Source organism: Streptomyces sp. NPDC059906, from assembly GCF_042730645.1.
GTDB classification, from domain to species: Bacteria; Actinomycetota; Actinomycetes; order Streptomycetales; family Streptomycetaceae; genus Streptomyces; species Streptomyces rubrogriseus.
On sequence record NZ_JBHWKU010000040.1, the window covers coordinates 1 to 55,698 of the forward strand.

The 55,698-nt window shown below is 72.3% G+C and carries 54 protein-coding genes (1 of these 54 only partly in view); 28 read left to right on the forward strand and 26 right to left on the reverse strand.

Going from position 1 to position 55,698, the window contains the following annotated elements:
- From ACFV9J_RS35900 to ACFV9J_RS35935, 8 genes are all read left to right on the forward strand, one after another.
- A partial coding sequence (locus ACFV9J_RS35900) for an MFS transporter (protein ID WP_385361691.1) occupies positions 1 to 1,131 on the forward strand: 1,131 nt, incomplete at its 5' end.
- Positions 1,132 to 1,257: 126 nt separating this feature from the next.
- Positions 1,258 to 2,145, forward strand: a complete 888-nt coding sequence (locus tag ACFV9J_RS35905) for an SGNH/GDSL hydrolase family protein (protein ID WP_385361693.1) — start codon at positions 1,258 to 1,260, stop codon at positions 2,143 to 2,145.
- Between the two features lie 31 nt (positions 2,146 to 2,176).
- Positions 2,177 to 3,133 carry a GlxA family transcriptional regulator gene (locus ACFV9J_RS35910; RefSeq protein WP_385361695.1) on the forward strand — a complete coding sequence of 319 codons (957 nt, stop codon included), beginning with the start codon at positions 2,177 to 2,179 and terminating at the stop codon, positions 3,131 to 3,133.
- A 134-nt stretch (positions 3,134 to 3,267) separates the two neighbouring features.
- Positions 3,268 to 4,266, forward strand: coding sequence for a type I glyceraldehyde-3-phosphate dehydrogenase (gap, locus tag ACFV9J_RS35915; protein ID WP_385361697.1), 999 nt, complete (start codon positions 3,268 to 3,270; stop codon positions 4,264 to 4,266).
- Between the two features lie 49 nt (positions 4,267 to 4,315).
- Positions 4,316 to 4,813 carry a peptidylprolyl isomerase gene (locus ACFV9J_RS35920; protein ID WP_385361699.1) on the forward strand — a complete coding sequence of 166 codons (498 nt, stop codon included), beginning with the start codon at positions 4,316 to 4,318 and terminating at the stop codon, positions 4,811 to 4,813.
- A 148-nt stretch (positions 4,814 to 4,961) separates the two neighbouring features.
- Positions 4,962 to 6,440, forward strand: coding sequence for a glutamate-cysteine ligase family protein (locus tag ACFV9J_RS35925; RefSeq protein ID WP_385361701.1), 1,479 nt, complete (start codon positions 4,962 to 4,964; stop codon positions 6,438 to 6,440).
- Between the two features lie 49 nt (positions 6,441 to 6,489).
- The gene (locus ACFV9J_RS35930; protein ID WP_385361703.1) at positions 6,490 to 7,323 is read left to right on the forward strand and encodes a class II glutamine amidotransferase; all 834 of its coding nucleotides are present in this window, start codon (positions 6,490 to 6,492) and stop codon (positions 7,321 to 7,323) included.
- Positions 7,324 to 7,619: 296 nt separating this feature from the next.
- Positions 7,620 to 8,567, forward strand: a complete 948-nt coding sequence (locus ACFV9J_RS35935) for a TauD/TfdA dioxygenase family protein (RefSeq protein ID WP_385361705.1) — start codon at positions 7,620 to 7,622, stop codon at positions 8,565 to 8,567.
- Between the two features lie 62 nt (positions 8,568 to 8,629).
- Here the strand turns inward: ACFV9J_RS35935 and ACFV9J_RS35940 are convergent, their stop codons facing one another.
- The 4 genes from ACFV9J_RS35940 to ACFV9J_RS35955 all read right to left on the reverse strand — a co-directional run bounded on the left by ACFV9J_RS35940 (position 8,630) and on the right by ACFV9J_RS35955 (position 13,755).
- Positions 8,630 to 10,450 carry a glycoside hydrolase family 2 protein gene (locus ACFV9J_RS35940; RefSeq protein WP_385361707.1) on the reverse strand — a complete coding sequence of 607 codons (1,821 nt, stop codon included), beginning with the start codon at positions 10,448 to 10,450 and terminating at the stop codon, positions 8,630 to 8,632.
- A 66-nt stretch (positions 10,451 to 10,516) separates the two neighbouring features.
- A complete protein-coding gene (locus ACFV9J_RS35945; protein WP_385361709.1) occupies positions 10,517 to 11,416 on the reverse strand; it encodes a carbohydrate ABC transporter permease in 900 nt (299 codons plus the stop codon).
- Positions 11,417 to 11,418: 2 nt separating this feature from the next.
- Positions 11,419 to 12,360 (reverse strand): carbohydrate ABC transporter permease, encoded by a 942-nt coding sequence (locus ACFV9J_RS35950; RefSeq protein WP_385361711.1) that lies wholly within the window; start codon positions 12,358 to 12,360, stop codon positions 11,419 to 11,421.
- Positions 12,361 to 12,381: 21 nt separating this feature from the next.
- The gene (locus tag ACFV9J_RS35955) at positions 12,382 to 13,755 is read right to left on the reverse strand and encodes an extracellular solute-binding protein (protein WP_385361713.1); all 1,374 of its coding nucleotides are present in this window, start codon (positions 13,753 to 13,755) and stop codon (positions 12,382 to 12,384) included.
- 154 nt (positions 13,756 to 13,909) lie between these two features.
- On the opposite strand from ACFV9J_RS35955, the gene ACFV9J_RS35960 reads away from it, so the two are divergent.
- Complete coding sequence (locus ACFV9J_RS35960) at positions 13,910 to 14,950, forward strand: LacI family DNA-binding transcriptional regulator (RefSeq protein ID WP_385361715.1); 1,041 nt, start codon at positions 13,910 to 13,912, stop codon at positions 14,948 to 14,950.
- A gap of 3 nt (positions 14,951 to 14,953) precedes the next feature.
- Here the strand turns inward: ACFV9J_RS35960 and ACFV9J_RS35965 are convergent, their stop codons facing one another.
- Positions 14,954 to 16,435 (reverse strand): family 43 glycosylhydrolase, encoded by a 1,482-nt coding sequence (locus tag ACFV9J_RS35965; RefSeq protein WP_385361717.1) that lies wholly within the window; start codon positions 16,433 to 16,435, stop codon positions 14,954 to 14,956.
- A gap of 253 nt (positions 16,436 to 16,688) precedes the next feature.
- Between ACFV9J_RS35965 and ACFV9J_RS35970 the strand changes: the two genes are divergently transcribed.
- From ACFV9J_RS35970 to ACFV9J_RS35980, 3 genes are all read left to right on the forward strand, one after another.
- On the forward strand, positions 16,689 to 18,176 hold the full coding sequence (locus tag ACFV9J_RS35970; protein WP_385361719.1) for an NCS1 family nucleobase:cation symporter-1: 1,488 nt from the start codon (positions 16,689 to 16,691) through the stop codon (positions 18,174 to 18,176).
- Between the two features lie 59 nt (positions 18,177 to 18,235).
- Complete coding sequence (locus ACFV9J_RS35975; RefSeq protein ID WP_385361721.1) at positions 18,236 to 18,961, forward strand: aspartate/glutamate racemase family protein; 726 nt, start codon at positions 18,236 to 18,238, stop codon at positions 18,959 to 18,961.
- Between the two features lie 125 nt (positions 18,962 to 19,086).
- A complete protein-coding gene (locus tag ACFV9J_RS35980; RefSeq protein WP_385361723.1) occupies positions 19,087 to 19,746 on the forward strand; it encodes a GntR family transcriptional regulator in 660 nt (219 codons plus the stop codon).
- Here ACFV9J_RS35980 and ACFV9J_RS35985 read toward each other — a convergent pair.
- On the reverse strand, positions 19,743 to 20,531 hold the full coding sequence (locus tag ACFV9J_RS35985; protein WP_385361725.1) for an AraC family transcriptional regulator: 789 nt from the start codon (positions 20,529 to 20,531) through the stop codon (positions 19,743 to 19,745). The two genes, ACFV9J_RS35980 and ACFV9J_RS35985, sit on opposite strands and share 4 nt — an antisense overlap.
- A gap of 93 nt (positions 20,532 to 20,624) precedes the next feature.
- Here ACFV9J_RS35985 and ACFV9J_RS35990 point away from each other — a divergent pair, with 93 nt between their 5' ends.
- Complete coding sequence (locus ACFV9J_RS35990; RefSeq protein ID WP_385361727.1) at positions 20,625 to 21,320, forward strand: sulfite exporter TauE/SafE family protein; 696 nt, start codon at positions 20,625 to 20,627, stop codon at positions 21,318 to 21,320.
- 108 nt (positions 21,321 to 21,428) lie between these two features.
- Here ACFV9J_RS35990 and ACFV9J_RS35995 read toward each other — a convergent pair whose 3' ends face one another.
- A complete protein-coding gene (locus ACFV9J_RS35995; RefSeq protein ID WP_385361729.1) occupies positions 21,429 to 22,358 on the reverse strand; it encodes a GNAT family N-acetyltransferase in 930 nt (309 codons plus the stop codon).
- A gap of 137 nt (positions 22,359 to 22,495) precedes the next feature.
- Here ACFV9J_RS35995 and ACFV9J_RS36000 point away from each other — a divergent pair, with 137 nt between their 5' ends.
- Positions 22,496 to 22,936: a hypothetical protein gene (locus tag ACFV9J_RS36000; protein ID WP_385361731.1), complete on the forward strand. Its 441-nt coding sequence runs from the start codon at positions 22,496 to 22,498 to the stop codon at positions 22,934 to 22,936.
- A gap of 21 nt (positions 22,937 to 22,957) precedes the next feature.
- Here the strand turns inward: ACFV9J_RS36000 and ACFV9J_RS36005 are convergent, their stop codons facing one another.
- Genes ACFV9J_RS36005 through ACFV9J_RS36020 form a run of 4 tightly spaced genes read right to left on the reverse strand, consistent with a single transcriptional unit; the run spans position 22,958 to position 28,180 of the window.
- Complete coding sequence (locus tag ACFV9J_RS36005; protein ID WP_385361733.1) at positions 22,958 to 24,928, reverse strand: glycogen debranching N-terminal domain-containing protein; 1,971 nt, start codon at positions 24,926 to 24,928, stop codon at positions 22,958 to 22,960.
- Positions 24,925 to 26,289: an amylo-alpha-1,6-glucosidase gene (locus ACFV9J_RS36010; protein ID WP_385361735.1), complete on the reverse strand. Its 1,365-nt coding sequence runs from the start codon at positions 26,287 to 26,289 to the stop codon at positions 24,925 to 24,927. Before ACFV9J_RS36010 ends, ACFV9J_RS36005 begins: the two co-directional genes overlap by 4 nt.
- A complete protein-coding gene (locus ACFV9J_RS36015) occupies positions 26,286 to 27,098 on the reverse strand; it encodes a sugar phosphate isomerase/epimerase family protein (protein ID WP_385361737.1) in 813 nt (270 codons plus the stop codon). The genes ACFV9J_RS36010 and ACFV9J_RS36015 overlap by 4 nt, the downstream gene beginning before the upstream one ends.
- A 26-nt stretch (positions 27,099 to 27,124) precedes the next feature.
- A complete protein-coding gene (locus ACFV9J_RS36020) occupies positions 27,125 to 28,180 on the reverse strand; it encodes a zinc-binding alcohol dehydrogenase (protein WP_385361739.1) in 1,056 nt (351 codons plus the stop codon).
- A 142-nt stretch (positions 28,181 to 28,322) separates the two neighbouring features.
- Here ACFV9J_RS36020 and ACFV9J_RS36025 point away from each other — a divergent pair, with 142 nt between their 5' ends.
- The 5 genes from ACFV9J_RS36025 to ACFV9J_RS36045 all read left to right on the forward strand — a co-directional run bounded on the left by ACFV9J_RS36025 (position 28,323) and on the right by ACFV9J_RS36045 (position 33,874).
- Positions 28,323 to 29,726: an ABC transporter substrate-binding protein gene (locus ACFV9J_RS36025; protein WP_385361741.1), complete on the forward strand. Its 1,404-nt coding sequence runs from the start codon at positions 28,323 to 28,325 to the stop codon at positions 29,724 to 29,726.
- A gap of 33 nt (positions 29,727 to 29,759) precedes the next feature.
- Entirely contained in the window at positions 29,760 to 30,791 is a 1,032-nt protein-coding gene (locus ACFV9J_RS36030) for a carbohydrate ABC transporter permease (RefSeq protein ID WP_385361743.1), read from the forward strand.
- Positions 30,788 to 31,672: a carbohydrate ABC transporter permease gene (locus ACFV9J_RS36035; protein WP_385361745.1), complete on the forward strand. Its 885-nt coding sequence runs from the start codon at positions 30,788 to 30,790 to the stop codon at positions 31,670 to 31,672. The genes ACFV9J_RS36030 and ACFV9J_RS36035 overlap by 4 nt, the downstream gene beginning before the upstream one ends.
- Before the next feature lie 18 nt (positions 31,673 to 31,690).
- Entirely contained in the window at positions 31,691 to 32,893 is a 1,203-nt protein-coding gene (locus tag ACFV9J_RS36040; RefSeq protein WP_385361812.1) for an ROK family protein, read from the forward strand.
- An 87-nt stretch (positions 32,894 to 32,980) separates the two neighbouring features.
- A complete protein-coding gene (locus tag ACFV9J_RS36045; protein ID WP_385361747.1) occupies positions 32,981 to 33,874 on the forward strand; it encodes a Gfo/Idh/MocA family protein in 894 nt (297 codons plus the stop codon).
- Positions 33,875 to 33,880: 6 nt separating this feature from the next.
- Here ACFV9J_RS36045 and ACFV9J_RS36050 read toward each other — a convergent pair whose 3' ends face one another.
- Entirely contained in the window at positions 33,881 to 34,288 is a 408-nt protein-coding gene (locus ACFV9J_RS36050) for a RidA family protein (protein ID WP_385361749.1), read from the reverse strand.
- A gap of 142 nt (positions 34,289 to 34,430) precedes the next feature.
- Positions 34,431 to 34,844, reverse strand: coding sequence for a GtrA family protein (locus ACFV9J_RS36055; RefSeq protein WP_385361751.1), 414 nt, complete (start codon positions 34,842 to 34,844; stop codon positions 34,431 to 34,433).
- A gap of 189 nt (positions 34,845 to 35,033) precedes the next feature.
- Between ACFV9J_RS36055 and ACFV9J_RS36060 the strand changes: the two genes are divergently transcribed.
- A complete protein-coding gene (locus ACFV9J_RS36060) occupies positions 35,034 to 35,609 on the forward strand; it encodes a tellurite resistance TerB family protein (protein WP_385361753.1) in 576 nt (191 codons plus the stop codon).
- Here the strand turns inward: ACFV9J_RS36060 and ACFV9J_RS36065 are convergent, their stop codons facing one another.
- The gene (locus ACFV9J_RS36065; RefSeq protein ID WP_385361814.1) at positions 35,610 to 36,212 is read right to left on the reverse strand and encodes a CGNR zinc finger domain-containing protein; all 603 of its coding nucleotides are present in this window, start codon (positions 36,210 to 36,212) and stop codon (positions 35,610 to 35,612) included.
- A 62-nt stretch (positions 36,213 to 36,274) separates the two neighbouring features.
- On the opposite strand from ACFV9J_RS36065, the gene ACFV9J_RS36070 reads away from it, so the two are divergent.
- Complete coding sequence (locus ACFV9J_RS36070; RefSeq protein WP_385361755.1) at positions 36,275 to 37,438, forward strand: MFS transporter; 1,164 nt, start codon at positions 36,275 to 36,277, stop codon at positions 37,436 to 37,438.
- Between the two features lie 33 nt (positions 37,439 to 37,471).
- A complete protein-coding gene (locus ACFV9J_RS36075) occupies positions 37,472 to 38,380 on the forward strand; it encodes an aminoglycoside phosphotransferase family protein (protein ID WP_385361757.1) in 909 nt (302 codons plus the stop codon).
- Between the two features lie 34 nt (positions 38,381 to 38,414).
- Here the strand turns inward: ACFV9J_RS36075 and ACFV9J_RS36080 are convergent, their stop codons facing one another.
- Positions 38,415 to 39,923: a DUF6351 family protein gene (locus ACFV9J_RS36080; RefSeq protein WP_385361759.1), complete on the reverse strand. Its 1,509-nt coding sequence runs from the start codon at positions 39,921 to 39,923 to the stop codon at positions 38,415 to 38,417.
- A 256-nt stretch (positions 39,924 to 40,179) separates the two neighbouring features.
- On the opposite strand from ACFV9J_RS36080, the gene ACFV9J_RS36085 reads away from it, so the two are divergent.
- Positions 40,180 to 41,397 carry an alginate lyase family protein gene (locus ACFV9J_RS36085; RefSeq protein ID WP_385361761.1) on the forward strand — a complete coding sequence of 406 codons (1,218 nt, stop codon included), beginning with the start codon at positions 40,180 to 40,182 and terminating at the stop codon, positions 41,395 to 41,397.
- Positions 41,398 to 41,425: 28 nt separating this feature from the next.
- On the opposite strand, the gene paaE is transcribed toward ACFV9J_RS36085, so the two are convergent.
- The 5 genes from paaE to paaA are packed head-to-tail and all read right to left on the reverse strand — an operon-like array spanning position 41,426 to position 45,199.
- Entirely contained in the window at positions 41,426 to 42,532 is a 1,107-nt protein-coding gene (gene paaE, locus ACFV9J_RS36090; protein ID WP_385361763.1) for a 1,2-phenylacetyl-CoA epoxidase subunit PaaE, read from the reverse strand.
- Positions 42,532 to 43,047 carry a 1,2-phenylacetyl-CoA epoxidase subunit PaaD gene (paaD, locus tag ACFV9J_RS36095; RefSeq protein ID WP_385361766.1) on the reverse strand — a complete coding sequence of 172 codons (516 nt, stop codon included), beginning with the start codon at positions 43,045 to 43,047 and terminating at the stop codon, positions 42,532 to 42,534. The genes paaE and paaD overlap by 1 nt, the downstream gene beginning before the upstream one ends.
- On the reverse strand, positions 43,041 to 43,868 hold the full coding sequence (gene paaC, locus ACFV9J_RS36100; RefSeq protein WP_385361768.1) for a 1,2-phenylacetyl-CoA epoxidase subunit PaaC: 828 nt from the start codon (positions 43,866 to 43,868) through the stop codon (positions 43,041 to 43,043). Before paaC ends, paaD begins: the two co-directional genes overlap by 7 nt.
- A gap of 9 nt (positions 43,869 to 43,877) precedes the next feature.
- Positions 43,878 to 44,216: a 1,2-phenylacetyl-CoA epoxidase subunit PaaB gene (gene paaB, locus ACFV9J_RS36105; protein WP_385361770.1), complete on the reverse strand. Its 339-nt coding sequence runs from the start codon at positions 44,214 to 44,216 to the stop codon at positions 43,878 to 43,880.
- On the reverse strand, positions 44,213 to 45,199 hold the full coding sequence (gene paaA / locus ACFV9J_RS36110) for a 1,2-phenylacetyl-CoA epoxidase subunit PaaA (RefSeq protein ID WP_385361772.1): 987 nt from the start codon (positions 45,197 to 45,199) through the stop codon (positions 44,213 to 44,215). Before paaA ends, paaB begins: the two co-directional genes overlap by 4 nt.
- Positions 45,200 to 45,363: 164 nt before the next feature.
- Between paaA and paaI the strand changes: the two genes are divergently transcribed.
- From paaI to ACFV9J_RS36125, 3 genes are all read left to right on the forward strand, one after another.
- Positions 45,364 to 45,876, forward strand: coding sequence for a hydroxyphenylacetyl-CoA thioesterase PaaI (gene paaI, locus ACFV9J_RS36115; protein WP_385361774.1), 513 nt, complete (start codon positions 45,364 to 45,366; stop codon positions 45,874 to 45,876).
- Positions 45,873 to 47,219, forward strand: coding sequence for a phenylacetate--CoA ligase PaaK (paaK, locus tag ACFV9J_RS36120; RefSeq protein ID WP_385361776.1), 1,347 nt, complete (start codon positions 45,873 to 45,875; stop codon positions 47,217 to 47,219). Before paaI ends, paaK begins: the two co-directional genes overlap by 4 nt.
- Positions 47,220 to 47,330: 111 nt before the next feature.
- The gene (locus ACFV9J_RS36125) at positions 47,331 to 48,629 is read left to right on the forward strand and encodes a flavin-containing monooxygenase (protein ID WP_385361778.1); all 1,299 of its coding nucleotides are present in this window, start codon (positions 47,331 to 47,333) and stop codon (positions 48,627 to 48,629) included.
- Between the two features lie 102 nt (positions 48,630 to 48,731).
- Here ACFV9J_RS36125 and ACFV9J_RS36130 read toward each other — a convergent pair whose 3' ends face one another.
- From ACFV9J_RS36130 to ACFV9J_RS36150, 5 genes are all read right to left on the reverse strand, one after another.
- Entirely contained in the window at positions 48,732 to 49,859 is a 1,128-nt protein-coding gene (locus tag ACFV9J_RS36130) for a tryptophan dimethylallyltransferase family protein (RefSeq protein WP_385361780.1), read from the reverse strand.
- 264 nt (positions 49,860 to 50,123) lie between these two features.
- The gene (locus tag ACFV9J_RS36135; protein ID WP_385361782.1) at positions 50,124 to 50,717 is read right to left on the reverse strand and encodes an ATP/GTP-binding protein; all 594 of its coding nucleotides are present in this window, start codon (positions 50,715 to 50,717) and stop codon (positions 50,124 to 50,126) included.
- Positions 50,692 to 51,069 carry a DUF742 domain-containing protein gene (locus ACFV9J_RS36140; RefSeq protein ID WP_385361784.1) on the reverse strand — a complete coding sequence of 126 codons (378 nt, stop codon included), beginning with the start codon at positions 51,067 to 51,069 and terminating at the stop codon, positions 50,692 to 50,694. The genes ACFV9J_RS36135 and ACFV9J_RS36140 overlap by 26 nt, the downstream gene beginning before the upstream one ends.
- Positions 51,066 to 51,467: a roadblock/LC7 domain-containing protein gene (locus ACFV9J_RS36145; protein WP_109032225.1), complete on the reverse strand. Its 402-nt coding sequence runs from the start codon at positions 51,465 to 51,467 to the stop codon at positions 51,066 to 51,068. Before ACFV9J_RS36145 ends, ACFV9J_RS36140 begins: the two co-directional genes overlap by 4 nt.
- The gene (locus tag ACFV9J_RS36150; protein WP_385361787.1) at positions 51,464 to 52,654 is read right to left on the reverse strand and encodes an ATP-binding protein; all 1,191 of its coding nucleotides are present in this window, start codon (positions 52,652 to 52,654) and stop codon (positions 51,464 to 51,466) included. The genes ACFV9J_RS36145 and ACFV9J_RS36150 overlap by 4 nt, the downstream gene beginning before the upstream one ends.
- 317 nt (positions 52,655 to 52,971) lie before the next feature.
- Here ACFV9J_RS36150 and ACFV9J_RS36155 point away from each other — a divergent pair, with 317 nt between their 5' ends.
- Both ACFV9J_RS36155 and ACFV9J_RS36160 read left to right on the forward strand, forming a co-directional pair.
- A complete protein-coding gene (locus tag ACFV9J_RS36155) occupies positions 52,972 to 53,739 on the forward strand; it encodes a sulfite exporter TauE/SafE family protein (RefSeq protein WP_385361789.1) in 768 nt (255 codons plus the stop codon).
- A 173-nt stretch (positions 53,740 to 53,912) separates the two neighbouring features.
- Positions 53,913 to 54,641, forward strand: a complete 729-nt coding sequence (locus ACFV9J_RS36160; protein ID WP_385361791.1) for a S1 family peptidase — start codon at positions 53,913 to 53,915, stop codon at positions 54,639 to 54,641.
- A 40-nt stretch (positions 54,642 to 54,681) separates the two neighbouring features.
- Here ACFV9J_RS36160 and ACFV9J_RS36165 read toward each other — a convergent pair whose 3' ends face one another.
- Positions 54,682 to 55,698, reverse strand: partial view of an SCO7460 family lipoprotein gene (locus ACFV9J_RS36165; RefSeq protein WP_385361792.1) — the 3' portion only. 54 nt of this gene lie beyond the right edge of the window; the window shows 1,017 of its 1,071 coding nt (coding positions 55-1,071); the start codon falls outside the window, past its right edge — the gene reads right to left on this strand; it ends in the stop codon at positions 54,682 to 54,684.

Here is a 55,698-nt window from a genome sequence, read left to right on the forward strand (position 1 = left end):
GTCGCCGGTACCGTGGCCGACCGCCTGGGCCGCAAGCGGACGCTGCTGCTGACGACGCTGTTCTTCGGCGTCTTCTCCTTCGCGTCGGCGTTCTCCTGGGACCTGGTGTCGCTGACCGTCTTCCGCGTGCTGACCTCGGCGGGGCTGGCGGCGATGACCGTGGTCGCGGTCATCTACGTCAACGAGATGTACCCGTCGGCCGTGCGCGGCAAGTACCAGGCGTACGCCATCGTCATCGGCATCTGCGGCACCCCGGTCACCAACCTCGTCGCGAGCGGGGTCGTGCCGCTCGCCGACTGGACCTGGCGCCTGGTCTACCTGTGGGGCTCGCTCGGCATCCTGCTGGTCCTGTTCACCCGGCACCTCAAGGAGTCGCCGCGGTGGCACGAGAGCCGGGGGGACCACGCGAGCGCGGACGCCGTACTGCGCGACATCGAGGCGTCGGTGACCGCCGAGCACGGCCCGCTGCCGGCGCCCGCGCCCCCGGTCGAGGAGGAGCCGGTGACCAAGGCCCCGCTGCGGCTGCTGCTCCAGCGCAAGTACCTGCTGCCGACGCTGCTGCTCACCGTGCTGTGGGTCACCCAGACCATCGGCTTCTTCGGCTACTCGAGCTGGGCGCCGACCCTGCTGGCCAAGGAGGGCTTCAGCGTCGAGAAGTCGGTCTTCTACGTGGCGCTGACCACCGTCGGCGCGCCGCTAGGCTCGTATCTGGCGGCCCTCGTGACCGACCGGTTCGAACGCAAGTGGTGCCTGGCCGCCTTCGGCACGCTGATCGCCCTGTGCGGGCTGCTGTACGGCCTCACGTTCAACCCGGTGCTCATCATCGTGTTCGGCTTCCTGGTCAACCTCTTCGAGCGCGGTTACACGGCACTCGGCTACGCCTACTCGCCCGAGCTGTTCGACACGCGGGGACGTTCCCTGGGCACCAGCGTGTCCTACGGTCTCGGCCGGCTGTCCAACGCCGCGGGGCCGCTGATCGTGGCGGCCCTCTACAACACGCACGGCTACCGGAGCGTCTTCTACTTCATCGCCGGCACCTGGCTGGTCGGCGCGATCGCGCTGAGCGTCTTCGGACCCCGCACCCGCGCGGCCCGGACCGCCGCCGTGCCCCGCGACTCCGTCGCACGGTGACCGGCACGCCCACTGCGAGAAGTTCCGTCAACAACGTTGACTTCGAGTCAACTGCCCTGCACATTACTCAAAAGTAGAACCACCGGGTAACCCGCTGCCGCCCCCTCCGGGAAGAAGAGAGAGCACATGCCGAAGCATGCCCTTCGCCGTGTCATGACCGCGACAGCCGCCGCCGTCGGCACGCTCGCCCTCGGCCTCACCGACGCCACCGCCCACGCCACGCCCGCCCAAGCCACACCGACCCTCGACTACGTCGCCCTCGGCGACAGTTACAGCGCCGGCTCGGGCGTCCTGCCCGTCGACCCCACCAACCTGCTCTGTCTGCGCTCGACGGCCAACTACCCCCACGTCATCGCGGACGCGACGGGCGCCCGCCTCAAGGACGTCACCTGCGGCGCCGCGCAGACCGCCGACTTCACGCAGGCCCAGTACCCGGGCGTCGCACCCCAGTTGGACGCGCTCGGCACCGGCACGGACCTGGTCACGCTCACCATCGGCGGCAACGACAACAGCACCTTCATCAACGCCATCACGGCCTGCGGCACGGCGGGTGTCCTCAGCGGCGGCAAGGGCAGCCCCTGCAAGGACAAGCACGGCACCTCCTTCGACGACGAGATCGAGGCCAACACGTACCCCGCGCTCAAGGAAGCGCTGCTCGGTGTCCGCGCCAGGGCACCCCACGCCAGGGTGGCGGCCCTCGGCTACCCGTGGATCACCCCGGCCGCCGCCGACCCGTCCTGCTTCCTGAAGCTGCCCGTCGCCGCCGGTGACGTGCCCTACCTGCGGGCCATCCAGGCACACCTCAACGACGCGGTCCGGCGCGCCGCCGAGGAGACCGGAGCCACCTACGTGGACTTCTCCGGGGTGTCCGACGGCCACGACGCCTGCGAGGCCCCCGGCACCCGCTGGATCGAACCGCTGCTGTTCGGGCACAGCCTCGTTCCCGTCCACCCCAACGCCCTCGGCGAGCGGCGCATGGCCGAGCACACGATGGACGTCCTCGGCCTGGACTGACCTCCGGTCACCGCCCGCGTACGCTCGTCCCGTGCCGTCCTCCCGCCTGCGCCGCGTCGCCGTCCTCGTCCTGGAGGGCGCCAAACCCCTCGACGTCGGCATTCCGGCGCAGGTCTTCACGACGCGCGCGAGCATGCCGTACGAGGTACGGGTGTGCGGCGCGGCGCCGGGCCTGGTGACCGGCGGCGACGGCCTGTCGTACCACGTCGCCCACGGCCTCGACGCCCTGGCGTGGGCCGACCTGGTCTTTCTCCCCGGCTACCGCTCCCCCGACGTCGAGGACCCGCCGCGGACCGTCCTCGACGCGCTGACGGCGGCCCACGGCCGGGGGGCGCGGCTGGCCGCCATCTCCACCGGCGCGTTCGCGCTCGCCGCCACGGGTCTGCTCGACGGCAGGCGGGCCACCACGCACTGGCACTACACCCGGGCGCTCGCGGCGAAGCACCCGGGCGTGCGGGTCGACGAGAACGTGCTGTTCGTGGACGAGGGCAGTGTCCTGACGTCCGCGGGCGCCGCCTCCGGCATCGACCTGTGCCTGCACATCCTGCGCGGCGACCTCGGGGTGGCCGCGTCCAACCACGCGGCCCGGCGTCTGGTGGCAGCCCCCTACCGCAGCGGCGGCCAGGCCCAGTACGTGCCGCGCAGCGTGCCGGAGCCGCTCGGCGAGCGGTTCGCCGCCACCCGCGAGTGGGCCCTGCGCCGGCTCGGTGAGCCGCTCACCCTGGAGGCGCTGGCCCGGCACGCGGCGGTGTCGGCGCGCACCCTCTCCCGGCGCTTCGTCGAGGACACCGGGTACACCCCGATGCAGTGGATCATGCGGGCCCGTATCGACCTGGCCCGTGAGCTGCTCGAACGCTCCGAGCGCGGTGTCGAGCAGATCGCCGCCGAGGTGGGCCTCGGTACCGGGGCCAATCTGCGGCTGCACTTCCAGCGCATCCTCGGCACCACGCCCAGCGAGTACCGGCGCACCTTCGCCCGGGGCGAATAGCCGGGCCGCGCGCCGTCACCCCGGCCTGGCGTGATCCTTTCGAACCGTGGCACTCACGCCGCTGCCACCCGCCCCGGGCGTGCGCGAGCCTGGTGGCGAAGGACCTGGTGGCGAAACGAAGGGACACACCACTCATGACTCGCATCGGCATCAACGGATTCGGCCGCATCGGGCGCAACGTGCTGCGCGCACTGCTCGAACGCGACACGAAGCTCGAGGTCGTCGCCGTCAACGACCTCACGGAGCCCGCCACCCTGGCCCGTCTGCTCGCCTTCGACTCGACGGCCGGCCGGCTCGGCCGCCCGGTGACGGTCGACGGGGACACCCTGGTCGTGGACGGGCACCGCATCAAGGTGCTCGCCGAGCGCGAGCCGGCCCGGCTGCCCTGGGCCGAGCTGGGCGTCGACATCGTGCTGGAGGCGACCGGCCGCTTCACCTCGGCCGACGCCGCCCGCGCCCATCTCACCGCGGGCGCGCGCAAGGTCCTGGTCAGCGCGCCGTCCAGCGGTGCGGACGTGACGCTCGCGTACGGCGTGAACACCGACGCCTACGACCCGGCCGCGCACACGATCGTCTCCAACGCCTCCTGCACCACCAACGCCCTCGCGCCGCTCGCCGCGGTGCTGGACGAGCTGGCCGGGATCGAGCACGGCTTCATGACGACGGTGCACGCCTACACGCAGGAGCAGAACCTCCAGGACGGCCCGCACCGCGACGCGCGCCGCGCCCGCGCCGCCGGGGTGAACATCGTGCCGACCACGACGGGCGCCGCCAAGGCGATCGGCCTGGTGCTGCCGGGCCTGGACGGCAAGCTGTCGGGCGACTCGATCCGCGTGCCGGTCCCGGTGGGCTCGATCGTCGAGCTGAACACGACGGTCGCCCGCGACGTGACGCGCGAGGACGTCCTGGCGGCCTACCGCGCCGCCGCCGACGGCCCGCTCGCCGGTGTGCTGGAGTACTCGGAGGACCCGCTGGTCTCCTCCGACATCACGGGCAACCCGGCCTCGTCGATCTTCGACTCCGCCCTGACCCGCGTGGACGGCCGGCACGTCAAGGTGGTCGCCTGGTACGACAACGAGTGGGGCTTCTCGAACCGCGTGATCGACACCCTCGGACTGCTCGCCACACGCTGAACGGGCAGCCGGTTCGGCATCACCGGGGGTCACACGTCACAATGGTGCGATGAGCAATTCCAAGGTTTACTTCGACATCGACATCGACGGCCAGGATGCGGGCCGCATCGTCTTCGAGCTCTTCGAGGACGTCACCCCCAAGACCGCCAGGAACTTCCTGGAGCTGGCCACCGGCGAGCACGGCTTCGGCTACGCCGGTTCCCCGTTCCACCGTGTGATCCCGCAGTTCATGCTCCAGGGCGGTGACTTCACCAACGGCAACGGCACCGGGGGCAAGAGCATCTACGGCGAGAAGTTCGCGGACGAGAACTTCCAGCTGAAGCACACCGAGCCGTACCTCCTGTCCATGGCGAACGCGGGTCCGAACACCAACGGCTCGCAGTTCTTCGTCACCACGGTCCCCACCCCGTGGCTGGACGGCAAGCACGTCGTCTTCGGCAAGGTCGTCGAGGGCACGGACGTGGTCGACAAGGTCGAGGGCTACGGCTCCTCGCCCACGGGCAAGACGTCCGCGAAGATCGCGGTGCGCGCGTCCGGCAAGCTGTAGGGCCTGATCGGGCCTACCGGACCTGAACCCTGCGGGGCCCGTCGCACACCGTGCGGCGGGCCCCGTTCCGTCCCGTCTGGTGGGGTGCGCCGGGTGGTGCGACGCTGGGGTGGAGGAGCGTCCGAGGAAGGCAACCCCGGGAGGACCGATGGGACGGGACGTCCCGGCGCTGGTCTTCACCCGCGAGGACCGCCGCCGCTACCGGATCAAGATGCAGGAGTGCCTGGAGGCCTTCGCGCAGATGCTGCGCGAGTCCCGGTTCGAGACCGAGCGGCCCCAGGTGGGTCTCGAGATCGAGCTGAACCTGGTCGACGACCGGGGCGAACCGGCGATGCGCAACAGCGACGCCCTCGAAGCGATCGCGGACCCCGCCTGGTCCACCGAGCTGGGCCGGTTCAACCTGGAGATCAACATCCCGCCCCGGCAGCTGACGGCGGGCGGCCCCGACGCCTGGGAAACCGAGATCCGCGCCGCCCTCAACCACGCCGAGGACCGCGCCGCCTCGGTCGGCGCCCATCTGATCATGGTCGGCACCCTGCCCACACTGCGCCAGTCGGACGTGGGCGAGGCGGCCCTGTCGGAGAACCCGCGCTACCGACTGCTCAACGACCAGGTGTTCGCCGCCCGGGGCGAGGACCTGCACATCGAGGTGGACGGCGTCGACCGCCTGCGGACCTACGCGGACACGATCACACCCGAGGCCGCCTGCACCAGTACCCAGTTCCACCTCCAGGTCGCCCCGGAGGAGTTCCCCGACTACTGGAACGCGGCCCAGGCCGTCGCCGGTGTCCAGGTCGCCCTCGCGGCCAACTCGCCGTTCCTGCTCGGCAAGGAGCTGTGGCACGAGAGCCGCATCCCCCTGTTCGAACAGGCCACCGACACCCGGCCGCAGGAGATCAAGGCCCAGGGGGTCAGGCCCCGGGTGTGGTTCGGGGAGCGCTGGATCAACAGCGTCTTCGACCTGTTCGAGGAGAACCTCCGCTACTTCCCGGCGCTGCTGCCGCTGTGCGACGAACAGGATCCCGCCGAGACCCTCGACCGCGGCGACATCCCGGACCTGGGCGAACTGACCCTCCACAACGGCACCATCTACCGCTGGAACCGGCCCGTCTACGCCGTCGCCCACGACAAACCGCACGTGCGCGTCGAGAACCGCGTCCTGCCGGCCGGCCCGACCGTCGCCGACACCCTCGCCAACGGCGCCTTCTACTACGGGCTCACCCGCGCCCTGGTGGAGGAGGAGCGGCCGGTGTGGTCGCGGATGTCCTTCTCGGTCGCCGAGGACAATCTGCACACCGCCGCCCGGCACGGCATCGAGGCACATCTGTACTGGCCCGGCGTGGGCGAGGTGACCGTGCCCGAGCTGGTCCTGCGCCGGCTGCTGCCGCTGGCGCACCGGGGCCTGGAGCTGTCGGGCATGGACTCGGCCTGGCGGGAGCCGCTGCTCGGCATCATCGAGCAGCGGTGCGTCACCGGCCGCAACGGCGCGGTGTGGCAGAAGGAGATGTTCCACCACATCGACGCCGGCACGCGGCCCGGCCGCCACGAGGCGCTGCGCAGGATGACCCGGCAGTACATGGACTACATGCACCTCAACGCCCCGGTCCACACCTGGCCGGTGGACTGACGTCCGGGGCGTCCGGGGCGCCCCGGGCCACTAGGGAGGCGACGGAGCGATGTGCCGATGGCTCGCCTACTCGGGGACGCCCGTCCTCCTGGAGTCCCTGCTCTACCAGCCCGAGCACTCGCTCATCGACCAGAGCCTGCACGCCCGCATGGGCGTCGAGACGACCAACGGGGACGGGTTCGGCGTCGGCTGGTTCGGGCCGGAGATGCAGACCCCCGCCATCGTCCGGGAGGTCGGGCCGGCCTGGAGCAACCGCAACCTGCGGGAGATCGCGAGCCATGTCCGCTCGCCCCTGTTCTTCGCGCACATCCGGGCGTCGACGGGCAGCCCGGTCCAGCAGACCAACTGCCATCCGTTCCGCCACGGCCGGTGGATGTGGATGCACAACGGCGCGATCGCCGAGTTCCACCGGCTGCGCCGGGACCTGGCGCTGGCCGTCGATCCGCGGCTCTACCTCGACATCGAGGGATCGACGGACTCCGAGATGATGTTCTACCTGGCACTCACGCTCGGCCTGGAGGACGACCCTCCCACTGCCGTGGCCCGGATGGCGGGGCTGGTGGAGGAGATCGGACACGAACACGGCGTGGAGTTCCCGCTGCAGATGACGGTCGCCGTGACCGACGGGCACCGCCTGTGGGCCTTCCGCTACTCCAGCCAGGCCCAGTCGCGCTCGCTCTACTACAGCAGCCGGGTGGAGAGCCTGCGCGCGCTGCATCCCGGACTGCCCTTCCTCAAGGAGGCCTCCGACAGCACCCGGCTGATCGTGTCGGAACCCCTGGGCGACCTGCCCGGCGTGTGGAACAAAGTGCCCGAGGGCAGCTACGGCGTCGTCCAGCCGGAGGGGGACGACCTGCTTCCGTTCGCTCCCCTCCCCGCGTGATCCCATTGACACGGGCGCGGAAAGATCACACAATCGGTGCCATGACCACATACCGGTTCGGCACCACCGCGGAGTGTCCCCGCGTGCCCGAGCGGACCGGCTGTGAGCGTTCCGGCCTCTAACGGCCTTCTTCGCACCGACCGTCCGACGCCCCTCGCGTCGTAGCCCGTCGGCATTCTCTCCGGTCCACGACCCGGAGCACCCGTAGCGCCCTCGTTTCCCCGGCCGTCCGGCGTGGCCTCGTGCCGCCCCCGGGCCGGATCTCACGCGTACCGTCATACAAGGGGAGGACTCCCATGTCCGTCACGTCCGTCACGTCCGTCGGTCCGAGCACCGTCCTGCGCGAAGCACGTATCCCGGGGGACGGAATGTACGAGGGCCGGCGCACGCTGCGCCGGCTGCCCGAGGGCTGGGAGGAGCGGCCCTACGAACTCTTCGAGGTCGTCCCGCAGGCCCGCACCATCGGCGCGGAGATCCGTGGAGCCGACCTCTCCCGCCCGCTTGGGCCCGCGCTGCGCGAGGAGTTGAACCGTGCCCTGCTGGAATGGAAGGTGCTGTTCTTCCGCGGCGCGCACCTCACCTCCGATCAGCAGCGCGACTTCGCCGCCAACTGGGGAGCGCTGGAGACCAACCCCCTGCTCGCCGCCGGTTCCAGCGACGACGTCGTCCGGTTCGACAAGGGCGACGGGGCCGTGCCGACGTACGAGAACGTGTGGCACACCGACGTCACCTTCCGCGAACGGCCCGCGCTCGGCGCGGTGCTGCAACTGCGCGAGGTGCCGCCGTTCGGCGGCGACACCATGTGGGCGGACATGGCCGCGGCCTACGACAACCTGCCCCGAGAGGTGAAGGAGCGCGTCGACGGCGCCCTGGCCGTCCACGACTTCATCCCCGGCTTCGCGCGGTTCTACGGACCCGAGCGGCTGCTGCCGCACCAGGACCTGCTGCCGCCCGTGGAGCACCCCGTCGTGCGCACCCACCCCGAGACGGGGCGGCGCATGCTCTTCGTCAACGCCTCGTTCACCACCCGCATCACCGGCGTGGACCGCGACGAGAGCGACCGGCTGCTGCGGTTCCTCTTCCAGCAGGCGCACGTGCCCGAGTACCAGGTGCGCTGGCGCTGGCAGCCCGGCGACGTCGCCTTCTGGGACAACCGCGCCACCCAGCACTACGCGGTGGGTGACTACGGGTCCGAGCGGCGGGTCGCCGAACGCGTCGCCATCGAGGGCGACCGGCCCTTCTGATCCGCTCCGATCCTCGCGCCCGCGGGCCGGAGGCGGCGCTTCGCCTCCGGCCCGCGTGCGGGCTACGCCTCCGGCTCCTCGATGGCCGCCGGGCGCAGCTGGGCGGCGCGGATCCGGGCGATGTCGAGCTTCTCGCCCCGGTCGAAGCGGTAGACGCCGTTCTGCTCCTGGAAGACGTCGGTCAGCTGGGTGTAGCAGTAGCCGAACATGTCCCGGTCGCCGAGCAGGACCTCGGTGAGGCCGGCGAACCGCTCGTGGAACTCGTCCTCGTTGCGGACGCGTTCCCCGTAGCCCCAGGAGACGGTGCGGTCCTCGCCGGACTGCGCGGCGGCCGCCTCCGGGTCCCACCAGATGCCCCCGAACTCGCTGACGAAGTACGGCTGGCCCCGGTAGGGCTGGGAGTAGGGGGCACCGCTCTCGTGGGCGTTGACGAAGGGCGCGTCCTTGGCCAGGCCGGACATCAACTCCCGGAAGGCGGCGGGGTCCTGCTCGTAGTTGTGGGAGTCGTAGATGTCCGTCTCGGCGACCCGGTGGGCGTAGCCGGACGCGTCGACGACCGGGCGGGTGGTGTCCATGGCCTTGGTGGCCAGGAACATCGCCCGGGTCACGTCGTCGAGCTGGGTGATCCGGTCGTGCAGCTTCTGGTAGGTCTCGTTGAGCGGGCACCAGCCGATGATCGAGGGGTGCGAGTAGTCCCGCTCCAGCGCCTCCAGCCACTGGGCGACGTAGGAGGCGTCGGGCTGCTGGTTGTCGCCCGAGGAACCGCCCGTCTCGCAGCCCCAGTCGCCGAACTCGCCCCAGACCAGGTAACCGAGGCGGTCGGCGTGGTGGAGGAAGCGCTCCTCGAAGACCTTCTGGTGCAGCCGGGCCCCGTTGAATCCGGCCGCCATGGCCAGCTCGATGTCCTTGACCAGGGCCTCGTCGGTGGGGGCGGTCATCAGCCCGTCCGGGTACCAGCCCTGGTCCAGGACGAGGCGCTGGAAGACGGGGCGGCCGTTGAGCAGCACCGCCTTGCCGCGCAGTCCCACGGCGCGCAGACCGGCGTAGCTCTCGGCACTGTCGACCACCTCCCCCGCGGCGTCGAGGAGTTCGAGGCGCAGGTCGTACAGGTGCGGGTCCCCGGGTCCCCACTCGCGCCGCCGGTCGTCCGGCACCGGCAGGTGCAGGCGCGGGGCGAGGTCGAGGTCGGCGCGTGCCTCGGCGCGGCTCACCTCGCCGTCGGCGTCGCCGAGGACGGCGCGGACCCGGTACCCGGGGCGGTTGCCGGACAGGGGCAGTTCGAGGTGGAAGGCGGAGCCGGCCAGGTCGGGGGTGATGCGGGGACGGCGCAGGTGTGTCTCGGGGACGGGCTCCAGCCACACGGTCTGCCAGATGCCGGTCACACGGGTGTAGTTGCAGTCGTGGTTGGCGTACTTGACCGCCTGCTTGCCGCGGGCCTGCGGGCCGGACTTGGCATCGCGGGCCCGGACGGTGATCACGACCTCCTCCCCCGCCCCGGCGATGTCGCCGAGGTCGGCGGTGAAGGGCGTGAAGCCGCCGCGGTGCCGGGCGACCTCCCTCCCGTCGGCCCACACGGTGGTGTCGTGGTCGACGGCCCCGAAGTGCAGCAGTACGCGGCGTCCGGCCCAGGCGGCCGGCAGGGTGAGGGCCCGCCGGTACCAGACGGCCTCCAGGAAGTCGGTGTCGCCGATGCCGGACAGCTCGGACTCGGGCGGGAAGGGGACGAGGATCTCCTCACGCAGCTCGCGGTCGAGCAGACCGCGTTCGAGGCCGCTGTCCCCCCGGTCGGTCTCGAACTGCCAGGCGCCGTTCAGGTTGAGCCAGTCGCGGCGCGTGAACTGCGGTCGCGGGTACTCCGGGCGCGGTACGGAGTGAGTGGGCACACATGCTCCAGTCGATCGGTGGGCCGGGCGCGCGAACGCCGGGCCCGTGGGTACAGCTGTGCGGGTTCAGGAACCGCCGAGGCCGGTGGTGGCGACGGAGTTGACGATGCGGCGCTGGAAGAGGAGGAAGACCGCGATCAGCGGCAGCGCGGCCAGCAGGGCGGAGGCCATGGACTGCGCGTACTGGATGCCGTAGGCGTCCTTCACGGTGGCCAGGCCCACCGGAAGGGTCATCAGGTCGGGGTCGTTGGTGACGATGAACGGCCACATGAAGTTGTTCCAGGCGCCGATGAAGACGAAGATCGCCACCGCGGCCACGATCGGCCGCGAGAGCGGCAGCACGATCGACCGGAAGACCCGGAACTCGGAGGCGCCGTCGATGCGGGCCGCCTCCTCCAGCTCCTTGGGGATGCCGTCGAAGAACCGCTTGAGGATGAACACCATCATCGGTGCGACGACCTGGGGCAGGATGACCGCCGCATAGGTGTCGACCAGGTTGAACAGGCTCATCTGGTCGAACAGCGGGACGACGAGCAGCTGCGGCGGGACCATGATGGCGGCGACGGTGACGCCGAGCAGCCCCCTGCGGCCGCGGAAGGTGCCGCGGGAGAAGCCGTACGCGGCGAGGGTGGAGACCGCCACGGTGATCAGCGTGACCAGGCCGGAGATCAGGAAGCTGTTGAAGGCCCAGACGGTGACGTTCCCGCGTTCCAGTATCTGCTGGTAGGCGTCCAGGGTGAAGGCGCCCTTGAACGGGGACAGCCCCGTGGTGTTGATGTCCTCCTCGCTCTGCACCGAGGTGATGACGGCCCACACGAACGGCAGCAGCCAGACGACGGCGAGGACGACGAGCGCGGTCCCGGCCAGGACGCGCGGCAGCCTGCCGTGGCCGAGGAGCAGGGGTGAGCCGGCCGCTTCGCGGGGTGGACGGCGCCGGGTACGGAGGGTGGTGACGGTTGCGGACACGATCAGTCCTCCCGGCGGAAGAGGCGGAGCTGCACGAGCGAGACGAGGACGATCAGCGCGAAGAAGAGGTACGAGACGGCGGAGGCGTAGCCGAGGCGGTAGCCGGTGAAGCCGACGTCGTAGACGTACTCCAGCACCGGCCGGGTGGAGCCGTTGGGCCCGCCTTTGGTGAGGATGTAGATCTGGTCGAACACCTTGAGGGAGGCCAGCACCTGGAGCATGGCCACCAGGCCGGTGGTCCTGCGCAGTTGGGGCAGCGTGATGGACCACAGGCGGCGCCAGGCGCCGGCCCCGTCGAGTGCCGCCGCCTCGTCGAAGGTGGTGGGCAGGGACTGGAGCGCCGCGAGGTAGAGCAGGAAGTTGAAGCCGACCGTCCACCAGACGGTGAGGGCGGCCACCGACCACATGGCGACGGACTCGTCGGACAACCAGCCGACCGGTGCCATGCCGAGAGCGTCCAGGAGCTGGTTGGCCATGCCCAGTTCGGGCTGGTACAGCCAGGTCCAGATCATGGTCACGACGGTCACGGGCAGCAGGTAGGGCGCGAAGAACGACAGGCGCCAGGCCCACTGGCCGGCGAGTCCGCTGTGCACCAGCAGGGCCATCGCGAGGGCGACCAGCACCAGCGGGACACTGGAGACCACGGTGAAGAAGACGGTGTTGCCGAGGCTGCTCCACACGTCCGGATCACCGAACGCCTCGGTGTAGTTGTCGAAGCCGACGAAGCTCGTGTCGCGCAGGGCGAGCGAGCTGTCGGTGAAGCTCATCCAGAGCCCCTGCACGATCGGCCACACCATGAAGAGGCCGAACACGAGCAGGAACGGCAGGACGAACACGAGCCCGTTGCCGGTGCGTATGCGGCCGAGGACGGAGCGGCGGCCGCCCGGTGGAACCGCGGGCGGGGCGGTCCGTTCCTCGGCGCCGAGGGGTGCGGTGGTGGTCACGTCGGTCACTCCTTTCGCTGGTCAGGCCACCGGGTTGGGCTGCCGCAGCAGGGTGTCCGCCTCGCGGACCATCTGCCGCACCGCCTTCTCGGGGGTGGTGTCGCCCAGCAGCGCCGACTGGAGCGGCTGGCACATCCGGTTCTGGAAGTTGGAACCGGCGCCCGCGAACCAGTTGGGCGGGTCGAGCACCGCCACCTCGGCGGCGTCGGCGTAGGAGGACTGGGGGTCGAGGGCCGCGTACTCGGGCTCCGCGAGGACGGGCTGGTAGGCGGGGATGTGTCCGGCGCCCGCCCAGGTGAGGCTCTGCTTGAGTATCTGCGCGACGTACCGGTGGGCCTCGCGGCGCCGGGCCGGGTCGGGGCTGTCCTGGTGCGGAAGGACGAAGCTGTGGCTGTCGGTGTAGACGGCCGGCTTCTCGAAGACCTGCGGGAACGGCGCGGCGCCCAGCTCCATACCGGACTTCTTCAGCGTCGGCAGCTCCCACTCGCCGAGCATCGCCATGCCTCCGCGTCCGCTGCTGAAGGCGGCCAGCGCGCCGTTGTAGTCCAGGTTGTTGGGGTTGGTCCTCCCGTCGAAGAGCCGCGTCATGAGGGTGACGACGCGTACGGCGGCGTCGATGTCGATCTTCGGGGGACCGCCGTCCGGCAGGTCGAAGGCGGCGCCGGTCTGCGCGTAGAGCCCGGCGAACAGGCGCCAGTTCTGTGCCGTGTCGGTGACGTGGCCGAACAGGATGCCCGACTCGCCGGTCGCCTCGGCGAGGGCCCTGCCCGCTTCCAGCAGCGCCTCGGGGGACCCCATGGGGGCCAGTTCGCCGGCGGGGTCCAGGAGTCCGGCCTGTTCCGCGGCCTTCTTGTCGTAGAACACGATGAAGGGGTGGACGTCCAGCGGGATCGCGTAGACGGTCCCCTCGTGCTGCGTGCGCGCCCACACGGCCGGGGTGAAGTCCTTCTCCGTGACGCCGTACTCGGCGAGCAGGTCCAGGTCGAAGGCGTCCACCAGGCCGCCGGGGGCGTAGCCCGCCAGCCGGGACAGGTGCATGGCGGCCACGTCGGAGGCCCGGCCGCCGGCCGCGGACATGGCGAGCTTGGTGTAGTACGACGGGCCCCAGTCCAGGATCGTCCGGTCGACCTCGAAGCCCTTGGCTCCCCCGGCCCCCTTGGACACGGCCTCGATCATGTCGTCCATGAGCATGCCGTCACCGCCCTGGAAGAGGTCCCAGACGCTCAGCGCGGACGCCCCGGAGGCCGAGGCCGGTGACGCGCAGCCGGACAGCGGGCCCGCGGCGAGCAGGGCTCCCGCCCCGGCCATGGCGTGACGCAGTATCCGGCGGCGGCTGGGGCGGCGGACCGGGTCGGACCCGACCGGCACCCCCTGGGCAGGCAAACGGGAACTCATCGCGGACCTTTCGACGGCCGGAGCTCATGCGGTGGCTTGTTTTTACATCGATGTACATTGGCTGTAAAGAGCTGAACGGAAGTGGACCTGCGCCGAAGTCCTCCCCGCGCCGGGACATAGACTCGGGCAGCGCGAAAGAGGCAGGGAGGTCTCGGTGGCACGGCCCAGGATCAAGGACGTCGCACGTCATGCGGGCGTTTCGGAGAAGACGGTGTCCAATGTCATCAACGACTACGCCCATGTCTCCGACCGGACCAGGCAGGTGGTGCGCGAGGCCATCGAACACCTCGGCTACCGGGTCAATCTGGCCGGCCGTCACTTGCGCAAGGGCAGAACCGGCATCATCGCGCTCGTCGTCCCGGAACTGGACATACCGTACTTCGCGGAGCTGGCCCGGCATGTCATCCGCGAGGCCGAGGAGCGGTCCCTGACCGTCCTGATCCACCAGTCCGGGGCGGACCGCGACCACGAGCTGGCGGCGCTGGCCGGGTTCGGTTCCACCTTCGTGGACGGGATCATCCTCAGCCCGCTGGCACTGACCGCCGACGACCTGCGGGACCGTACGGGCTTCCCGCCCACGGTGCTGCTCGGGGAACTGCTGGAGGAGGGCGCCGACCATGTGGCCATCGACAACGAGAGTGCCGCACGCGAGGCGACCCGCCATCTGATCGGGCTCGGACGCCGCACCATCCTCGCCGTCGGGGGGCGCGACGACTCGGGTCTGGGGACGGCTCAGGCGCGCACCCGGGGCTACCGTGCCGCCCTGGCGGAGGCGGGCATCGCCTACGATCCGGCCGCTCTGCTGCCGGTCGGCTCCTTCCGGATGCCCGACGGCGCCCGGGCCGTGGCGCGGGCGCTCGCACAGGGCGCCCGGCCCGACGCGCTGCTGTGTCTCAACGACCAGTTGGCGCTGGGTGCGCTGCGCGCGCTGCACGAGCACGGGGTGTCGGTGCCCGGGGACGTCGCCGTGATCGGCTTCGACGACGTGGAGGGCGGCCGGTTCAGCGTTCCGACGCTGAGCACGGTGGCCCCGGACAAGGCGGCGGTGGCCAAGGTCGCCGTGCAACTGCTCCAGCACCGCATCGAGGAGGCGACGGCGCCGGACGGTGCCGTGCCGGGGGTACAGGCACAGGACCGCATCGTGGCCCACCGGCTCGTCCTGAGGGAGAGCACGCAGGGCCACGAGCGGCGCTGACGCTCAGTCCGTGTAGACCTCGGCCCGGTCGACGCTGACGAAGGACGCCCCGGACTGGGAGTTGTGCTCGCCCGTGACCCGGATCCGCAGGGTGTGCCTGCCGTTCGCCAGCCGTGGACTCGTGTACTGCACCGCCTCACCGACGCGGATCGCGCCGTGGAAGTCCACCCGCTGCTCGGGTCCGCCGTCGATGCTGACGGCCGCGTAGCCGTTGCCGGTGTCCTTGACGGAGAGCAGGGCGATCCGGGTGCCCGTGAAGGAGAAGGTGGCCGTGGCACCGGCCCGGTCGCTCCAGTGGTCGTCGCCCCAGAAGCACTGCGTGGCGCAGCCGGTGCCGGAGTTCCAGGCGCCGGAGTAGGTGACGCTCCCGGCGCCGCTGGAGCGGCCGTCGTCGTTGATCCAGTAGTTGCCCGAGCCGGGATCGCCGGAGGGCAGGTCCTGGGTGGCGCCCATGGCGAGCGGACGGCCGAAGTCGGGGGTGCCGTCGGCCCGCCAGGTGAACCTCTGCGCCCGCGTGGTGCGGTTGGTGTAGGTGTTCACCGACGTGGTCTTGGCGTGGTAGACGATCCAGTCCTCGGTCCCGTCGGGCGACGTGAAGAAGGCGTGGTGGCCCGGCCCGAAGACGCCCCGGTCGTCGGCCCGGGAGAACACCGCGCCCTGGTGCTGGTGCCAGTTGCCCGGCACCAGCGGGTCGGCGTCCAGCGGCATCGACATCATCCAGACCTGGTAGTCCGGCTTGCCCGTGTCGCAGGTGGAGTACGTCATCCAGACCCGGCCGCCCCGGTAGAGGAACTCGGGACCCTCGCGCACCTCGGGGCAGCCGCCCGCCGCGTCGATCGCGACCGCGTTCCCGGAGACGGTGTACGGGTTGGCCATCGGGGCGATGTTGATCCCGTTGTGCTGGTACTGGTTGATGCCGCTGTAGGCGAGGTAGAGCCGGCCGCCGAGCTGGAGGACGCCCGCGTCGATGGCGAAGTCGTCCGCATGGTTGGGCGGGGCGAGCTTGGCCTTGAAGTGGTACGGGCCGGTGGGGTCGTCGCGCTCCGATTCCAGGACGTACAGCCGGTGGTGGTCGTCGACGCCGTCGTCGGCCGTGTAGTAGAGGTACCAGCGGTCGCCGAACCGGTAGAACTCCGGGGCCCAGATGTTGCGGTTGCGGGACGGGTCGGTGTCGGTCCACACGGTGACCGGGTCCGCGGCGAGCAGGGTCCCCAGGGACGGGGAGCGCCACATCCTGATGCTGCCGCCCTGGGTGGTGGTGAGGTAGTAGTCGCCCTTCCAGTGCGTCATGAAGGGGTCGGGCCCGCTGTTGAGCGGGTTGCGGAAGGCGCCGGACGCCGCGGTGTTCGGACGCGGCCCGGACGCGGTCGCCGCCGCGGCGCCGGGTCCGGTGAGTCCGGGCAGCAGGCCCACGACCAGCCCGAGAAGGGCGGCGAGGAGCGGGCCGAGGCGGGCGCGGGGACGGTGTACGGGGCTGGGAAACACGTGGGGGTCCTCTCCCGAGGCCTTTACATCGATGTAATGACGGGGCGTCAGGGTAGGGACGGCCCACGGGGCTGTCAACAGGGCCGCCATCAGGGCTGCCATCAGGGCTGCCATCAGGGCCAAAAATGGTATTCCATTTGCCGCAGACCTCTTGACGGTGCGGTTTGGCGAAAACTACATTCTGTGCACCGGAAAGCCGCTTTCGCTTTGTGGAACCCTCCAACTCCCCGCACCTGATCCCAGGAGTCCCCGTATGACTGCCCTGGAAGATCGCCGTCCGTCAGCCCGGACCGACGGCACCGCCACCAGCTCCGGCCTCTACACCTACGACCTGGCCCCGACGAAGCGGGAGGGCCGCCGCTGGGGCGCCTACAACGTCTTCACCCTCTGGGCCAACGACGTGCACAGCCTGGGCAACTACGCCTTCGCCATCGGCCTGTTCGCCCTCGGGCTGAACATCTGGGGCATCCTCGCCGCCTTCGCGCTCGCCTCGGTCCTGCTCTTCCTCCTGCTCACGCTCTCCGGATTCATGGGCCACAAGACGGGCGTCCCGTTCCCCGTCATGAGCCGCATCGCCTTCGGTATCCGGGGAGCGAAGATCCCGGCCGTCGTGCGCGGGGCCGTGGCCATCGCCTGGTTTGGTATCCAGACCTATCTCGCATCGGCCGTGCTGAGTGCCCTCCTGGTGGCCATGTTCCCCTCCCTGGCCTCCCTGGACACGGACTCCCTGCTCGGCCAGTCGACGCTCGGCTGGATCACCTTCCTCGTGCTGTGGGCCCTCCAGGTGCTCATCGTCAGCTACGGGATGCAGATGATCCGCCGCTACATGGCCTTCGCCGCGCCCACCACCCTGCTGACGATGTGCGCCCTCGCGGCGTGGATGTTCGTCCGGGCCGACGGGTCGGTCTCCGTGTCGGTCGACGATCCGCTGACCGGCGGCGCGATGTGGCTCCAGGTGCTCCAGGCCGCCGCCCTCTGGGTGGTGATCTACGGGACCTTCGTGCTGAACTTCTGCGACTTCACCCGGTCCGCCCGCAGCCGCGGCTCCATCGTCCGGGGCAACGTGATCGGCATCCCGGTGAACATGCTCTTCTTCGCCGTCATCGTGGCGGTGCTCAGCGGAGCCCAGTTCAGCCTCGACGGGCACGTGATCACCAGTCCGACGGACATCGTCAGGACCATCCCCAACATGTTCCTGCTGGCCGTCGCCTCGCTGTGTCTCATCGCCCTCACGGTGGCGGTGAACCTGCTGGCCAACTTCGTCGCGCCGATCTACGCCCTGGTCGACCTCTTCCCGCACCGGCTCGACTTCCGCCGCGCGGGTCTGGTGAGCGCCGTCCTGGGCCTGGTGATCACGCCCTGGAACCTGTACAACAGCCCGGTCGCCGTGAACTACTTCCTCGGCGGGCTCGGCGCGCTGCTCGGCCCCCTGTTCGGGGTGATCATGGCGGACTACTGGCTGCTGCGGAAGTCCCGCGTGAACGTCCCGGCCCTCTACACCGAGGACGCGGGCGCCGAGTACCACTACCGGCGCGGCTACAACCCGCGGGCCGTCGCCGCCTTCGTCCCCGCCGCCGCGATCGCCGTCGTCGTCGCGCTCGTCCCCTTCTTCCACGCCGCGGCCGGGTTCTCCTGGTTCGTCGGCGCCGTCGTCGCCGCGGTGCTGTACGCGCTCGTCGCCGACCGTGCCGCGCCGCTGAGCGACGTGGACGGCGAGTCCATCGCCGTCGCCGCCGAATAGCCCCGCGCGCCCACCGCCGTCTCCCCTTCCCCGTCCGAGCAGAAGGCCCAGGCCCACCCATGCGCATCCTCGTGGTCAACGTCAACACCACGCAGTCCATCACCGACGCGATCGGCAAGCAGGCGGCCGGCGCGGCCTTGGAGGGCACCGAGATCGTGCCGCTGACACCGGCCTTCGGCGCGGAGTCGGTGGAGGGCAACTACGAGAGCTACCTCGCCGCCGTCGCCGTGATGGAGGCCGTGCGCGCCCACCCGGAGCCCTTCGACGCGGTGATCCAGGCCGGTTACGGCGAACACGGCCGGGAGGGGCTCCAGGAACTGCTCGACGTGCCCGTCGTCGACATCACCGAGGCGGCCGCCGGCACCGCGCAGTACCTGGGCCGCCGCTACTCCGTCGTCACCACCCTCGACCGTACGGTCCCCCTGATCGAGGAGCGGCTGGAGGTGGCCGGGCTGAGCGCCAGGTGCGCCTCGGTGCGGGCCAGCGGGCTCGCCGTACTGGAACTGGAGCGGGACCAGCAGGCCGCCGTGGACGCCATCGCCGAGCAGGCCGCCCGCGCGGTGGAGGTCGACCGCGCCGAGGTGATCTGCCTGGGCTGCGGAGGCATGGCGGGCCTCGCCGAACGCGTGGTGGAACGTACCGGTGTCCCCGTGGTCGACGGGGTCGCCGCCGCCGTGACGGTCGCCGAGTCGCTGGTCCGGCTCGGTCTGTCCACGTCCAAGGTGCGCACCTACGCCCGGCCGCGTCCCAAGCGGATCGTCAACTGGCCCCCGCGGGTGGGCTGACCGCTCCTCGCTCCGTCCCGCCCGGGCCGTCCGCGGGCCCCGGGGTATTCTGACGGGCCGCCCGACCGCCGCTCCGCACGGCGCGGTCGGCGGGCCGGGAACGGGATGACAGACGAAGGACGGCGATGGCTGCGTCAGTGGGCTTCACGCCCGAGTCCGAGCGGGTCACGCGGCGGTTGCGCGACGAGATCATCGACGGTGTGCGGGCCCCGGGCAGCCGCCTGGTCGAGCGGGACCTGGCCGAGTCGCTCGGGGTGAGCCGGCTCCCCGTCCGCGAGGCCCTCAGGACGCTGGTGTCGGAGGGGCTGGTGACCCCGCGGCCGCGGAGCTGGGCGGTGGTGCGGGAGTTCACCACGAGCGACATCGCCGACCTGGACGAGGTCCGCTCGGGCCTGGAGACCCTGGGTTTCCGGCTCGCCGCCCAACGGCACACCCGCGAGGGGCTGGAGCGGCTGCGCGCGACGGTCGACGCCGAACTCGACGCGGCCCGCGCGGACGACGCGGTGCGGGCCCGCCGGGCGGCCGCCGACTTCCACGAGACCGTCGTCTCCCTGGCCGCCAACGAACTGCTCAACGAGCTCGAACGGGTGCTGCGCAGCCGGCTGCGCTGGCTCCTGGGCCAGCACGACGACCTGCTGGCCGTCGCCCTCGAACACGACGCCCTCTACCGGGCCATCGCGGCCCGCGACGTGGACCGCGTCCAGGAGCTGGTCCTGCACCATCTGGCGACGAGCCGCAGTGCCGCCCTGGGGCACCTGGGACACCACGCGCAGGAGAGGTCCTAGCCTCCTCGGCCGGGCCGCCCCTGGTGGCCCCGTGCGAAACGGGACGGCGGGATGCCGAGGGTACGGGTGAAGGCGGCGGTGAACGCGGCGGGCGAGGCGTAGCCGAGCCGGCCGGCGACCTCGCTGACCGATCCGGTCCGCAGCAGCGGCACGGCCGCGAGCAGACGCGCGCGGCCCCGCCAGACGGCGGGGCTGTCGCCCGTCTGCGCGCGAAAGCGCCGGGTGAAGGCCCGTTCGCTCATGTTCGTCCGCGCCGCCCATACGGCATTGGAGATCCCGACGTCCGGGGCGGCCAGATACGCCCGGCACAGCGCCGCCAGGTCGGCGGCGGCGGGGATGCGGACGTGGAACGGGAGCGGGGCGCGTGCCGCGATCTCGTGCAGCAGGAGGTCGGCGACGCTGCCCGCACGCCCCGACAGGCTGTAGTCCGCCTCGAACTCGACAGCGGTCAGGAGCAGTTCCCGCAGGAGCGGCGGCACGTCCACGACCGTGCAGGTGCCCGGCCACCACGGCACGGCCGCCGGCTCGATGTACAGGCTGCGGGTGCTCACGCCCAGCATCCGCACCCGGTGCCGGGTGCCGGCCGGGATCAGGACGGCGCGCTCGGGCGGCACGGTCCAGGTGCCCTCGCCGGTGTCGACGACCATGACCCCGGTGGCGCCGTACAGGAACTGCGCGCGCCGGTGCTCGTGCCAGTCCAGGACGTGTCCGGGCGGGTAGTCGGTGCCGATGGGCAGCACGGCCCGGTCCACGTGGTCGACGTCGGCGAGGGGGACGTTCTTCACCGGTCCACTCTACGGCGGCCGTGGCCGGGTCGCGAAGGAAAGGTGCCGGGCATCGAATGCGGGCGGCCCCGCCCGGCTGGTGGAGTGGCCTGCGTGACTTTTGCGGCTCTGCTCGGAATCGGGCTCCTCACCGGTGTGACCACCGTTCTGTTCGGCTTCGGCGGCGGGTTCGTCGCCGTGCCCGTCGTCATGTGGGCCGACTCCGCGCTCGGCGCGGACGCGATGCGGGTGGCGACGGCCACCTCGGCCCTGGTCATGGTGGTGAACGCGGCCTTCGCCACCGCGGTCACACCGCGCCGGGTGCTGGCCGCCCTCCGCGGCGGCGCCCCGCTGCTCGTCCTGCTGGGCGCCGGCGCCTCGGCCGGGGCGCTCGCCGCGCGCCACGCCCCGGCCGGGCTGATCCGCTGGGCGTTCGTCGGGTACGTCGCCCTCACCGTCGTGGACCTGCTGCTGCGCCCCGGCTTCCTGCGCCCGCCCGCCCCGGCCGAGGCGGGCGCCTCCTCGCCGCGTCCGCTGCCGGCCGTCGTCGGTGCGCCCGTCGGTGCGGCGGCCGCCTTCCTCGGTGTGGGCGGCAGCGTCATGACCGTCCCCGCGATGCGCCGGGCGGGGCACACGATGCACGTGGCGACCGCGCTGGCCAACCCGCTGACCCTCGCCATCGCGCTCCCGGCCACCACCGTCTTCCTGGGCGGCTCCGAGGACCCGCCGGTGCGCACGCGCACGTGGCCCTGGTGGGCCTCGTCGACCTCCGCGCGGCCGGGGCACTGCTCCTGGGCGCCCTGCCGGTGATCGCGGTGCTGCGCCGCCGCCCGCCGCACCTCCCCGACCGCCTCTACGCCCGGACGTACGTCGCGCTGCTCGGGGCGGTGGCCCTCGCGATGGTGCTGTGAGGCACCGTCAGGCGAGCACGGCCTCCCAGGTGTCGACCGCGAAGTGGACCGTCATGCCGTTGCGGTCGTACAGCCGCGGGGCGCCCGTCGCGTTCTCGGTGTCGACACCGAGGCCCACCGTGTCCCGGCCCCGCGCGGCGAAGTGCCCGAAGGCATGGCGCAGGAGGAATCCGCCCAGGCCGCGGCCGCGGGCCTCGCGCAGCACGCCGATGCCGCGGATCCAGCCCATGGCCGCGCGGTCGTCCCGGGCCAGCAGGAACCCGGCGTCCCCCAGGTCGTCGGTCTCGGCTATCCACACCAGGGACCAGTCCAGCCCCTGGGCGTCGATGTCGTCGAGCCACAGCCGGTACGCGCGCGGCTGGAAGTCGAAGTGCTCCGCGAACGACCGCTGGTACAGCTCGTGGACCCGGACGCGGTCCGCCTCCGTGCGGCACGCCCGCACCCGCACGCCCGCCGGTGCCTCGGGCACGGGGTCGGCCGCCGGGTCCAGCGCGCGGTGCAGTACGTGGTGGGTGCGCACGACGCTCCAGCCGCGCTCGGCGAGGAGCGCGGTGTCGGTGGTGGGCCGGGTGTTGAGGTGCAGGTGGACGACGGCGCGCTCCGCGCCGTTGGCCCGTGCCTTGGCCAGGGCGCGGGTCTCCATGGCCACCAGCATGCGCAGCCCGGTCCGCTGGTGGTCGGGCAGCACGTAGTGGTCGATGTCGACGCGCTCCCCGCCGGACTCGTCCCACAGCAGCCCGTACGCGACCGGCCGGCCGCCGTCGAGGGCCAGCCACGAGTCCTGGGTCAGGTCCGTCTGCCGGTGCTTCAGGTCGGCTTCGACGGTGTGCTGGTCGGTCTCGGGGCGGCCGATCTCGATCCGGTCCATCTCGTTGAGGAGTGCGGTGACGGCGGGGGCGTCGGCGAGGGTGGCCGGTCGCAGGTCGGCGGTGGACATGGGGAGCAGAGTCGGGCACGGCGGCGGGTGACCGGGGCGGATTATCCGCCGGCGGCGGCGCGGTGACGTACGACGGCGAACCGGGGGCATACGGATGACCGAGGCCTTCTCCCCCCGCCGACCCACGGGAGTCCCCTGTGACGCCGAGCCTGCGCACCGCCCGCGCCTGCCGTGCCGCCGCCGCGCTCCTTGTCGCCGCCGCGGTGTACGCGGCCACCCGCCACTCCTGGCTCGCCCTGCCCGGCCTCTACGTCGCCGCGGTGTTCGCCTGGTGCGCCGCCCGGGAGGGCGCGGAGCACCGGCGCCGGGTCGCCCTGGCCCAGCGGTCCGAGCTGCTGGCCCGGCCCCGGCCGCGGGACCCGTTCGCGCACGGTCTCGAGCCGTGCTGCGCGTTCTGGCGGCACTCCGACGGCGCCGTGCACGGCCCGGAGTGCGCCCGCCTCGCCGCCGCCCGCGTCCCGCTGCCCGAGGACTGCTGCGAACGGTGGTGGACCTCGCTCGGCGCGCGGCACGACGCGGGCTGCCGCCGTCACACCGGTGCCCCGGGCCAGGGCCGCGCCCGGCCGGCGTCGCAGTAGCGGGATCAGGTGATCAGGTGATCAGGGGCCGAGGGGTTCCCTCCCCAGCGCCGTCCGCAGGGCCAGCGGGGTGGCGGCGGCCCAGGCCTGCGGCGAGCAGGAATGCGGGTAGGGAACGGGCGCGGCGGTCGCCGAGCGGTCGTATCCCGCGAGGACCTCGGGGAGCCGGTGGCCGTGGTGGGCCGCCGCCGCGACGAGTCCCTCGGCGACGGTGCGCACCTCCGCGGTGAGGCCCTGCCGGGCCAGGCCCAGGACGACGACCGCGTTGTCGTGCGGCCAGGCGCTGCCCCGGTGGTACGACAGCGGGTGGTACGGCCGCTGCCCGGCGGCGAGGGTCCGGATCGCCCAGCCGGAGAAGAAGTCCGGCTCCAGCAGTCGCCGGCCCACCCGGCGGGAGCGCTCCGGGCCGAGGATCCCGGACCACAGCAGGTGCCCGGCGTCCGAGGCCAGCGCGTCGACCTGGCGGCCGTCGCCGTCCAGCGCCAGGGCGGGGAAGTCCGCGTCCGGCATCCAGAAGTCCGCCGTGAAACGGTTCCGCAGCCGGGCTGCGCTCTCTCGGAGCCGGCGGGCGTAGGCCTCGTCCCGCCAGACGCCGGCGGCGAGGTCGGCGGTGCGCAGGAGTGCGTCGTAGGCGTATCCCTGCGCCTCGCAGACGGCGACGGGCCCCTCGGCCTGGGTTCCGTCGCGGAAGCAGACGGCGCCGGCGGAGTCCTTCCAGTTCTGGTTGACCAGTCCGCCCGGGTCGGGGTCGTACACGAGGTATCCGTGCTTCTCCAGGCCGCCGTCGGTGAGCATCCAGTCCACGGCCCGGCGGGCGTGCCGTTCCAGGCGTGCTGCCAGGGTTCGGTCGCCGGTCGCCTCGTGGTGGGCGTGGAGCAGGACGAGGAAGAGCGGGGTGGCGTCGACGGCGCCGTAGTACCGGCCGTAGGGGACCTGCCGGAAGTGGGCGAGTTCGCCGTGCCGGGTCTCGTGGACGATGCGTCCGGGCTGCTCGCCGCTGAACGGGTCGTGCCGCCGGCCCTGGGTGGCGGCGAGCGCGCTGAGGACGGCGGCGGCCGTCGCGGGCCGGTACGGCAGCAGGAAGTAGGCGGTCAGCAGTGAGTCGCGGCCGAACAGGGTGAGGAACCACGGGATGCCGGCGGCCGGGACGCGCACGTCTTCGCCGTCGACGCCGGGGACCGGGATGGTCAGCAGGTCGATGTCGGCGAGTCCGCGTTCGCAGGTGCGCGTCAGGTCGTCCGTCGCGACGTCGGACCGGTGCGGATGCCGTGCGGCGGAGTCGGAAGCGGAGTCGGCGGAGGCGGAGGCGGAAGCGGCGGGTGCGGGGACGGCGGGCCGGGGCCGTCCGTGCGGGTGGGCGCGAACGGTCAGGTGCAGGTCGGCGCGGCCGTGCGCGTCCAGGGGCAGGTGCCAGGTGAGGGTCCGGGCGGTGTCGCCCGGCCGGGCCGGTGCGGGGGCCACCGCGTCCGGGGCGGGATCGCAGGTGATTTCCGTCCGGGCGTGCCAGTCGGCCCTGCGGTAGCCGAAGAGCACGCCGTCGGCGGTGGCGCGGCTGTCGTACTCGGCGCCGGGCTTGGCGTAGTGGCGGTCGTCGGCGCGGAGTTCGAAGAGGTCGGCGAAGTCCGCGCCGACGGTGAGGTCGAGGCGGGCCGTCACGGCGTCGGGGCGGTTGCCGACCAGGCTCAGGTGTTCGGTGAACGTGCCGGCGGTGACGCCCTGCCGTCGGAAGACGGTGTACGCGGGCGACTTGTCCCGGGTGCCCTCGGGGGTCAGCACAGCGGCGGCCGTGTCGTCGGTCTCCGGCGTGGCGGGCACCAGCGCGGTGGGGGCGGTGCCGTCGACGGCGAGGTGCCAGCGGCTGAGGTGCCGGGCGTCCTGGACGAACAGCCCGTCGGGTGCCGATCCGCGGGTGCCGCTGATCTCCCCGTCGGGGTGGAGGCGGACGAAGGTGGCGTCGCGCACCAGTTGGACGCGGGGGTCGGCCGCGGTCATGGTCCGGCCTCCTTCGGGTCGGTGCTCAGCAGGTCGAGGGTGAGGGCCGCGGTCCAGGAGAAGTGCCGGGTGCCGCGGGCCGCGCCGGTGGAGGGGTCGACGTACTCGGCGAACCCGGAGCGTCCCGCCTGGGCGAGGAAGCCGGTGCGCAGGCGCTCGGCGTCCTGCTGGAAGCCGTGGGTGCGCAGTCCCCGCTCGATCAGCCAGGCGGTGTTGAACCAGGCCGGTCCGCGCCAGTACCGGGTGGGGTCGAAGGCGTGGCCGGTCAGGTCGTAGCTCGGGACCAGGTGCGTGGCCGGGGCGCCGAAGTGCGGTCCGGTGAGCGTGCTGTGCAGGCGCCGGACGATGTCCTCGGGCAACCGGGGGACCAGGAGCGGGATCAGACCGCTGACGGTCCGCTCGTCGACCGGTGCGCCGGTGTGCAGGTCGCGCACGCGGAACAGGCCGGCCTGCTCGTCCCAGAGCCGGTCCACCAGCGCCCGGGTCAGCCCGGCGGCCCGCTCGGTGTGCCGCTGCCCGGGCAGGCCCAATTCGCGTGCCATGGCGGCCAGGGCCAGCTCGCTGACGATCAGCAGCGCGTTGAAGGCCGGGTCCTCCACGGCGAACCGGTGCCGTACGACGCGGTCGTCGTAGCCCGCGTCCCGGTACTCGGTGGCCAGCCGGACGTAGCGGCCGTAGTCGAGGTTGGTGGGCCGGTCGGCGGGGTGGCCGTGGTCGAGGTCGGCGCGCCGGAAGGTGTCGGGCGGGCTGGGTTCGACCCGTTGCAGGGGCCGGTCCCAGCTGGGGCTGTTGTCCATGCCGGGTTCCCAGGGGTGGACGACGGCCGCGAGGCCGCCCCCGCCGAGGTCGCGGCGGTCGAGCAGGTAGTCGTGCCAGGCGGCGAGCCTCGGTTGGACGCGGGCGAGGAAGCCGCGGCGCCGGGACTCGGCCGGGTCGGCCCGGTGGACGAGCCAGGCGGCCAGGGCGTGCACGGGCGGCTGGACGATGCCGGAGGTCTCGACGGACGAGGGGGCGCCGGCCGCCCGGCCCGCGGTGGAGGACCGCCAGAAGTCGGGGCTCGGGAAGTAGGCGTCGTGCGGCAGGGCGGGGTTGAAGACGATGTGGGGCACGCGTCCGTCGGTCCACTGGGCGGCCAGCAGGGACTCCAGTTCCCGCTGGGCGCGGCGCACCGAGAGGTGGCGCAGTCCGATGGCGACGAAGGCGGAGTCCCAGCTCCACTGGTGCGGGTAGAGGGTGCGGGAGGGGACGGTGGAGGCGCCGGTCCAGTTGTCGAGCAGGACCCGCGCCGCACCGCGCCGCAGGGTCAGGTCCGCGGGCGCGGTGGGCGCGGGCCGGTCCAGGAGGTCCAGGGGGGAGTTCACGCGCCCGACCTCTTGAGGAAGGCGGGGACGGAGCGCACGGCCTGGACGGGGTCGCCGGTCAGCCGGCATTCGAGGGCGAGGTGGCCGTCGTAGCCGACGGTGTGCAGGGCGCCGAGCCAGGCGGGCCAGTCGAGGTGTCCGGCGCCGGGCTGGAAGCGGTTGGAGTCGGAGACCTGGGCGTGGCCGATGACGTCGGCGTGGGCGACGATCGCGGCGGCGGGGTCGGTCTCCTCGATGTTCATGTGGTAGCTGTCGATGCCGATCCGGACCGAGTCGAGGCCGACGGCGCGGATCAGGTCGGCGGCCTGGTCGAGCCGGTTGACCATGTGGTCCTCGTAGCGGTTGAGCGGCTCCAGGAAGAGCGTGACGCCCTCCCGGCGGGCGTGCTCGCCGAGTTCGGTGAGCCCGGCGAGGAGCACCTCGCGGTCCTCCTCCTCGGTGCGCGGCGGTGTGAAGGGCGGCAGGCGCCGGGAGAACATGCCGTACGAGGCGGGGGTCTGGGCGCCCACGCCGCCGACCTCGGCGATCACGGTGAGCTGGGACTTCATCTGGGCGACGGCGTCGCGGCGCAGATCGTCGTCGAAGGCGCCGAGGAAGTGCAGCATGTCGACGCAGACGGTCGGCATGACGACGCCGTCCTTGTGGGCCTGCCGCAGTTCCTCGCGCCGGGCGGCGAAGTGGAAGTCGCCCTTGCCGCGCAGTTCGATCGCGTCGTAACCGGCCTGCTGGGCGAAGTCCCACTTGGCCCGCAGGGTGTCCCCGGGCAGGAGTTGTTCCTGAACGGCGGTCTTCAGTGCGGTCTTGAGCATGGGGGTGCCTCTGCCTTTCGGGGCTCTCAGAATTCCAGGACGACCTGCAGCGCCTCGGCGGGCCGCTCGTCCAGCAGTACGTAGGCGTCGGCCGCGTCGGCGACGGGGACGACGTGGCTCACCAGGGAGTCGACGTCCACCTGGCCCTCGGCGACCAGGCGCAGGAAGGTCTGCTGGAGGCGTTCGACGCTCCAGCGGTTGGACAGCTGGGGCGGGACGCCGCCGATCTGGGAGCAGATCAGCTGGACCCGGTTGTGGTGGAACTCGTCGCCCAGGCGCAGGCCGATGCCGTCGCCCTGGTAGAAGCCGGAGGCCACCACCCGGCCCCCGGCCGCGACCGAGCGCAGCGCCTCGTGCAGGGCCGGATAGGCGCCGCTGATCTCGATGGCGAGGTCGGCGCCGAGGCCGCCGGTGGCCTCGCGGACGCGTTCGGCGACGGCGTCGGTGCGGGCGTTGAGGGTGTGCTGGGCGCCGTACAGCTTCGCCGTCTCCAGGCGGCCGTCGAGGGCGTCCACGGCGGTGACGCGGGCGCCGCTGAGGCGGGCGAGGCGGGTGGTGAGCAGGCCGATGACGCCCTGCCCGAACACGGCGACGTCCTCGCCGAGGTGGATGTCACCGGCCAGGACGGCGTTGTACGCGATGGCGCCGACCCGGGCGAAGGCCCCGGCCAGCGGTTCGAGACCGGCCGGCAGGGTGTGGCCGACCATGCGCTCGGCGGGGACGATGCCCTCGCTGCGGTGACCCCAGATGCCCCACACCAGGTCGCCGGGGACCGGCAGCCCCGGGGTGCCGGTCAGCTCCGGGGAGACCTCGACGACCTCGCCGACCTCGGAGTAGCCCCAGCCGGCCACCGGGTACTCGATGCCGGGCGCGCCGTCGCGGAACAGGCGCGCCTCGGGGTCCCAGGTGCGGGTCAGGTACGGGTTGGTGCCGCGGTAGGCGGTCAGCTCGGTGCCGGCCGAGATGCCCGAGTAGCGGGTGCGGACCCGCAGGTGGCCGGGGGGCAGTTCGGCCCCGGTGTGCTCGGCCACCTCCACCTGGCGGGGGCCGGTGAACTGGACGACGCGCTCAACGGATGACACGGGCGGCACGGATGACACGGACGACTCCGGAAGGGTTGCTGATGCGGTTGCGTCGACAATATCCGCAACTTATGTCTTGTCAACAAGCAAAAGTGATGCTGTGATGCGTGGCGAGCAGACGTAAGCGGAACGAGGACACTCCATGCGCATCAGGACCCTGCGGTCGAGGACGACCGCGGTCGGCGTCACGGCAGCCTTGGGAATCGGGTTGCTCTCGGGCTGCGCCAGCAGCACCGGGCCCGGCAGACCGGACCGGGAGATCACGGTCTGGTCGCAGGAGAACCTGCCCGACCGCGTCGCCGCGACGCAGAAGGTCATCGACGGGTTCGAGAAGAAGAGCGGCGTCAAGGTGAAGCTCGTCGGGGTCGACGAGAAGCAGATGCCGCAGCTCATCATGTCGGCGGCGGCGTCGGGCACGCTGCCCGACGTCATCGGCGCGGCCCCCATGGGCCAGGTCTGGCAGATGTACAGCAACGGCCTGCTGAACACCGACATCCCGAAGCGGATCGTCGACGGGCTCGGACGTGACACCTTCAACGCCAACGCGCTGGAGCTGACGTCCGACGGCGGCACCAGTCTCGGCGTGCCCTCCGACGCCTGGCTCCAGCTGCTGGTCTACCGCAAGGACCAGCTCGGACAGAAGGGCCTGCCCGCTCCGGACACGTACGCGAAGGCGCTGGCCGCCGCCAAGGCGCTCACCACCAACGGCCACGACGGCATCTCGGCGGCCACCGACCCCAGCGACGCCTTCACCTCCCAGAGCTTCGAGAGCCTCGCCCTGGCCAACGACTGCCAACTGGTCGACGACCGGCACGAGGTCGCCCTCGACTCCCCGCGCTGCGAGGAGGCCTTCCGCACCTACGACCAGCTGGCCCGCGCCTACGGCGCCCCGGGCACCCAGACCGTGGACTCCACCCGCGCCACCTACTTCGCGGGCCGGTCCTCCATGGTCATCTGGTCCTCGTTCCTGCTCGACGAACTCGCCGGGCTGCGCAAGGACGCCCTGCCCAGCTGCCCCCAGTGCGCGAAGGACCCGCGGTACCTGTCGGACAACAGCGGCATCATCACCGCCATGAAGGGCCCCGACGCCAAGGAGGCGGCCCAGTTCGGCGAGATCACCTCGTGGGTGACGACCAGGACGGCCGAGACGGCGGCGTCCCGCGAGTTCATCGAGTACATGATGGGCACCGGCTACGAGTCCTGGTTCGGGATGGCGCCCGAGGGCAAGATCCCGGTCCGCAGGGGCACGTCCGCCGAGCCCGAGCGCTACCTGGACGCCTGGCGGCACAGCGAGATCGGGGTCGACACCCGCAAGCCCCTGGACGAGGTCTTCCCCCGGTCCCTCCTCGACCAACTCGCCGACGGCGTCAGCAACATGCGCCGCTGGGGCATCACCCAGGGCGAGGGAGCCCTCGTCGGCGCCACCAACGGCGAACTGCCCGTACCGAAGGCCGTCGGCGCCATGACCAGCGGTCAGAGTTCGCCGTCCGAGGCGGCCCGCGATGCCGACGAAGAAGTCGCCGCACTCAAGAAGTCCCTGCAGTAGCCGCCCGCAGCCTGCACATCACGAAGGTCTCTCATGCCCACAGCCCCAGCCGGCGCGCCGCAGCGCCGGGACACCAGCCGCCGGTCCACGGACCCGTCCGGGGGCCGGTCCCCCTCCCCGGCCCGGCGCCCGCTCACCGCGAGCCGGCGCGCCAACCGCGCGGGACTCGCGTTCGTCTCCCCCACCTTCCTCGTCGTCCTCGTGGTCGTCGTACTGCCCATCGCGTGGACCGTGCTGCTGGCCTTCCAGAAGGCCAGGCTCGTCGACATCCAGGGCATGGGCCTGTTCGGCAACTGGTCCCTGGACAACTTCTCGCAGGTCTTCGACTCGGCCGGCTTCTGGTCCAGCCTCGGCACCACCCTGCTGTACACGGCGGGCGCCACGCTGGGCTCCGTCGTCCTCGGCCTGGTCGCCGCACTCGCCCTGCGCAAGCCGTTCAAGGGGCGCGGGCTGCTGCGCGCGGCGATGCTGCTGCCGTACGTCGCGCCGGTCGTCGCCGTGGCCTTCGTCTGGGAGGTCGCGCTCAGCCCGCAGTACGGCGTGGTCAACGACTGGGGCCGGCGGCTGTTCGGCTGGGACGACCCGATCGCCTTCCTGTCGACCCGCGAGTACGAGGTCGACCTGCTGGGCCTGCACTTCGACATCCCGCTGGCGCTGCTGACGGTCATCGTCTTCGAGTGCTGGCGGTACTTCCCCTTCGCGTTCCTGTTCATCCTGGCGCGATTGCAGGCGGTCCCCGACACGCTGGAGGAGGCCGCGCTGGTCGACGGCGCCACGCCGAGCCAGCGGTTCCGGCACGTGCTGCTGCCCCAGTTGATGCCGGTGATCGCGCTGCTGTGCGTGCTGCGCTTCATCATGACGTTCAACAAGTTCGACGACGTCTACCTGCTCACCGGCGGCGGCGCCGGCACCGACGTGGCCGCCGTGCGCGTGTACGACTTCCTCACCGCCCGCTACGACGTGGGAGCGGCGGCCGCGCAGGCGCTCGTCCTGGCCCTCTCGCTGATGATCCTGCTGGGCTTCTACTTCAAGTTCTTCGGCAACAAGGTCCAGGAGGAAGCGTGAGTGGCAGGACGGCCCTGACCCGGGCCCGGTTCGAGGAGAGGTTCTTCGGCGTCGCGCGCTGGATCGTCATCGCGTTCCTCGCCGTGATCACCCTCCTGCCGTTCTACTACATGGTGCTGCTGTCGCTGAAGCCCATCGACGCGCTCCTGCTCGATCCCGGCTCGCTGTGGATCTCGGCCAAGGACTTCACCCTCTCCACCTACCAGGACGTGCTGCGCTCCACCGACGACGGCGGTCAGGGCTTCCTGAAGTTCCTGCGCAACTCCGCGCTGGTCTCGCTCGGCACGGTGGTGCTGACCCTCGTGGCCGCCGTGCCCGGCGCCTACGCGGTGAGCCGGCTGAAGTTCTTCGGCCACCGCCAGGTCAGCGCCCTCTTCCTGGCCGTCTACATGTTCCCGGCGACGCTGCTGGCCGTGCCGCTCTTCGTGATCTTCGCGAAGATCGGTCTCTCCTCCAGCCTGGTCGGTCTCGCCATCGTGTACGTCGCGCAGACCGTGCCGGTGTCGATCTACATGCTGAAGAACTACCTCGTCACCATCCCCGCCTCCATCGAGGAGGCGGCCGCGCTGGACGGCTGCTCCCGCCTGCAGACCGTGCGCAAGGTGATCCTGCCGCTGGCCCTGCCCTCCCTGATGGCGACGGGCCTGTACGTCTTCATGATCGCCTGGAACGAGTTCCTCTTCGCGCTGCTGTTCCTGGCCGCCGACCCCGGCCAGTGGACCGTCTCCCTGGGCCTGGCCCAGCTGTCCAACGGCATCGAGGTGCCCAAGACCGTCCTCATGGCCGGTTCCGTGGTGCTCACGATCCCCGTGGTACTTCTGTTCTTCGCCGCGGAACGCCTGCTCACCGAGGGGCTGACCAGCGGCGCCGACAAGAGTTGAGCCGTGGGGGACTCCATGATGACGTCAAGTCAGGCCAGCGCCGGTGAACTGCTGCACCTGATCCGCAGCGGCCGTGCCAACACGCGGGCCGACCTCCAGCAGGCGACCGGCCTGTCCCGCTCCACCGTCGGACAGCGCCTGGACCTGCTCAACCGTGCGGGGTGGCTGCGCCACAGCACGGGCACCTCCACCGGCGGGCGCCCCTCCCACCGGATCGTCTTCGACCCCGGCCACGCCTCGGTCATCGCCTTCGACCTGGAGACCCGGCACGCCCGCGCCGCGGTGCTCGACCTGGCCGGCAACATCCTGGCCGAGCACACCGGTCCGATGGACGTCGGCGCGGGCCCCGACCGCGTCCTTCAGGGGCTGGCCGACTGGTTCCCGGACCTGATCGCCGCGGCGGGTGTCCCGGCGTCCCACGTGGCGGGCATCGGCCTGTCCGTCCCCGGTCCGGTCGACTGGGAGTCCGGGCGGGTGATCGAGCCGCCCATCATGCCCGGCTGGGACCGCTACCCCATCCGGGAGCGGCTGCAGGAGGCGTACGCGTCCCGCCTGGACCTGGACCCGGCGGCCACCGGGACCGTGCCGGTCCTCGTGGACAACGACGCCAACCTCATGGCACTGGCCGAGTACCAGGCCAACCACCGCGACTGCGCCTCCTTCGTGCTCCTGAAGGTGTCCACCGGCATCGGCGCGGGTGTCGTCATCGGCGACCGCCTGTACCGGGGCATCGACGGCGGGGCGGGCGACATCGGGCACATCCGCCTGCACGACCGGTCCGACGCGCTGTGCATGTGCGGCTCCCACGGCTGTCTCGCGGCCGTGGCCAGTGGCCGGGCGATCGCCGGGGAACTGGCCGCCCTCGGCCACGACACCGCGTCCGGACGGGATGTCAGGCGGCTGCTCAACGAGGGGCATCCGGACGCGGTCCGGCTGGCCCGCGAGGCGGGACGGCGGGTGGGCGAGGTCCTGGTGACCGTGGTGACCCTGCTCAATCCCGGCGTCCTCATGATCGCCGGGGAGCTGGCCGGGGTGCCCTTCCTCACCGGTGTGCGGGAGTTGGTCTACCAGCGGGCGATGCCCCGCGCGACCGCCAACCTCCAGGTCGTCACCTCGCGGCTCGGCGACCGCGCGGGTCTCGTCGGAGCCGCCGCCATGGTCGTCGAACACCTCTACTCCCCCGCCGGCGCCGACGCCCGGCTGGACCGCCTCGCCTCATGACCCCCTCATCCCATGACCGCCTCGCCCCATGACCGCCTCCCGCCGTTCCCGGCGGATCGCCGAAAGACCTTCGAAGACAGGAACGCCGTGACCGCTGCCCCCGCCCCCTGGACCGACCGGCCCGTCGAGGTCGGGCTCGTGGGTGCCGGCCCGTGGGCCCGCGCCATGCACGCCCGGGTGCTCGCCGCCGGTCCTGAGACCCGGCTCGCCGCGGTCTGGGCCCGCCGTACCGAGGCCGCCCGCGAGACCGCCGCACCCTACGCCGCTCATGTCGCCGCCGACTTCGAGGAGTTGCTGGACCACTGCGAGGCCGTGGCGTTCGCCGTGCCGCCCGCCGTCCAGGCCGAGCTGGCGCCGCCGGCGGCGAAACGGGGCAAGGACCTGTTGCTGGAGAAGCCGCTCGGCCCCGATCTGGCCGCGGCCCGCCGGGTGGCCGACGCGGTCGCCGAGGCAGGGGTGGTCTCCCAGCTCGTACTGACCAAGCGCTATCACCCGGCCACCCGGGCCTTCCTCGAGGCCGCCCGCTCCTTCGAGGCGGTCGGGGCGCGCTCCTGCTACCTCCACGGTGCTTTCCTGGAGGGGGAGTTCGCCACCGGCTGGCGTCTGGAGCACGGCGCCCTGCTCGACCTGGGTCCCCATCTGCTCGACCTGCTGGACGCCGCGGTCGGCCCGGTCGCCGCCGTCCGCGCCACCGGCGACCCGCGCCGCTGGGTGGAGCTGACCTGCGAGCACGAGAACGGCGCCGTGAGCCAGGCCTCGCTGTCCGGTTCCGTGGCCGTCCCCCGCGCGCTGACCCGCGTCGAACTGTTCGGCGCGGGCGAGCCCCTGGTCTACGACACGGCCGGCCTCGACCACGAGGAGTGCTGGCCCGTCCTGCGCCGCGACTTCGCCACGGCCGTCCGCACCCGTACGCCGACGCCGGTCGACGCCGGACGCGGTCTGTACCTGCAGAGCCTCCTCGACCGGGCCGTGCACGGCTGACAGGGGTCAGTCGAGGACGGCGGTGGCCTCGACCTCGATCAGGTGCTCGGGCACGTCCAGTGCCGCGACGCCCAGCAGGGTGGCCGGTGCGGCCGGGGTCGCCCCCAGCCGGGCGGCCGCCCGTTCGATGCCCGCCAGCAGCAGGGGCATCTTGTCGGGCGTCCAGTCGACGACGTGGACGTTCAGCTTGGCGACGTCCGCGAAGGAGGCACCGGCCGCCGCCAGGGCGGTGGCGACGTTGAGGTAGCACTGCTCGGCCTGCGCGGCCAGGTCTCCTTCGCCGACCGTGACGCCGTCGGCGTCCCAGGCGACCTGCCCGGCGACGAAGACCAGCCTCGATCCGGACGCGATCGACACCTGCCGGTAGACGTCGGCCTCGGGCAGCCCGCCGGGGTTCACCAGGGTGATGGCCATGTCTTCGCTCTCCTTGCCCATGTGCTCTCTCGTGGTTACTCGGGAACCGTAGGAGAGTGGCCGGCGACATGGAAGAACGCACTTTTCGGTGATTGGGGAACCCCGGGGTGACCGAACAGCTCAGCGGGTCGCGCGACGAGGATCAGGCGCGTCGGCGGTCGGGGCCGCGGAAGACGGCCAGTCGCAGGACGACGAAGCGCACGACGGTGACGGCGACGGACGTGGTGGCGAGGACCGCGGTCTCGGCGGCGGGCGAGGCGTCGGGCCGCCGGTGCGTGAACCACAGCACGGCACCGGAGGTGACCAGGTAGCCGAGCAGGAAGAGGCCGCCCGCTCCGAGGTGTGCGCGGGCCGGTTTCGTGGCGGCGTGGCGGAACGTCAGGCGCCGGTTGGCCTCGGTGTTCAGCACCGTCAGGACGAGGAGCGAGACCAGGTTGGCGACCGCCGGGGGCGACCACGGGCGCAGCCCCCAGTAGAGGAGCGCCTGGCCCGCGGTCGACGCGACGCCGATCGCGACGAACCAGCCGACCTCCCGCGACCACACCGCGCGCCCCACCCGTCCGATCCGTCCGATCCGTCGACCAACTCCCCCGGTGGCGCAGCGTACTACGACGCCACCAGGCGCTTTGCCTTTTCTTTGCCCGTCGGGAACCCTGTGGTTCCCGGCCGCGTTCATCGTGGTGACCGCGGGAAATCGCGGCCGAGGACAGACCGATGGACAGCGACAGAAGCCGAGGTGGCACGAGTGGCGATGTGGGACAAGATCAAGGACCAGGCCAAGACCTTCCAGCAGTCCCAGGGCACTCGGGGAGCGAGCGGATCCGGCCAGGGATCGCACGGGCCCGCGGGGGGCGGCAGGCCGGGCTCGTCCTCCGGCGGTTCCAAGGCCCAGCTGATCGGGATGTTCAAGTCCCAGCTCGCCTCCGCCAAGAGCGAGCTGAAGAGCGGCGCCTACCGGGACGCCAGCATGGCCATGTGCGCGCTGGTCGCCGCCGCGGACGGCCGGGTGGAGCCGGCCGAGCGGCAGCGCGTGGAGGAGCTGATCGTCTCCAACGAGGTGCTGCAGAACTTCCCGGCGGACCAGCTCCGCCAGCGGTTCAACCAGCACGTGGACCGGCTCCTCGCCAACTTCGAGCAGGGCAAGGCCGAGGCCCTCCAGGTGATCGCCAAGGCCGCCAAGAAGCCTGCGGAGGCCCGTGCGGTCGTGCAGACCGGGATGGTGGTCGCCGGGGCCGACGGCTCCTTCGAGCCGTCCGAGCAGTACGCGATCCGCGAGGCGTGCACCGCGCTGAACGTCCCGCCCTCGGAGTTCGGCGTCTGATCACCCCTCGGCCCGGCGCCGGTGCGCCGCGACCCGCTCCCGGGTCGCGCAGCGGCGTGAGCAGTAGCGGCGCTCCGGACCGCTGCCCCGGGCGATGAAGACGTTCCGGCAGCTGCCGGAGGCGCAGATCCTGCCGGGAGGGCGTTGGCGGTCCCAGACCAGGACCGTCAACGCCAGGCAGGACGAGGCCAGGAACCATTCGGGCCACGGTGCGTCGTCGGCACGGTCGACGTGCGGGTGCCAGGGAGAGCCGCCCTGGTGGGACGAGAGGCGCAGACGTCCCGTGTGTGCGCCGAGGAGGCGGTTCAGGACGTGCGCGGCGGCGTCGGCGGACTCCGCCGCGAAGACGTCCCGCAGCAGGGTGGCGGCCTCGCGCATCCCCGCCACGTCACGGGCGGTGAGGTCGAGGGGCTCCTTCTCGCCGTAGGCGCGCAGCACCTCGGCGACCGCTTCGACGGCGGGGCCTTGGCCGATGTCGGAAGGGCCCGCGGCGAGCAGCACGTTGACGAGGGCGGCGGTGCGCCGCGCCGTGGCCGGCACGGAGTGCCTCGTGGACCAGTCGGGCTCGTGGACGTCGGCGTCCGGATCGGCGCCGTGGGACATGGGCACGGGCCGAATGTAACGCATATTGCGGAGTTTTGAGTTACCTCCGTAACGTCTTCCCGGTGCCGAAGGGTTACTCGCTACGCTCCTACCTGACCGCGGCGACGGCGGCGCGCGCCGGGGACGAGATGTCCGGACCGGCGCTGCTGCTGGCGGGGCTCGCCGTCACCGGTTCGACCACCGACGCGTCGGCGCTGCTCGCGGGCATCACGGTCTCCGCGGCGGTCGGCGGGCCGCTGCTCGGGGCGCTCCTGGACCGGGCGGGGCGACCGGGTCGCCTGCTGGCGGGCGCGCTCGCGCTGTACGCGACGGGGCTGATGGCGATCCTCGCCGGGCTCGGCCGACTCCCCATGGCCTGCGCCCTTCCGCTCGCGGTGCTCACGGGGCTGCTGGGCCCAGCACTGTCGGGCGGCTGGACCGCCCAACTCCCCCGCGTGTCGGATCACGCGCGGCTGCCCCGGGCCAACGCGCTGGACGCGATGACCTTCGGCGTGGCGAGCCTGGCAGGTCCGGCCCTGGCCGGTGGCGTGGCCGAGCTGCTGGGAGCCTCCACGGCCCTCGTACTCGCCGCGGCACTGATCACGGCGGCGGTGCCCGCCGCGTGGCGGTTGCCCGCGCGCCCCGTCCGTGACCGGGGCTCCCGGCCGGCCCCGGTGGCGGGCGCCCTCGCCGCCGGGTTCCGGGTCGTCCTGCGGCGCCCGCTCCTGGCCCGGGCGACCCTCACCTCGGTCGCCTCCTGCGCCGCCCAGGGCATGCTGGCGGCCTGCGTCCCGCTCCTCGGCGCACTGTGGTTCGGCGCGGCCGGGCGCGGCGTCCTGCTGTTCTCCGGCGCGGCGGTGTCCGCCCTGGCGGCCAACGCCGTCCTCGCACGGCGCCCGCTCACCGTCGCCCCCGACACGGTCGTCCGGGCGGGCGCCCTGGTCCAGGCGGGCGCGCTGCTGCTGGCGGCGACGGGCCGGCCGGTGGCGCTGGTGGCCGCCGTGCTCGTCCTCGGCATCGGCGAGGGCCCCCAGCTCACCGCGCTGTTCGCGGTACGCCACCGGGAGGCCCCGGAGCACCTGCGGGGCCAGGTCTTCACCACCGGGGCGAGCCTAAAGATCACCGCGTTCGCCCTGGGCGTGGCGGTCGCCGGCCCCCTGGCCGCGTGGTCCCTGCCGGGCACGCTGACGCTGGCGGCGGGGACGGCGGCGGGCGGGGCGATGGCTCTCGGCCGGCAAAGCGTTTGACGGCCGTCGGCGCCGAAGGGTCGGATGAGGGCCATGAGTTCAGGGCAGACGCATCCGGACCGGTGCCACGTCGACGAGCGTCTGGTACGGCGCCTGGTCGACGGGCAGTTCCCGCGCTGGTCGGGCCTGCCCGTCGAACGCTTCCCCTCCGGCGGCACGGTCAACGCGATGTACCGGCTGGGCGAGGACATGGTCGTACGGCTGCCGCTGATCGAGGGCGGCGTGGCGGACGTGGCGACGGAGCGGGCGTGGCTGCCGCGGCTGTCGCCCCTGCTGCCGACCGCGGTGCCCGAGGTGCTCGGGGCAGGGGCGCCGGGCGACGGGTACCCCTGGCCCTGGTCGGTCTACCGGTGGCTGACCGGGGAGATCCCCGAGGCGGGAGCGCTGGCCGATCCCCTGCGGCTGGCGGAGGATCTGGCCGCCTTCGTGGCGGCGATGCGCGGCATCTCCCTGCCCGACGCGCCGAAGGCGTACCGCGGTGGGCCGCTCGCCACGCTCGACACGCCGACGCGGGCCGCGCTCGACGAACTGCGCGCCCTCCCCGAAGAGGACGTCGACTGCGACGCGCTGGCCGCCGTGTGGCAGGACGCGCTGCGCGCACCGGCCTGGGAGGGGCCGCCCGGTTGGCTGCACGCGGACCTGATGCCGGGCAATCTGCTGGTGAGCGGAGGCAGGCTGTCCGCGGTGATCGACTTCGGGTGCATGGGGGTGGGCGATCCGGCCTGCGACCTCTTCCCGGCGTGGAATCTGCTGCCGTCCGGCGCGAGGAGGGTCTTCCGCGAGGCACTCGGCGTGGACGACGCGACCTGGCGGCGCGGCCGGGGCCGCACCCTGTCCCAGGCGCTGATCGCCCTGCCGTACTACCGGAAGACCAACCCCGCGATGGCGGGCAACGCCCGGCACGTGATCCGGGCGGTGCTGACGGAGGCGGAGGACGGCTAGGGGAAGCGGCCCTCCGCCGGGTCTGTCCACCCGCCTAGGGCTCGATTCCCACGCCCTCGATCCTGCTCCACGCCCGCTCCTGGGCGGCCGTCATGGCGGGCCAGGCGAGACCGCCCGGCCGGGGCCGCACCCGTGAGGCGTACGGAGACGGGCGGAAGCCGGGATCGTAGAAGCACCCCTCGCCGTATGTCGCGTCGAAGGCGGCGCAGGAGTCGGCGATCGAGCGCGGGCTCGGCCTGCGACCGGTGCGCACCCAGGAGTCCAGCGCGGAGATCGAGGTGGCGTACTCGGAGTCGCTCAGCGAGCTGTGCTCGTGTTCCCGGGTGAAGGTCTGGACGAGGTTCCGGTCCCGGCCGGCGCCCCGGAGCGTGGCGCGGTAGGCCGCCTCGTGCTCCACGAACGCCGTCGGGTCGTCGATGGCGTGCAGGGTGAGGACGGGCAGGGAGACCCGGCCGGTGAGGTCGCTGTCCCAGGACAGGTCGCGCCGTGCGGTGGGGTCGGCCGAGAAGCGCTCGACGCCCGCGTTCAGCGCCTTGTCGTCGTGTGAGCCGGAGTAGCGCACGCCGCGGTTGCTCCAGGGGTTCCGCCCGCCGAGCCGGTTGGTCACGATGTCCCGGAACGTGAAGGTGGCGAACCGCAGATGGGATTCCAGGGTGCGCTCGGGGATGCCGGTGACGGCGAGGATGTCGTCGAGGTTGCGCTGCTGCGCCCGGGTCCGGTCCGCCGGTTCGGCGGCGTAGCCCGTGCACTCCTGGAGGCGGGCGCGCAGGCCCGCGGTGGTCATGGTGGAGCCGGGGCGCAGACCCTGCCACAGCGGGTACTGCGGCTCGCTCGGGCGCGGATGGTTGTGGCAGTAGTACTGGTAGACCACCCGCAGGTCCACGCGGTAGTCGTAGCCGCGTGAACCGCCGCCGAGTACGCCGTTGGTCAGCAGCACCCCGTCGTAGGCGCCGGGGCGCCGGCCGTAGGTCTCGGCGGCCTTGGCGGCGACGTTCCCGCCCCAGGACTGGCCGTGCAGGTAGGTGTGTTCGGGCCGGCCGAACCGGTGGGTGAACAGGCGGCGCACGTTCTCGGTGTCGGCGGCCGCCATACGGGCCCCGTAGCCACCGCGCCGGTAGGAGGAGGCGGCCCAGGCGTATCCCTGGTCGACCATCACCGCCCAGCGTTCCAGGTCCTCGGTGCTGCGGGCCGGGTCCGAGGCGTCGCCGAGGTCGGGGCCGCCGTGGGCGTGCACGACGAGGGATCCGTTCCAGCGGTGGGGCACGGCCATCGTGTAGTAGGCGCCGCTCGCGTCCTGGCCGGTGTAGCAGGTGGCCTTCTCCGCGAGGGCGGGCGGGCAGTCGGCCACCGACGGCTGTCCGGCCGCCGGCTGTCCGGCCGCCGGCTGTCCGGCAGGCGGCTCTCCGGCCGCTCGGGCGGGGGCGGCGGAGACGTTGCCGAGGGTGCCGAGGAAGACGGCGGCGAGCGCGGCGGCCACCACCGCCGGGCGGCTTCTGCGGTGGGTGGGCCGGGTGTCGTGCGCGGGAGCGGGGGGTGTGGTCAAGGTGCGGCTCCTGTACGTGCTGCTGCGGGCGGGCGCGAAGTTGCGCTGCGAGCGGGGATGTTAGGAATCCCCCGGATCCGGAGCCACCCCTTCGGCCGTTGCGTTCATAGTGTTCGCCGAGTCCCGCCCGCCCTGAACTCCGCGCGTTCCTGCGTGGCCTCTTGACGCCCCATTGGTCTCTACCTATCGTCACCGCCCAGTCGAACGTTCAGAACAACACTCAACGTTCACGTACTCGAACGGATGGACCCCCCACATGTCCTCTGCTCCCCCGCGCCGTCACCGCAGATCCCGCGCCGTCCTCCTCACCACCCTCACCGCCGCACTCACCGGCGCCCTGTTGACCGGGCCCGGATCGGCCATCCCTCGCGCGGACGCCGCACCGGCCGCGTTCACGCACCCCGGAGTCACCGTCTCCGAGGGGCAACTCGACTTCGTCCGCGCCAAGGTCGACGCCGGGGCCCAGCCCTGGAAGGGCGCCTTCGACCAGATGATGGCGAGCAGGTACGCCGACCTGAACCGCACCCCGAAGCCCCGCGCGGTGGTCGAGTGCGGTTCCTACTCCAACCCGAACCACGGCTGCACCGACGAGCGCGAGGACGCCATCGCGGCCTACACCAACGCGCTGGCCTGGTACCTCACCCGGGACGAGCGGTACGCCCGCAAGTCCATCGAGCTGATGGACGCCTGGTCCGCCGTGCTCCGGGACCACACCAACAGCAACGCACCGCTGCAGACCGGATGGGCCGGGTCCTCCTGGCCCAAGGCCGCCGAGATCATCAAGTACACGTACGGCGGCACCTGGGCGGACTCGGACCGCTTCGCCACCATGCTCCGCGACGTGTACCTGCCCGAGATCATCAACGGCTCCAACTCCAACGGCAACTGGGAGCTGACGATGACGGAGGCCGCCGTCGGCATCTCCGTCTTCCTGGAGGACCGGGCGGCCTACGACAAGGCCGTGGCCAGGTTCCGCACCCGCACGGCCGCGTACGTGTACCTGAACTCCGACGGAGCGCTGCCGAAGACCGTGCCGAGCCAGCACCTCGACACCCGGGACAAGATCGTCAAGTACTGGCAGGGCCAGTCCACCTTCGTCACCGGCCTCACCCAGGAGACCTGCCGGGACTTCACCCACACCGGGTACGGCATCTCGTCCATCTCGCACGTCGCCGAGACCAGCCGGATCCAGGGCCAGGACCTGTACGGCACCGACGTCGGCGAGCGGCTGCGGCACGCGCTCGGCTTCCAGGCCAAGTACCAGCAGGGGGCGGCCGTCCCGAGTTGGCTGTGCGGGGGCGAGGTGGACCTCGGCCTGGGCCCGGTGACCGAGGTCGGCTACAACGCCCTGCACAACCGCCTCGGCTTCGCCATGACCAACACCCAGGCCCTGACCGAGCGCACCCGCCCCTCGGGCACGAACAACCTCTTCGTCGCCTGGGAGACCCTCACCCACGGCGACAACCCCGCCTAGGCCCGGTCGGAGGCGGGCCGACGCCCGGTCAGCTGTCGTAGTCCACGGTCAGCTTCTCGGAGACCGGGTACGACTGGCAGGTCAGGACGTAGCCCGCGTCGACCTCGGCGGTTTCGAGCGCGTAGTTGCGGCGCATGTCGACGCTGCCGTCGGTGACCAGGGCCCGGCAGGTCCCGCAGACCCCGCCCTTGCAGGCGAAGGGCAGGTCGGGGCGGGTCTGCTGGGCCCCGTCGAGCACCGACCGCTCCCGGGAGAGCGAGGCGGTCGTCGAGCGGCCGTCCAGGGTGATCGTGACCTCGCTGACGGGGCCCTCGGGGCCGCTCTCCTCGTGGCGCACCTCCCGCACGGGCTCGTCGTCGGCGTAGAACAGCTCCCGGTGGACGCGCCCGGCCGGGACGCCGAGGCCGGTCAGGACCTGCTGGGCGTCGGCGACCATGCCCTGCGGTCCGCACAGCCACCAGTGGTCCGCCCGCTCCACGTCCACCAGGGAGCCGATGAGCGCCGCGAGCCGTCCGGCGTCCAGGCGGCCGGAGAGCACCTCGGCCTCGCGGGGCTCGCGGGAGAGCACGTGGGCGAGGTGGAAGCGGGTCGGGTGGAGGTCCTTCAGGTCGGCCAGCTCGTCGGCGAACATCACGGTGTCCGTGCGGCGGTTGCCGTAGAAGAGGGTGACGGTGGAGCGGTCGTCGGCGGCGAGCACCGACTCGGCGATGGACACCATCGGCGTGATGCCCGAACCGGCCGCGATCAGGACGTGGTGGCCGGGGGTGGTGAGGTCGGGCGTGAAGAGGCCGGTGGGCGCCATCACCTCGACGGTGTCGCCCGGCCGCACTTCGCCGACCAGCCACGCCGAGAACAGTCCGCCCGGCACCACGCGGACCCCGATGCGCGGCGCCGAACCGGCCGGGGCGCAGATCGAGTAGGAGCGGCGCTCGTCCCGGCCGTCCACCTCGCGCCGCAGGGTGAGCGACTGACCGGGCGCGAAGACGAACTCCCCGGCCAGCTCGTCGGGGATCTCGAAACTCACGGCCGCCGCGTCCACGCACAGCCGCTCGACGGCGGCGACGCGCAGACGGTGGAAGGCGGGCCGGCGGCGGGTGCGCACCGGGGCCGCCGGGACGGGGGCGGTCGGGGCCATCAGATCTCCTTGACGTACTCGAACGGCTCGCGGCAGGCCCGGCAGCGCCACAGCGCCTTGCAGGACGTGGCGGCGAAGCGGGAGGTCTCCTCGGTGTCCGCCGAGCCGCAGCGGGGGCAGGGCACCGCGGGCCGGGTGGGCGACAGCACCAGGGAGACCGGGCCGCGGGGCGCGGCGCCGGGCGGGGCGATCCCGTGCTCGGCGAGCTTGCCGCGGCCTGACTCGGTGATCCAGTCGCTGGTCCAGGGCGGGTCCAGGACGGTGCGGATCTCCACGCGCGGATAGCCCGCCGCGCGCAGCCGTGCGGCGACGTCCGCCCGCATCTCGGCCATGGCCGGGCAGCCCGAGTAGGTGGGGGTCAGGCTGGCGACCACGGTGCCGTCCCCGTCCACCTCGACGTCGCGCAGGACGCCGAGGTCGGCGAGGGTCAGCATGGGCAGCTCGGGGTCGGGCACCTGCTCGGCGACGTGCCGGGCGCGGCGCGCGTTTGGGAGCGCGGGGTCCCGCATCACCATGTCGCCTCCGGGTGGGCGCGGGCGACGCCCTGCAGCTCGGTCAGGAGCGGCGCCAGGTGTTCGGTGTGCTCACCGGCGCGGCCCGAGCCGGGCAGCGGCCGGTACACGGGCAGGGGCAGGCCGGCGGCCTCCGTGACCTGGCGCAGGTCGTCGGCGACCTCGTCCCGGACGTCGTACGCCGTGTGCAGCTCGCCCAGGTACGGGGCGGCCTCGTCCAGCGCGGCGCGCATCCTGCGGTGCGACTCGTCCGTGCCGTCGCCCAGGCGCACGCACCACTCGGCGGCGTACTGCCGGTGGTACGTCAGCTCCTTGACGCCCTTGGCGGCGACCGCCGCGAGCACCGGGTCGGGGTGTGTCTCCAGGCGCCGGAAGTGGGCCAGGCGCCAGCTGGAGAGGAGCAGCAGCCGTACGACGGCGAACGCGAAGTCGCCGCCCGGGAGTTCGGCCAGTCGGACGTTGCGGAAGTCGACGGCGTCGCGGAAGTAGGCGTACGCGTCCTCACCGCGGCCGGTGCCGTCGGCCTGACCGGCGCGCGAGTAGAGCAGGCGGGCCTGGCCGAGGAGGTCGAGCCCGATGTTGGCCAGCGCCACCTCCTCCTCCAGCTCGGGCGCGCGGGTGACCCACTCGGCGAGCCGCTGGGCGCTGACCAGGGCGTCGTCGGCGAGCGCCACGCACTCGGCGGCCAGCGCCGCGGCGTCGACCCCCTCGGGCACGGTGGTGTCGACGCCGTGCAGCGGGTCCTCGAAGCCGGTGCCGTAGGCCCAGCGGTTGTCGTCCTCGTGCCCCTCGGCCAGGGTGAGGTAGACGTGGTCGTCACTCATGCCCTGCTCCTAGATGTGCGGGACGTCGTCGGGGATGTCGTAAAAGGTCGGGTGGCGGTAGACCTTGTCGGCGCTGGGGGCGAAGAAGGGGTCCTTCTCGTCGCGGGTGGAGGCGGCGATGTGCTCGGAGCGCACCACCCAGATGCTCACGCCCTCGTTGCGCCGGGTGTAGAGGTCGCGGGCGTGGGTGAGCGCCATGGCGTCGTCGGCGGCGTGCAGCGAGCCGACGTGCACGTGGTTGAGGCCGCGCTTGCCGCGCACGAACACCTCGTACAGCGGCCAGCCCTGTTTCCCGGGCTGCTCTGGCTGCTCTGGCTGCTCTGGCTGCTCTGGCTGCTCGATGCTCATGCCGCCGCTCCCTTCTCCGCGCGGGCGGCCTGTTTGGCGGCGTGGGCGGTGGCCGCCTCGCGCACCCAGGCGCCCTCCTCGTGGGCGGTGCGCCGCCGCTCCATCCGCCGGTCGTTGCACGGACCGTCGCCCTTGATGACGCGCATCAGCTCGTCCCAGTCGGGGGTGCCGAAGTCGTGGTGACCGCGCTCCTCGTTCCAGCGCAGCTCCGGGTCGGGCAGGGTGACGCCGAGCTTCTCGGCCTGCGGGACGGTCATGTCGACGAAGCGCCGGCGCAGCTCGTCGTTGCTGTGCCGCTTGATCTTCCAGGCCATGGACCGCGCCGAGTTGGGCGAGGCGTCGTCGGGCGGGCCGAACATCATCAGGGACGGCCACCACCAGCGGTTCACCGCGTCCTGGACCATCTCGCGCTGGGCGTCGGTGCCGCGCATCATCGTCATCAGCAACTCGTAGCCCTGCCGCTGGTGGAAGGACTCCTCCTTGCAGATGCGCACCATCGCGCGCGCGTAGGGCCCGTACGAGCTGCGGCACAGCGGCACCTGGTTGCAGATCGCGGCGCCGTCCACGAACCAGCCGATCACGCCGACGTCGGCGAAGCTCAGGGTCGGGTAGTTGAAGATCGACGAGTACTTCTGGCGTCCCTCGATCAGCCGCTCGGTGAGGTCGTCGCGGTCCGCGCCGAGTGTCTCGGCCGCCGAGTACAGGTACAGCCCGTGCCCGGCCTCGTCCTGGACCTTGGCGAACAGGATCGCCTTGCGGCGCAGCGACGGGGCCCGGGTGATCCACTCGCCCTCGGGCTGCATGCCGATGATCTCCGAGTGCGCGTGCTGGGCGATCTGCCGGACCAGCGTCCTGCGGTAGCCGTCGGGCATCCAGTCCCGCGGCTCGATGCGCTGGTCGCGCGCGATCGTGGCGTCGAAGTGCTCCTGGAGCCCGTCCGGCGCGTCCGGGGGCGGCGCCTCGGCGGCGTGTGTCGTGGTCATCGTCACCAGCTTCCCAACCGACCATTCGTTCGGTATCAGTGTGACGTGTTTCCGTGCGCCGGGCAAGAGCCGGACCTCGCCGGTCGCACTCTTGACAGCCCCGCCGCGTGGCTGGATTACTTGGCCTTGCCGCGCGCTAACCGAATGGTCGGTCGGGAGACAAGGTGGTGGATACGGTGTCGCAGGCCACTGAGCAGACGCCGACGGAGGCGATGTTCTCCGCGGACGAGGCCTCCCGGGGGCTCGGGATCGAGCTGGTGGAGCACGGGGAGGGGACCGCACTGGTCCGCATGACCGTGACCCCGGCGATGGTGAACGGACATCGGATCGCCCACGGAGGGTTCCTGTTCCTGCTGGCCGACACCGCCTTCGCCTGCGCCTGCAACAGCCACGGCCCGGTGACCGTGGCGGCCGGCGCCGACATCGTCTTCGTCGCCCCGGCCCGCGAGGGCGACGTGCTCGTGGCCCGCGCCGAGGAGCGGGTCCGCTACGGACGCAGCGGGATCTACGACGTGAGCGTGCGGCGCGGCGACGAGGTGGTCGCGGAGTTCCGGGGGCGCAGCCGCAGCGTGCGGGACGACGGGCGCGACCGGAGTGCGCGGGACGAGGCAGGCAGCCGCGACGCGCGGCGGGACACGGCGCGCGAGACGCCGGGCACGACGAAGGAGTCGCGATGAGCAGCGAGCCGACGACCGGGGCGGCCCCGGCACCCCGACCGGGCGAGCCCCTCCCCCACGACCTGCTGGACGACGCCGAGCGCCTGTCCCGCGAGCAGCTGCGGGAGCTCCAGCTCGACCGCCTGCGCGCGACCCTGCGGCACGCCTACGACAACGTGGAGCTGTACCGCAAGAAGTTCGACGCCGCCGGGGTGACCCCCGACGACTGCCGCAGCCTGGCCGACCTGTCCAGGTTCCCCTTCACCACCAAGGCGGACCTGCGGGACACCTACCCCTTCGGCATGTTCGCCGTCCCGATGGCCGACGTGCGGCGCGTGCACGCCTCCAGCGGCACCACCGGCCGCGCCACCGTCGTCGGGTACACCGAGAACGACCTGTCCATGTGGGCGGACGTCGTGGCCCGTTCGATCCGCGCCGCGGGCGGCCGCCCCGGACACAAGGTGCACATCTCCTACGGCTACGGCCTGTTCACCGGCGGCCTCGGCGCCCACTACGGCGCCGAGCGCGCCGGCTGCACGGTGATCCCCGCCTCCGGCGGCATGACGGCGCGCCAGGTGCAGATCATCCAGGACTTCCGGCCCGAGATCATCATGGTCACCCCGTCCTACATGCTCACCCTGCTCGACGAGTTCGAGCGCCAGGGCGTCGATCCGCGCACCAGCTCCCTCGAGGTCGGCATCTTCGGCGCCGAGCCGTGGACCGAGGAGATGCGGCGCGAGATCGAGGAGCGCATGGGCATCCACGCCGTCGACATCTACGGCCTGTCCGAGGTGATCGGCCCCGGCGTGGCACAGGAGTGCGTCGAGACCAAGGACGGGCTGCACATCTGGGAGGACCACTTCTACCCCGAGGTCGTGGACCCGCTCACGGACGCCGTACTGCCCGGCGGCGAGGAGGGCGAGATCGTCTTCACCTCCCTCACCAAGGAGGCGCTCCCGGTGATCCGCTACCGCACGCGCGACCTGACCCGCCTGCTGCCGGGCACCGCGCGCCCCGCCTTCCGCCGGATGCAGAAGGTCACCGGCCGCTGCGACGACATGATCATCCTGCGCGGGGTGAACGTCTTCCCCACCCAGGTCGAGGAGATCGTGCTGCGCACGCCGGGCGTCGCCCCGCACTTCCAGATCCGGCTCACCGAACGCGGCCGCATGGACCACATGACGGTGCGGGTCGAGGCCCGGCCCGACGCGGCTCCCGAGCAGCGCGAGGCCGCCGCGAGGGTGATCGCCCAGGGCGTCAAGGACGGCGTGGGCGTGACCGTGGAGGTGGAGGTCGTGGAGCCGGAGACCCTGGAGCGCTCGCTCGGCAAGATCCGCCGGGTGTGGGACCTGCGGGGCGCGTGAAACGTGAGCACGGACACGTCCGTTCGCCGGTCGTGCCGGTGTGCGAGAAGAAACGGATGGGCAGTAAGGACATGATCGGGGGAGGTTGAGTACATCCTGGGGGGACATCCCGTGCGTGTGTGTGTGATCGGTGCAGGCCTGTCGGGGCTGGCGACGGGCCATGCCCTGAAGGAGCGCGGCATCTCCTTCGTCTGCCTGGAGAAGGCACCCGACGTCGGCGGACTCTGGCGTCAGCCGGGGGCCGGTGAGCGGGGCCCGGGCTATCAGTCCCTGCATCTGAACACCGCCAAGCAGCTGACCGGTTACGCGGACTTCCCGATGCCGTCCGACTACCCGCTCTATCCCCGGCACGACCAGCTCGCCGCCTATCTGCGGTCCTTCGCCGAGTGGGCGGGGCTCCTCGACCACGTCGAGCTGCGCACCGAGGTGCTGTCCGTGCGCCAGGACTCGGACGGCACCTGGACGGTCGTCAGCCGGGACGCGGACGGCGCGCAGTCCTCGCGCCGGTTCGAGCAGGTGGTCGTCGCCTCGGGGCACCACACCGACCCGGCCCTGCCCGACCCCCTTCCGGTCGGTGCGGAGTCCTTCGCCGGAACGATTCTTCACTCCCTCGACTACCGCGACGGCCGCGACTTCGCCGGTCGGCGCGTCGTCGTGGTGGGCCTCGGAGCCTCCGCGGTGGACATCGCGGCGGACCTCTCCCGGCACGCGGACCGGACCCTGCTGTCGGTGCGCCGGGGACTGCACATCGTGCCCAAGCAGGTCTTCGGGATGTCCCTCGACGAGATCGCCGAAGCCCCGTGGTGGAACGAGATGCCCTTCGCCGATCGGCGCCAGTGGGTGGAACAGGCCCTGCTGGTGGCCCGGGGCAGACTGTCGGACTACGGCCTGCCCGAGCCCGACCACCCGATCCTCTCCTCCGCGACGACCCTCTCGGACGAGATCCTCAGCCGGATCCGGCACGGTGCGGTGACCCCGAAGCCCGCGATCGCCTCGTTCGAGAGCGACCGGGTCGTGTTCACGGACGGCAGTTCCGAGACCGCCGACACGGTCGTCTACTGCACCGGTTTCCACATGACCTTCCCCTTCCTGCCCCCGGGCTGCCCGGTCGCGGCCGACGGCTCGGTCGAGCTCTACCGGCGGATCGTCCCGGCCGACCGGCCCGGTCTGTACTTCGTGGGACTGGTGCGGCCCGCGGGCGCCCTCACCCGGCTGGTGGAGGCCCAGGCCCAGTGGGTGGCGCGCCTCGTCGACGGCGCCGCCGCACTGCCCGGGGCCGAGGAGATGCGCGAGGAGATCGGCACGTACCTGGCCGGCATCGTCGAGCGCTACGGCCGGACTCGCGGCGCCTCGATCCAGGTCGACGTGAGTCCCTACCTGGCGGAGTTCCGGGAGCCACTGCCCGTGTGACCGTCCCGCGGGATGCTGTCGGCGGCCGCGCCCGGCCGTGACCGTGCCCAGGGCTCCCGGCGGATCGCGCCGGGGGCCCTGTCTCGTGGGCAGGCGTTCCGTTCAGCGAACCGACAGCGGTCGGCGGACGGTCCGAACGACCGGCGGCCGGACCGTGTAGGCCTCCGAGGAGAGGTACGCCGTCACCCGCGGCGGCTGGTCCCGTTGGTGGGCGAGGGCCAGGTAGGCGATCAGGCCCACCCCGTCCTCGGGCCGCCGCTCGGTGAGGGCGGCCAGGGCACGGTGGAGCACGGAGGCGTCCATGCCGTGGCCGTGCAGCACGGCGGACGCCCGCGCCAGGGCCTCCCCGTCATCCCGGACGTAGTCACGAACCGGGATGTACAGGGTGAATCCACTCGGCCGCGCCGCGCCGAGGTCGGTGAAGGAGTGGCAGGACTGAGCAGGCCGCCGGTCGAGTCCACCCGCGGCGGCGCCGGGACCCGCGGCGGTGTGGAAGAAGTCCTCGACCGCCGTCGGCACGAGGCCCGGATCCGTCAGGGACAGCCGTCCGGCCCGGCCGGCCGTGAGGTTGTCGTGGCGCAGGTAGACCTTCGCCCGGGGTTCCGCCCAGTTCCCGAGATCCAGGGCGAGGAACGGGTAACCACTGCCCGCGGGGAGGCTGTCGAAGGCCCGGTGGTGCCCGAGCCGGCGCAGGGCCTCGCGCACCGTCGCGGCGGAACGTTCCTCCCCGCCCGCCGCCGGGTTCAGATAGACCTTGACCCCCGGTACACCTCCGGGTCTGAGTTCCAGGGCGCACCACAGGGCGAGGGGGCCCTCGGGAGCGGGTGGCAGGAACAGGTCCAGGACTTCGTCGAGGGCGTCGGTGGTGAAGTGCCAGCGCCGCGCCATCGCCCGGACCGCCTGCAGTCCGGCACGGCCGTTGTCGGCCAGACCGGTCGCGCCGCAGCCCGGTTCCACGAGGACCCGCATGGCGGGCGCCGCCCCGGGCCGGAAGGCGAGGGAGAACTCCACGGGGGTGTGGTCGTCGGACAGGAAGCTGCGGGTGGGCGGCGCCAGGCTCAGGGGCCGCCGGGCCACCGGGCCCAGTGCGCCGGTCAGGACCTGCGCGTAGGTCTCGACGTCGGCGCGGGACAGCCCGGCGACCGAGCCGAGTCTTCGCAACTGGCCGCCGGTGAAGGAACCGAGCGTGGGTGGGCCCTGCGGGTCCGCGCCCGTCGGCGCGGCGCTCAACGGTCCGCCCCCGGCCTCAGCCGCACAAAGCGATACCCGCCTCGGGGGGCGGGTACCGGGGGTTTCGGCGCCGGGGAAGCGGCGTTCGTGGATATGTGGTCCACGACACCTCCTTTGACTCGTAAGCAACTTGCGTACCGCGTTGCTCACTACCCGTGCCGTTCGATCTTCATGCGATTGGGGCGGGTTGGGGAGGTGTTGCGCGGATCACCGCGGCTGGAGCACCGGGGCGGTCCCGTGGGCGTTCACGTCTGCTCACAACTCCTAGCGGGTGCGGTCCAGCAGGTAGCGGACGAGGGTGGTCAGCGCGGCGGCCGAGGACTTCTCGTCGCGGGCGTCGCAGGTGACCACGGGGGTGTCGTCGAGCAGGTCGAGCGCCTCGCGCAGCGCCCGTTCGTCGCGCAGCGGCGCGCCGTCGAAGTGGTTGACGGCGATGGCGTAGTCGAGTCCGTAGTGCTCGATGAGGTCGATCACCGGGAAGGAGTCCGCCAGTCGCTCCGGGTCGACCAGCACCAGGGCGCCGAGCGCGCCGCGGGCCATGTCCTCCCACATCTGCACGAAGCGCTGCTGGCCGGGGGTGCCGAAGAGGTAGAGCACCACGCGGTCGCTGATGGTCAGGCGCCCGAAGTCCATGGCGACCGTGGTGGTGGTCTTGCCCTGGACCCCCTTGAGGTCGTCGACCGACTCGGCGGCCTGCGTCATCGTCTCCTCGGTGGACAGCGGCTCGATCTCGGAGATGGAGCCGATGAGGGTGGTCTTGCCCACCGCGAAGTGCCCGACGACGAGGATCTTCACCGCCGTCCGGGTCGCCCCGTCGCGTACGTAGTCCCGCTCATCCAAACTTGGCGCGGAGCCCATTGAGCACCTCCTCCAGTATCTCCTTGTCCGCGAGGCGGGCGCGGGCCACCGGCGGGCGGGTCACGAGGTGCCCGCCTTCCATCAAGGAGGCCAGCAGGATCCGTACGACGCCCAGCGGGAAGTGGGTGTGTCCGGCGATCTCGGCGACCGAGAGGTAGCCGGCGGAGCAGAGGTCGAGCAGGCTCTGCTCCTCGGGGGACAGCCGGGCCGGCCGCTGCGGCTGCCCGGCGGCGGCGGTGACCAGCGTGATGAGGGAGAGGTCGCCGTCGTCGGGCAGGCCGCGCCCCTTGGTGATGACGTACGGCCGTACTAATTCGGGCGCCTCGGGCTGCCAGCCGTCGTGGCCGGTCATGAGCGGGCGCCCAGGTTCTCGCGCGGCGGTGTCGTCAGCCGCTTGCCGAGCTGGGCGACGAGTTGCTGCATCCGGAAGGTGATGTCCGCCATGTCGACCTCCGGGGAGGCGGACACGCCGAGGTAGGCGCCCTCGCCGGCGGAGATCAGGAAGACCCAGCCGCCGTCGAACTCGACCAGGGTCTGCCGCCAGGACTGGCTGGGGTCCTCACAGAAGAAGGCCAGGGTGCGGCTGAGCGACTGCACACCGCTCATGGCGGCCGCGACCCGGTCGGCGTCGTCCTTGTCGAAGTCCTGCGTCCGGGCCATCAAGAGGCCGTCGGCGGAAATCAGGACCGCGTGCAGGGCGCCCGGAATCTCCAGGGCGCTGTCGAGCATCCATGACAGATCGTCGTTCACGGGACCTCATGTCCTTCGCTGCTTGCACCAGGGGTGTCGCTCGTCCGGCCGGCGTGGTCCGGGCTGTCCGGTCCGGTGACCCGGCCGGACTGCGTTCCGCGCTGGAAGGCACCCATGACCTGTGCCTGCTCGGAGTCGGAGCGGCCCGCGGCGCGGGGGGTGGACGCGCTGCCGGGCACGATGGCCATCGGCCGCTTGCGGCGGCGCCGGGGCAGACCGTCGCCGTCGGTCTGGGAGGAGCTGAGCGCGGCCTCCGGTCCGCCGTCCGGGACCGGCCGGGCCGTGCCGCGGGCCGCGGGGGCGGCGGCGGGGGCCTTCTTCTCCGGCATGGCGGTGAGCAGTTCGTGCGGCAGCAGGACCACCGCCCGTACACCTCCGTAGGGAGAGGAGGAGTCCACCGACACCTCGAAACCGAATCGTTCGCACAGCAGGCCGATGACGGCGAAGCCGAACTGCGGCGGGTTGCCGAGCCCCGCCACGCCCGAGGCCCGCTCGGTGGCGAGCAGCTTGTCGGCGCGGGCCCGCTCCTCGTCGCTCATGCCGACACCGGCGTCGTCGACCACGACGCAGATGCCCTTGGGCACGGTCCGGATGTTGATCTCGACGACGGTGTCCGGGCTGGAGTAGCTCGTGGCGTTGTCGAGCAGCTCGGCCAGGGCCAGGGCGACGGGTTCGACGGCCCGGCTGGTGATGCCGAAGTCGGCCTGGGAGAGGATGTCCACCCGGCGGAAGTGCCGGATGCGCCCCTGGGCGCTGCGCACCACGTCGTAGACCGAGGCGGTGTCGCGCCGCCCGCCGAGCCAGCCGTCGCACAGTACGGCGATGGACTGCGCCCGCCGCCCGAACTGCGAGTTGGTGTGGTCGATCTCCAGCAGGTCCTGGAGGAGGGCCGAGTCGCCGTACTTGTTCTGCAGCCGGGAAAGCACCAGCTGCTGTTCGGCCGCGAGGCCCTGAAGCGTCCGCATCGCGGACTTCAGCACGGTCTTCGTCTCGTCCTCGGCCCGCTCCTGGGCCGCCTGTACGGACTTCCCGTAATCGTTCTCCAGCTCGGTGTAGTGATCCCTGAGCCCCTGGACCTGCTGCCGCAACGCCCGGGCCGCCTTGCGCTGGCGGCTGACGAGCACGGCGGCGGCGACGAGGGCGACGAGGGCGACCCAGAGCAAGGGGTTCCCTGTGTATTCCGTCATAAGACTCTCTTCAGGCGACTGACAGCCGGCTTGCTGCATTCCCGTCCGTGCGGGCGGCCCGGTGGAGTGCCCGCGCCGGGGGTGGCTGCCCGGGCTGCCCCTGATGTCGGGGATGCCGTCTTTCACCCGCCCGCCCGCTCCGCAAACGCGGTGATCGTATCACCGCATGATCAGGTGAATTGACGTCAAGAAGTGTGCGGACAAGACAGGTTGAGACCGGCAAACACGCGGTTTCGAGTGATGGGTACAGTCGGCCCCGTGAAAGATGCACAAGACACCTTCCGGCCGCGTACGGGTCCGGTCCGGGGCGGCACGGGATGACACCGGAGGCCATGGCCGCGGTGTTCACGGCCGGCGTCGGGGCCGGCGCCATCAACAGCGTCGTCGGCTCCGGAACGCTCATCACCTTTCCCGTGCTGCTGGCCACGGGCCTGCCGCCGGTCACCGCCACCGTCTCCAACGCGCTCGGCCTGATCCCCGGCTCCATCAGCGGGGCCATCGGCTACCGCAAGGAACTGCGCGGCCAGCGCGGGCGCGTCCTGAAGTTCGGCTCCGGAGCGCTGCTGGGCGGCCTCGCGGGCGCCACCCTCCTGCTGACCCTGCCCGCCGACGCCTTCGAGACCGTCGTGCCGGTCCTGGTGGGCCTCGCACTGCTGCTGGTGGCGTTCCAGCCGCAGATCGGCAGGCTGGTCCAGCGCCGCCGGGCCCGCGCCGGCACCTCCCCCCGCCGGGACGGCGGTCCGCTGCTGTTCACCGGCCTGACGCTGGCCAGTGTCTACGGCGGCTACTTCACCGCGGCCCAGGGGATCATCTACCTCTCCCTGATGGGCATGCTCCTGGACGAACCCCTGCAACGGCTCAACGGGGTCAAGAACGTCCTGTCCGCCGTCGTCAACACCGTGGCCGCGCTCTTCTTCCTCTTCGCCGCGGACTTCGAGTGGACCGCCGTCGGGCTCCTCGCGGTCGGCTCCGGCCTCGGCGGTTACGTCGGCGCCAAGGTGGGCCGCCACTTCAGCCCCACGGCCTTGCGGATACTGGTCGTGACGGTCGGCACGGTGGCCCTCGTGCAACTGCTGCTCCGGTAGGTGCTCTCCGGCCCCTCGAACGCCGCCGCGTTCCCCGGCCGTTCCCGCCCCCCGGGCATAACGCCGCGTTATGCGCAGCCGGGATTGTCCGGCCGGGGTCCGGGCCCGACATGCTGTGGGCGCCCCCACACATCAGCACGCGCCCACGCGCGTGTCGTCGGAATCGAGGAGCCTTGCGAACAACGAGACTCGTCCCCACCCTGCTGGCCGCCCTCGTGGCCGCGCTGCTGTCCGCCCTCGTGCTCTCCCCGACCGCCTCGGCGGTGGAGCCCCGGCCCGGTGACGGCGGCCCCCAGCCGATCATCGGCGGCGGCTACGCGCAGAACGCCCCCTGGGCGGCCCGGCTGTTCTCGGGCGGCCGGCAGACCTGCACCTCGACCATCATCTCCCCCACCTGGATCCTCACCGCCAAGCACTGCGTCAGCGGCGGCAGCCTGTCCTTCCGGATCGGCAGCCTCGACCAGGGCTCCGGCGGCACGGTGGCGAACGGCGTCCAGACCGTCACCAGCCCCTCGGCGGACCTCGCGCTGGTCCGGCTCGACCGCTCCGTCTCCGCCTCCTACGCGCGGCTCGGCCAGCCGGGCACGGTCCGGGTCGGCCAGACCGTGCAGGTCTACGGCTGGGGAGCGACCTCCCGGTGCGGCTCGGAGATCAACTGCCAGTCCCAGTACCTCAAGGTCGCCAACCTGAGCGTGACGCGCGGGTGCTACGACGCCTACTACGGTCAGGCGATATGCGCCCGGCCCGGCGACGGCATCACCGCGGGCGGCGACTCCGGCGGTCCGATGATGGCCGGCGGTGTGCAGGTGGGCGTCGCCTCGACCAGCGACCGGCAGAGCACCACGGCGTACACCAACGTGACCGCCTACCGTTCCTGGATCCAGTCGGTGGCGGGCGTCTGACTCCTCCCGCCCTCCGGCGCCGGTCCTGCGCCCGCCTCCGTCACTGCGGAGGCAGGCGCAGGACCCCGCGCTCGTCGCGGATGTCCGTGAGGACTTCGAGGACCTCGGCGTCCCGGCCCCGCGGGTCGGCGGTCACCACGGCCGCCAGGTCCCCGAGGCAGCGTTCGCCGTCCGCGGGCGGCCGTTCGCAGAACAGCACGTACCCGCGCATGCGGCGGACGGTCCCCGGCTCCAGCCGCCACACCCCCATCCCCGCCCCGCCGCTGGTCACGGCCTCCGGGTACGCCGCGCGCAGCGCGGGCCCGACCGACGCGTCGATCCGCCGGGAGAAGGCCTGCCGTTCCTCGAAGGGCGACACGATCCGCAGGCGGGCCGAGGCCTTGTCGACGGTGTGACCGGCGTCCGCGCCGACCGGGTACGCGGCCACGTAGTACGCCTTGTCCGCCAGGGCGGCGAGCCTCGGGCCGTGGGTGAGCCGCAGGACGGTGGGCAGCGTCCTCTTCGCGGCCGGGAGGTCGTCGGCCGTGCCGGGGGCGGCGAAATTGACGGTCACCCAGCCGGGCACCTCCTTCGGGTCCTGTTCCGCCCGGGCCGTGACCCAGCGTTGCGCGCAGGCGCCGGTGCGGGCGAGGACGTCGTCCAGGGTCTCGTCGCTCACCCGTGCCTCGATCCAGGGGGCCGTCAGCTTCTCGTCGGTGGCCAGGACCGGGTGCCCGCAGCCGTCGAAGGCCTCGCGCATCGCGCGCAGGTGCCGGGCCTCCCGCCGGGCCCCCTCCACCGCCTCGCGGAGAGCGTCGGCGCAGTCCGGGCCGCCGTCGCAGCGGTCCTCGCCGGCGTCCACCCGGAACCTGACGGCCGCGTCCGGGTCGTCCTCGACCGACAGGGTGACCTCCGAGCCGGTGGTCTCCGGGAACAGGATCCGGGCGTCCACGACCTCGAGTTCGCCGGGGTACATCTCCTCGGCCAGTTCCCGGGCCCGCCGGACGTCGTCGTCGGTGTCGAACGCCGCGCAGCCGGTGACCAGCAGCCCGGCCAGGAGCGCCGCGAGCCCCCCGCC

Bases quoted from the DNA above. Each gene is read 5' to 3' on its own strand.
- ACFV9J_RS35905 (WP_385361693.1), top strand. From the start codon at position 1,258: ATGCCGAAGCATGCCCTTCGCCGTGTCATGACCGCGACAGCCGCCGCC.
- gap (WP_385361697.1), top strand. From the start codon at position 3,268: ATGACTCGCATCGGCATCAACGGATTCGGCCGCATCGGGCGCAACGTG.
- ACFV9J_RS35920 (WP_385361699.1), top strand. From the start codon at position 4,316: ATGAGCAATTCCAAGGTTTACTTCGACATCGACATCGACGGCCAGGAT.
- ACFV9J_RS35925 (WP_385361701.1), top strand. From the start codon at position 4,962: ATGGGACGGGACGTCCCGGCGCTGGTCTTCACCCGCGAGGACCGCCGC.
- ACFV9J_RS35930 (WP_385361703.1), top strand. From the start codon at position 6,490: ATGTGCCGATGGCTCGCCTACTCGGGGACGCCCGTCCTCCTGGAGTCC.
- ACFV9J_RS35935 (WP_385361705.1), top strand. From the start codon at position 7,620: ATGTCCGTCACGTCCGTCACGTCCGTCGGTCCGAGCACCGTCCTGCGC.
- ACFV9J_RS35955 (WP_385361713.1), bottom strand. From the start codon at position 13,755: ATGAGTTCCCGTTTGCCTGCCCAGGGGGTGCCGGTCGGGTCCGACCCG.
- ACFV9J_RS35970 (WP_385361719.1), top strand. From the start codon at position 16,689: ATGACTGCCCTGGAAGATCGCCGTCCGTCAGCCCGGACCGACGGCACC.
- ACFV9J_RS35975 (WP_385361721.1), top strand. From the start codon at position 18,236: ATGCGCATCCTCGTGGTCAACGTCAACACCACGCAGTCCATCACCGAC.
- ACFV9J_RS35980 (WP_385361723.1), top strand. From the start codon at position 19,087: ATGGCTGCGTCAGTGGGCTTCACGCCCGAGTCCGAGCGGGTCACGCGG.
- ACFV9J_RS35995 (WP_385361729.1), bottom strand. From the start codon at position 22,358: ATGTCCACCGCCGACCTGCGACCGGCCACCCTCGCCGACGCCCCCGCC.
- ACFV9J_RS36005 (WP_385361733.1), bottom strand. From the start codon at position 24,928: ATGACCGCGGCCGACCCCCGCGTCCAACTGGTGCGCGACGCCACCTTC.
- ACFV9J_RS36015 (WP_385361737.1), bottom strand. From the start codon at position 27,098: ATGCTCAAGACCGCACTGAAGACCGCCGTTCAGGAACAACTCCTGCCC.
- ACFV9J_RS36025 (WP_385361741.1), top strand. From the start codon at position 28,323: ATGCGCATCAGGACCCTGCGGTCGAGGACGACCGCGGTCGGCGTCACG.
- ACFV9J_RS36030 (WP_385361743.1), top strand. From the start codon at position 29,760: ATGCCCACAGCCCCAGCCGGCGCGCCGCAGCGCCGGGACACCAGCCGC.
- ACFV9J_RS36040 (WP_385361812.1), top strand. From the start codon at position 31,691: ATGACGTCAAGTCAGGCCAGCGCCGGTGAACTGCTGCACCTGATCCGC.
- ACFV9J_RS36050 (WP_385361749.1), bottom strand. From the start codon at position 34,288: ATGGCCATCACCCTGGTGAACCCCGGCGGGCTGCCCGAGGCCGACGTC.
- ACFV9J_RS36065 (WP_385361814.1), bottom strand. From the start codon at position 36,212: ATGTCCCACGGCGCCGATCCGGACGCCGACGTCCACGAGCCCGACTGG.
- ACFV9J_RS36075 (WP_385361757.1), top strand. From the start codon at position 37,472: ATGAGTTCAGGGCAGACGCATCCGGACCGGTGCCACGTCGACGAGCGT.
- ACFV9J_RS36085 (WP_385361761.1), top strand. From the start codon at position 40,180: ATGTCCTCTGCTCCCCCGCGCCGTCACCGCAGATCCCGCGCCGTCCTC.
- paaE (WP_385361763.1), bottom strand. From the start codon at position 42,532: ATGGCCCCGACCGCCCCCGTCCCGGCGGCCCCGGTGCGCACCCGCCGC.
- paaD (WP_385361766.1), bottom strand. From the start codon at position 43,047: ATGGTGATGCGGGACCCCGCGCTCCCAAACGCGCGCCGCGCCCGGCAC.
- paaC (WP_385361768.1), bottom strand. From the start codon at position 43,868: ATGAGTGACGACCACGTCTACCTCACCCTGGCCGAGGGGCACGAGGAC.
- paaB (WP_385361770.1), bottom strand. From the start codon at position 44,216: ATGAGCATCGAGCAGCCAGAGCAGCCAGAGCAGCCAGAGCAGCCAGAG.
- paaA (WP_385361772.1), bottom strand. From the start codon at position 45,199: ATGACCACGACACACGCCGCCGAGGCGCCGCCCCCGGACGCGCCGGAC.
- paaK (WP_385361776.1), top strand. From the start codon at position 45,873: ATGAGCAGCGAGCCGACGACCGGGGCGGCCCCGGCACCCCGACCGGGC.
- ACFV9J_RS36135 (WP_385361782.1), bottom strand. From the start codon at position 50,717: ATGGGCTCCGCGCCAAGTTTGGATGAGCGGGACTACGTACGCGACGGG.
- ACFV9J_RS36140 (WP_385361784.1), bottom strand. From the start codon at position 51,069: ATGACCGGCCACGACGGCTGGCAGCCCGAGGCGCCCGAATTAGTACGG.
- ACFV9J_RS36150 (WP_385361787.1), bottom strand. From the start codon at position 52,654: ATGACGGAATACACAGGGAACCCCTTGCTCTGGGTCGCCCTCGTCGCC.
- ACFV9J_RS36155 (WP_385361789.1), top strand. From the start codon at position 52,972: ATGACACCGGAGGCCATGGCCGCGGTGTTCACGGCCGGCGTCGGGGCC.